The organism is Kitasatospora sp. NE20-6, assembly GCF_045862635.1.
The window spans coordinates 1-42,255 of the sequence record NZ_BPRL01000084.1 but is presented as its reverse complement, the minus strand read 5'-3'; the positions used below and the strand labels follow the sequence as shown (position 1 = coordinate 42,255).

28 protein-coding genes are annotated in these 42,255 nt (G+C 76.6%); 17 read left to right on the top strand and 11 right to left on the bottom strand.

The window, feature by feature from the left end:
- Positions 1-642, bottom strand: a 642-nt coding sequence (locus SNE206_RS36340; protein WP_407917852.1) for a helix-turn-helix domain-containing protein, incomplete at its 3' end; no start/stop codon positions are given.
- A gap of 161 nt (positions 643-803) precedes the next feature.
- Here SNE206_RS36340 and SNE206_RS36335 point away from each other — a divergent pair.
- On the top strand, positions 804-1,961 hold the full coding sequence (locus SNE206_RS36335) for an acyl-CoA dehydrogenase family protein (protein WP_407917851.1): 1,158 nt from the start codon (positions 804-806) through the stop codon (positions 1,959-1,961).
- A gap of 88 nt (positions 1,962-2,049) precedes the next feature.
- Here SNE206_RS36335 and SNE206_RS36330 read toward each other — a convergent pair whose 3' ends face one another.
- Positions 2,050-2,316 (bottom strand): hypothetical protein, encoded by a 267-nt coding sequence (locus SNE206_RS36330; RefSeq protein WP_407917850.1) that lies wholly within the window; start codon positions 2,314-2,316, stop codon positions 2,050-2,052.
- Positions 2,317-2,403: 87 nt separating this feature from the next.
- On the opposite strand from SNE206_RS36330, the gene SNE206_RS36325 reads away from it, so the two are divergent.
- On the top strand, positions 2,404-2,772 hold the full coding sequence (locus tag SNE206_RS36325; RefSeq protein ID WP_407917849.1) for a cupin: 369 nt from the start codon (positions 2,404-2,406) through the stop codon (positions 2,770-2,772).
- Here SNE206_RS36325 and SNE206_RS36320 read toward each other — a convergent pair.
- Complete coding sequence (locus SNE206_RS36320; protein ID WP_407917848.1) at positions 2,769-3,347, bottom strand: TetR/AcrR family transcriptional regulator; 579 nt, start codon at positions 3,345-3,347, stop codon at positions 2,769-2,771. The two genes, SNE206_RS36325 and SNE206_RS36320, sit on opposite strands and share 4 nt — an antisense overlap.
- 109 nt (positions 3,348-3,456) lie before the next feature.
- Here SNE206_RS36320 and SNE206_RS36315 point away from each other — a divergent pair, with 109 nt between their 5' ends.
- From SNE206_RS36315 to SNE206_RS36300, 4 genes are all read left to right on the top strand, one after another.
- Positions 3,457-5,055 carry an MFS transporter gene (locus SNE206_RS36315; protein WP_407917847.1) on the top strand — a complete coding sequence of 533 codons (1,599 nt, stop codon included), beginning with the start codon at positions 3,457-3,459 and terminating at the stop codon, positions 5,053-5,055.
- Between the two features lie 232 nt (positions 5,056-5,287).
- A complete protein-coding gene (tatA, locus tag SNE206_RS36310) occupies positions 5,288-5,581 on the top strand; it encodes a Sec-independent protein translocase subunit TatA (protein ID WP_405012658.1) in 294 nt (97 codons plus the stop codon).
- A gap of 121 nt (positions 5,582-5,702) precedes the next feature.
- On the top strand, positions 5,703-6,959 hold the full coding sequence (locus SNE206_RS36305) for a hypothetical protein (protein WP_407917846.1): 1,257 nt from the start codon (positions 5,703-5,705) through the stop codon (positions 6,957-6,959).
- Entirely contained in the window at positions 6,956-7,498 is a 543-nt protein-coding gene (locus SNE206_RS36300; protein WP_407917845.1) for an ion channel, read from the top strand. The genes SNE206_RS36305 and SNE206_RS36300 overlap by 4 nt, the downstream gene beginning before the upstream one ends.
- A gap of 8 nt (positions 7,499-7,506) precedes the next feature.
- Here the strand turns inward: SNE206_RS36300 and SNE206_RS36295 are convergent, their stop codons facing one another.
- From SNE206_RS36295 to SNE206_RS36285, 3 genes are all read right to left on the bottom strand, one after another.
- Complete coding sequence (locus SNE206_RS36295; RefSeq protein WP_407917844.1) at positions 7,507-9,048, bottom strand: protein kinase domain-containing protein; 1,542 nt, start codon at positions 9,046-9,048, stop codon at positions 7,507-7,509.
- Positions 9,049-9,416: 368 nt separating this feature from the next.
- Positions 9,417-10,274: a hypothetical protein gene (locus tag SNE206_RS36290; protein WP_407917843.1), complete on the bottom strand. Its 858-nt coding sequence runs from the start codon at positions 10,272-10,274 to the stop codon at positions 9,417-9,419.
- The gene (locus SNE206_RS36285) at positions 10,271-10,993 is read right to left on the bottom strand and encodes an RNA polymerase sigma factor (protein WP_407917854.1); all 723 of its coding nucleotides are present in this window, start codon (positions 10,991-10,993) and stop codon (positions 10,271-10,273) included. The genes SNE206_RS36290 and SNE206_RS36285 overlap by 4 nt, the downstream gene beginning before the upstream one ends.
- 190 nt (positions 10,994-11,183) lie before the next feature.
- Here SNE206_RS36285 and SNE206_RS36280 point away from each other — a divergent pair, with 190 nt between their 5' ends.
- Both SNE206_RS36280 and SNE206_RS36275 read left to right on the top strand, forming a co-directional pair.
- Entirely contained in the window at positions 11,184-11,897 is a 714-nt protein-coding gene (locus SNE206_RS36280; RefSeq protein ID WP_407917842.1) for a hypothetical protein, read from the top strand.
- Between the two features lie 116 nt (positions 11,898-12,013).
- Complete coding sequence (locus SNE206_RS36275; RefSeq protein WP_407917841.1) at positions 12,014-12,709, top strand: tyrosine-protein phosphatase; 696 nt, start codon at positions 12,014-12,016, stop codon at positions 12,707-12,709.
- Positions 12,710-12,776: 67 nt separating this feature from the next.
- Here the strand turns inward: SNE206_RS36275 and SNE206_RS36270 are convergent, their stop codons facing one another.
- Together SNE206_RS36270 and SNE206_RS36265 are read right to left on the bottom strand one after the other, a co-directional pair.
- Entirely contained in the window at positions 12,777-13,301 is a 525-nt protein-coding gene (locus SNE206_RS36270) for an NUDIX domain-containing protein (RefSeq protein WP_407917840.1), read from the bottom strand.
- A 127-nt stretch (positions 13,302-13,428) separates the two neighbouring features.
- Positions 13,429-13,707: a hypothetical protein gene (locus tag SNE206_RS36265; RefSeq protein ID WP_407917839.1), complete on the bottom strand. Its 279-nt coding sequence runs from the start codon at positions 13,705-13,707 to the stop codon at positions 13,429-13,431.
- A gap of 166 nt (positions 13,708-13,873) precedes the next feature.
- Between SNE206_RS36265 and SNE206_RS36260 the strand changes: the two genes are divergently transcribed.
- Entirely contained in the window at positions 13,874-16,249 is a 2,376-nt protein-coding gene (locus SNE206_RS36260; protein WP_407917838.1) for a lysylphosphatidylglycerol synthase domain-containing protein, read from the top strand.
- Positions 16,250-16,307: 58 nt separating this feature from the next.
- On the opposite strand, the gene SNE206_RS36255 is transcribed toward SNE206_RS36260, so the two are convergent.
- The 3 genes from SNE206_RS36255 to SNE206_RS36245 form a co-directional block, all read right to left on the bottom strand.
- Entirely contained in the window at positions 16,308-16,535 is a 228-nt protein-coding gene (locus SNE206_RS36255) for a hypothetical protein (protein WP_407917837.1), read from the bottom strand.
- A gap of 110 nt (positions 16,536-16,645) precedes the next feature.
- The gene (locus SNE206_RS36250) at positions 16,646-17,674 is read right to left on the bottom strand and encodes a FecCD family ABC transporter permease (protein ID WP_407917836.1); all 1,029 of its coding nucleotides are present in this window, start codon (positions 17,672-17,674) and stop codon (positions 16,646-16,648) included.
- Positions 17,671-18,729: a FecCD family ABC transporter permease gene (locus SNE206_RS36245; RefSeq protein ID WP_407917835.1), complete on the bottom strand. Its 1,059-nt coding sequence runs from the start codon at positions 18,727-18,729 to the stop codon at positions 17,671-17,673. The genes SNE206_RS36250 and SNE206_RS36245 overlap by 4 nt, the downstream gene beginning before the upstream one ends.
- A gap of 132 nt (positions 18,730-18,861) precedes the next feature.
- On the opposite strand from SNE206_RS36245, the gene SNE206_RS36240 reads away from it, so the two are divergent.
- The 8 genes from SNE206_RS36240 to SNE206_RS36205 form a co-directional block, all read left to right on the top strand.
- Complete coding sequence (locus SNE206_RS36240; RefSeq protein ID WP_407917834.1) at positions 18,862-19,905, top strand: ABC transporter substrate-binding protein; 1,044 nt, start codon at positions 18,862-18,864, stop codon at positions 19,903-19,905.
- Between the two features lie 7 nt (positions 19,906-19,912).
- Positions 19,913-20,788: a siderophore-interacting protein gene (locus SNE206_RS36235; RefSeq protein ID WP_407917833.1), complete on the top strand. Its 876-nt coding sequence runs from the start codon at positions 19,913-19,915 to the stop codon at positions 20,786-20,788.
- A 249-nt stretch (positions 20,789-21,037) separates the two neighbouring features.
- Positions 21,038-21,955 carry an acetylglutamate kinase gene (gene argB / locus SNE206_RS36230; protein WP_407917853.1) on the top strand — a complete coding sequence of 306 codons (918 nt, stop codon included), beginning with the start codon at positions 21,038-21,040 and terminating at the stop codon, positions 21,953-21,955.
- Positions 21,956-22,064: 109 nt separating this feature from the next.
- Positions 22,065-23,420, top strand: a complete 1,356-nt coding sequence (locus SNE206_RS36225; RefSeq protein ID WP_407917832.1) for a lysine N(6)-hydroxylase/L-ornithine N(5)-oxygenase family protein — start codon at positions 22,065-22,067, stop codon at positions 23,418-23,420.
- A 65-nt stretch (positions 23,421-23,485) separates the two neighbouring features.
- Positions 23,486-23,734, top strand: a complete 249-nt coding sequence (locus tag SNE206_RS36220) for a phosphopantetheine-binding protein (protein WP_407917831.1) — start codon at positions 23,486-23,488, stop codon at positions 23,732-23,734.
- A 68-nt stretch (positions 23,735-23,802) separates the two neighbouring features.
- Positions 23,803-24,810 carry an ABC transporter substrate-binding protein gene (locus SNE206_RS36215; protein WP_407917830.1) on the top strand — a complete coding sequence of 336 codons (1,008 nt, stop codon included), beginning with the start codon at positions 23,803-23,805 and terminating at the stop codon, positions 24,808-24,810.
- A 108-nt stretch (positions 24,811-24,918) separates the two neighbouring features.
- Entirely contained in the window at positions 24,919-37,317 is a 12,399-nt protein-coding gene (locus SNE206_RS36210) for an amino acid adenylation domain-containing protein (protein WP_407917829.1), read from the top strand.
- 92 nt (positions 37,318-37,409) lie between these two features.
- On the top strand, positions 37,410-42,255 hold a 4,846-nt coding region (locus SNE206_RS36205; RefSeq protein WP_407917828.1), incomplete at its 3' end, for an amino acid adenylation domain-containing protein.

Here is a 42,255-nt window from a genome sequence, read left to right as displayed (position 1 = left end):
GGGCGCGGCGGCGGGCGCGGGCGCGGCGGCGGGCGCGGGCGCGGCGGCGGGCGCGGGCGCGGCGGCGAGGAGGTCCGTGCCGATCCGCGTGAGCAGCCGTTCGAACCACCGCCGGGGCGGCGCGAACGTGTGGTACGACAGGCTGCCGTACGCGGAGAGCAGCGACCAGCAGAGGAACTCCGCCTGGGCCGGGTCGAGTTCGGGCCTGGCCCGGGCGAGTCCGCGGGCCATCTGCCGGACGTCGCCGCGCAGTTCGCGCCGGAGGGCGGCACGCTGCGCGGCGGGCAGCAGCCGGGCGTCGCGCTGCCAGAGGGTGCCCAGGGCGCGGTGCTCGACGGCGGCGGCGGCGAGGGCCGGGCAGAGCGCGGCGGGCCCGCCGGCGCCCGCGCGGACGGCGGTGCGCAGGGCGGCGAGGTCGGCGGCGACGGCGTGCAGCAGGAGTTCCGGCTTGTTGCGGACGTGCCGGTAGAGCGCGGGGGCGGTGATGCCGACCTCGGCGGCGACGTCCGCCATGGAGACCGCGTGGTAGCCGCGCCGGTGGAACTGCCCCGCGGCGGCGGCGAGGATCTGCGCCCGCCGTCCGGGGGGCCGCCGGACGACCCGGCCGCCGCCGGCGGGCCGGGGCTCGCGTTCCGCTGCCACTGTCTGCCCCCCGTCCGCCGCCGATGACCGCTGCACAGGCTAGCAAGCATTCACTTACTCCTCCCACGACCTGCGAGAAATGAGGGCGCGGACGCTGGACAGCCGAAGCTACCGGCGATTAACTTGTCAGGCGATCAGCCGCCCAACGAAGGGAGCCCGCCGTGCGCCGGACGGTGTTCAACGAGGACCACGAGGCGTTCCGGGAGACCATCCGGGACTTCATCGCCAAGGAGGTCGTCCCGGTCTACGAGAGCTGGGAGGCCGCCGGCCACCCGCCGCGGGACTTCTACCGCAAGCTGGGCGCGCTCGGCGTCTACGGCATCGAGGTCCCGGAGGAGTACGGCGGCGCGGGCGAGAGCGGCTTCAAGTACCAGGCCGTCGTCACCGAGGAGGTCGCCCGGGCGGGCGTGAGCTTCGGCTCCTCCGGCGTGCACACCGGCCTGGTGCTGCCGTACCTGCTGGAGTACGCCGACGAGGCGCAGAAGCGGCGCTGGCTGCCCGGCTTCGTCTCCGGCGACATCATGACGGCGATCGCCATGACCGAGCCCGGCGCGGGCTCCGACCTCGCGGGCATCACCACCACCGCGAAGCTCTCCGAGGACGGCACCCACTACGTCCTCAACGGCGCCAAGACCTTCATCACCGGCGGCGTGCTGGCCGACCTCGTGCTCGTCGTCGCCCGCACCGCGCCGTACGACCCGGCGAACCGCCGCGCGGGCCTGTCGATCCTCTGCGTCGACACGGCCTCCGAGGGCTACGCGGTCGGCCGCAAGCTGCAGAAGATCGGCCTGCGCACCTCGGACACCGCGGAGCTGTCCTTCAGCGACGTCAGGGTGCCGGTCGAGGACCTCCTCGGCGAGGAGGGCAAGGCGTTCACCTACCTCACCCACAACCTGGTGCAGGAGCGGCTCGCCATCGCCGTCGGCGCGTACGCCGCCGCGGCGGCCGCGGTGCGCTTCGCGGTGCAGTACGTGAAGGACCGCAAGGTCTTCGGCCAGGCGGTCGCGGAGTTCCAGAACACGAAGTTCACCCTGGCCGACTGCGAGGCCCAGGTGGTGGCGCAGCAGTCGATGGTCGACCGCGCCCTGGAGCTCTACCAGGCCGGGGAGCTGACGGTCGCGGACGCCGCGGCGGCGAAGCTGTTCTGCACCGAGTCGGCGTCCCAGGTGATCGACAAGTGCCTGCAGCTGCACGGCGGCTACGGCTACATCCTGGAGTACCCGATCGCCCGGCTCTACACCGACAACCGGGTCTTCCGGATCTACGGCGGCACCAGCGAGGTCATGAGGACGATCATCGCGAAGTCGCTCGGCCTGTAGGCCCCGCGGCCCGCAGTTCCTCCCGCGGTGCGACGGCGGCGGCGGGCGCACCCGTTCGGGCGTGCCCGCCGCCGTTCGCCCCCCCGCCTCAGTTGGACGAGGCCCGGCCCTGGGAGCGCCAGGCCTCCATGCCCGCCAGCGAGGCGGCGCGCGCCTGGTTCACGGCCCGTGCGGCCCGCTCGCTCGGCGGGGTGTCCAGCTGCTGCATCCAGTCGCGGCCGGCCGAGGCGAGCGTGGCCGCGAGGATCGCCGCGCCGGTCAGCGAGAGCACCGCACCGAACCCGGTGAGGACCGCGCCGGTGACCAGCATGCTGCGGTTGACATTGAATCCGTTGAACTTCTGGTTGGTCGCCATGCCTCCACGATCGGGCCGCCCTGCGCGGCCCGCACGCCGGACGGCCCGGGCGGGTGCGGGTGCGGCGGGGCGGCCGTCAGGTGTCTCATGGATCTGGCCCTGTCCGCCCGCAAGGAGGCCGCGATGACCGCCCCCGTCCGCGTCGACCTCGGCGCCCTCGCCGACCAGCACTCCGCGCTCGCCGCGGAGAGTCCGCACGGCCGCAGCGCCCACCTGCTGCTGCACGACGGCGTGCTGCGGCAGACCGTGATCGCCCTGACCGCCGGCAGTTCGCTGGACGAGCACAACGCGCCGGTCGCGGCCAGCATCCAGGTGCTCCGCGGGCGGGTGTCGCTGACCGTCGCGGGCCGCCGCCAGGAGGCCGCCGCCGGTGAGCTGCACGGCGTGCCGCAGGAGCGGCACGGGCTGCTCGCCCACGAGGACTCGGTCGTCCTGCTGACCGCCGTCACCGCCTAGCCGGGCAGCACGGCGCCGCCGACCATCTGCAGGCCGCGCAGGAACGCCGCGCCGTCCGGTGCGGAGTCCGGGGCGAGGGCCCACTGCGCGGCGAGCCCTGCGAGCAGTGCCTGGTAGAAGGCGCCGCGGGTCAGCTCCTCCGGGGTGTCGGGCACCTCGGGCAGGCCCTGGAACATCGCCGAGAGCCCGAGCCGGGCCTCCTTCTGCGCCGGGCCGAGGATCTGCCGCAGCTCGGGCGAGTGCTCGACCTGCGCGAGGATCTCGAACTGCACCCGCCACAGGCCGCGGTGCTCGGTGAAGCTCTGCAGCACCCTGTCCCACGTGGCGACGAAGCGCTCCTGCGGGTCGGTGCCGGTGTCCGGTGCGCCGAGCACGCGGCCGAGCTCGTCGCCCCACTCCGCCATGGCCGCCATCAGCGCCTCGGTGAGCAGGGCGTCCTTGGAGCCGTAGTGGTAGCCGATGGCCGCCAGGCTGACGCCGGCGGCGGAGGCGATGTCGCGGGCCGTGGTCCGGCCGTAGCCCTTCTCCAGCAGGCAGCGCTTGGCGCCCGCCAGGAGGTCCTCTCGATTTCCCATGCCCCGATGGTACGGCCCGCCTGGACGTTCGTCTTGGACGGGTGACCCACACATATGAATTAGACGCTTGTACTAGACGCACGTGTCACACGTCCGTACAGTTCCTGCCATGACCACCCCCCACGGCCGCGCCGGCCGACGTGAATGGACGGGCCTCGCCGTCCTGCTCCTGCCGACCCTCGTCCTGACCATGGACATGGGGGTGCTCTTCTTCGCCGTCCCGTTCATCTCCACGGACCTGCGTCCGAGCGGCACCCAGCAGCTGTGGATCCTCGACATCTACTCGTTCCTGCTCGCCGGGCTGCTCGTCCCGATGGGCGCCCTGGGCGACCGGATCGGCCGGCGGCGGCTGCTCATGCTCGGCGCGGGCGGCTTCACCGTCGCCTCGCTGCTCGCCGCCCACGCGGACGGGGCCGGCCAGCTGATCGCCGCGCGGGCCCTGCTCGGGGTCGCCGGGGCGACCCTCATGCCCTCCACGCTGGCGCTGATCCGCAACATGTTCCACGACCCGCGGCAGCGGCAGGCCGCGCTCGGCGCGTGGAGCGGCGCCATGATGGGCGGCGCCACCCTCGGCCCGGTCGTCGGAGGCCTCCTGCTGGACCACTTCTGGTGGGGCTCGGCCTTCCTCGTCGCCGTACCGGTGATGCTGCTCGTGCTCGCCGCCGCCCCCACCCTGCTGCCCGAGTACCGCACCGCCCGGCCGGGCCGCTTCGACCTGGTGGGTGCCGCCCTCGCGATCACCGCCGTGCTCCCCGCGGTCTACGGCATCAAGAACCTCTCGGTGGACGGCCCGCACCCGCTGCCGCTGGCCGCGCTCGCCCTCGGCCTGCTGTCCGCGGCCGGCCTGACCGTCCGTCTGCGCACCGCCGCCCACCCGCTGGTCGACCCCGCGCTGTTCCGCATCCGCAGCTTCACCGGCGCGATCACGGTGAACACGGTGGCGATGTTCGCCCTGATGGGCTTCACCCTCTTCACCTCGCAGTACCTGCAGCTGGTCAGGGGCATGAGCCCGCTGAGCGCCGCACTGTGGGCGCTGCTGCCCTCCGTCGGGGTGGGCGCGGCGGTCGGCGCCGTGGGTGCCCTGGCCGGACGCGTCCGGCCCGCGCCGCTGATGACCTGCGGGTTCCTCGTCGGCGCGGCCGGGTTCGGCCTGATGGCGCTGGTCCGGCCGGACTCCCCGCTCTGGCTGGTCCTCACCGCCGCCGGCGTGATCGCCGCAGGCACGGTCGGCACCTCGACGCTCACCGCCGAGATGGTCGTCTCCGCCGCGCCGCCGGAGCAGGCCGGATCCGCCTCCGCCACGTCCGAGACCGCGACCGAACTCGGCAGCTCGCTCGGCATCGCCCTGCTCGGAGCGGCGGGCGCCGCGGTCTACAAGGCCCGGCTGGACGGCGGCCTGCCCGCCGGGGTGACCGGCGACGCCGCCCGCGCCGCGCAGGACACCCTCGGCGGTGCCGTCACCGTGGCCGCCCGGGCCGGCGGCCCGGCGGGCGGCGAACTGCTGGCGGCGGCGCGGTCCGCCTTCACGGACGGCATGCACCTCGCCGCGGTGGCCGGGCTGGTCGTGCTGGTGGGCGCCGCGATCGCGGCGGCCCGGCTGATGCGGCACCTGCCGGCCGGCCCGGTGGCCGGGACCGGCTCCCCGGGGACGGCGCCGGCGGTCACCGCGCCCGCGCCCGAACCCGCCGCGACGGCCGCGGCCGCCTGACCGCCGGACGCCGGGGAGGAGCCGCGAACTGCGGTTCCTCCCGCTCCGGCCTGCACCCCGAGGCTCGCAAGTGGTCCAGACCACCACCGGAGAATCACCTGCATTTTGACCACGGTTTCCGGACCGGTGTATACGTTCGCCGACTCGGCCAGGCATACTGGCCGGAGCCGGGCAGATCGGTCCGGTGTTCCACAAGCGACGAGAAACTCCTCGGAAGGACCGGTGGTCAGGGATGTTCCGTAACGGTCTCGAGCCCTGGCACATCCTCGTGATGGTGGCAGTGCTCGTCCTGCTGTTCGGCTCGAAGAAGCTCCCGGAGATGGCGCGCGGGCTCGGCAAGTCCATGCGCATCCTCAAGGCGGAGACGAAGGCGCTCCGCGAGGACGACGCCCCCGCCGAGGCCCAGAACACCACCGCCGCGTCGACCCCGGCACCGGCGCCCGCCGACCAGGCGCGCCCGGCCGTGAACCCGACCAGCATCACCACGGCGGCCGAGACCACCACCAAGTCGGCCCACACCGCCTGATTTTCCCCCGGAGCCGCCGGTGCGTCATCTGACGCACCGGCGGCTCCGGCGTTCTCCCGACTGGCCCGCACCTCCGAGCCGGTGTCTGCTGAGGAGCAGAGACCCACCAGCGGAGGCGCCGATGGCCAGCGACACCCCCGACGGACCACCCGCCGGGGCGGCCGCCGCCCGCCCGCGCCGCCACCCGCTGCGCTCGGCCCTGGCCGTCGTGCTGATCCTCGCGGCCGCCCTGCTCACCGCGCCCGCCGTCGTTGCCGCCTGGGCCGCCTCCGAGATCGACGACACCGACCGCTACCTCGCCACCGTGGCCCCGCTCGCCCGGAACCCCGCCGTCCAGGCCGCGGTGACGGACCGGGTGACCACCGCCGTCGTCGACCGGCTGCCGGCCGACCTTCTCCCCGGCGCGACCGGCGACAACCCGCTCGGCGACCTCCTCCAACAGTTCGCCCCGGCCCTGGGCGCCGGGCTCGCCGGCCTCGTCCACGGCCTCGTCCGGGACATCGTCACGAGCGACGCCTTCCCCGCGATCTGGACGGCGGTCAACCGCGACGCGCACGCCGCCCTGGACGACGCCCTCGCCGGACGCGACGGCGCCGTCACGATCACGGACGACACCGTCACCCTCGACCTCGCCCCGGTGGTCGAGCAGGTCAGGGCCGGGCTGGTCGCCGACGGGGTGGCCGCCGCCGCCGCGATCCCCGACGTCGACGCCACGTACACGCTGGTGCGCTCCGACCGGGTCGGCGCGACCCGGGACGTACTCCGTCGGCTGGCGGAGTACGGCTTCCGGGTGCCGGTGTGCGCGGTCGCCTGCGCGCTGGCCGGCGTGCTGTGCGCGGTACGCCGCCGCCGGGCGCTGACGGCCGCCGCACTCGCCATGGCCGCGGCGGCGGCCGCCCTCGGCACCGCCCTGGTGCTCCTCCGCGGCCGCTACCTCGACCGGCTGCCCGCCGACGTCGACCGGGCCGCCGCGGCCGCGGTGTACGACGCCCTCGTCCGCCACCTGCACGGCGCCGTCCGGACGGTGGTGGTGCTCGGCGTGATCGTCGCCCTCGGCGCCTGGCTCGGCGGCCCCGGCCGCGCCCCGCGGCAGGTGCGCGGGCGGTGCCGGGCCGGCCTGGGACGGGTCCGCACCGCCGTGGGCGCGACCGGCGCGCGGCCCGGGCCGGTCGGCCGCTTCGTGCACCGCCGCAAGCCCTGGCTCTCCGCGGCCGCGGTGGCCGCGGCCGCGGTCGTGCTGGTGCTCCGGCCGTACCCGACGGCGCTCGTGGTGCTCGGGCTCGCGGCGGCCCTGCTCGTGGTGCTCGCCGTCCTGGAACTGCTGGACACCGGCGGGCCCGGCGCCGCGGGGCCGACGGCCGGAAAGGAGGCCCGGTGACGAAGTTCGGCCACTACGTGCGCGGTGCGCTGGTGCTGCTCGGCGGGCCGGTGCTGATGCTCGTCGTGTGGTTCACCGTGCCGCTCCAGATCTTCGGGCCGCACAACCCCGTGCTCAGCTGGACGGCCTTCGCCGTGGCCCTGCTGGGGCTGGCCGCCCTCCTGCTCCGGCAGATCTGGGCGGAGCTGTCCGGCCGCACCGACCGCCACCCGGTGGTGGGGATCTCCCTGCTGATGGTCGCCTCGATGCTCGTCTTCGCCACCTGCTACCTGGCGCTCGCCCGCGACCAGGGGCAGTTCTCCGGGCAGCTGACCACCCGGATCGACGCGCTCTACTTCACCGTGATCACGATGGCCACCGTCGGCTACGGCGACATCACCCCGTCCGGCCAGGAGGCCCGGTCGATGGTGATGCTGCAGATCCTCTACACGCTGATCTTCCTGACCGCCGGCGCCACCTCCATCGGACGACGGACCCGCATCGTCATCGGCCGCCGCCTCGGCCACGAACCGCCGGACGGCCCGTCGCGGACGCCCTGACGGCCGGCTCAGTCGGCCTTCTGGTGCGCCGCCGCCACGAGCGCGGTCAGCCGCGTCTGCCAGCTCTGGTACGTCGCGGTGGGGATCGCGTGGCGCCGGGCGAGGTCGCGGACGGTCCGCTGGGCGGCCTTGAGCCTGTCCTCCGCGGTGTCCCACTCCCCGTCGTCCATCGCCTCGGCGGCGTCGTCGAGGCTGCGGAGCAGCGCCGCCTTGCGGTCGCGCTCCTTGCCGGCGTCCGCCCGGGCGACGTCGGCGCGGAGCCCGGCCAGCACGGCCTCCGGGCCCGGGCGGGCCGACGGCGAGGCCGAACGCGCGGGACTGCTGCGGACCGTGCTCGGCGACGGCGCGGCGGCCGGCGCGGCCGGGGCGGGCCCGGAGGACACCGCCCCGGCCGCGCTCGGGGTGGCCGCCGCGGCCGTCCCCTCGCCGGAGGGACCGCCGAGCGCGAACGCGACGACCGCCGCGGTGCCGCCCAGCACGGCGGCGCCGGCGCCGACCAGCAGCCAGGGGCTCCGCCGGCCGCGCGGCGGGACGTCGTCGTACCGGTGCGGCGCACCGGCGGGCATCTCCACCGGGGGCAGCAGCGAGGTGTGCTGCTGCTCGGCGTAAGGCCCGGCGTGCTGCTGCGGGAAACCGCCGGGCTGCTGCGGGAAGGCCATGGGCGGGACGCTCGGCAGCACCTGGGTGGCGGAGCCGAGCAGCTCCGCGGTGCGGTCCGGCACGGCCCCCGCGGGGACGGCGCCCAGCAGCTCGGCGCGGGCCGCGGCGGCCGTGGCCGGGCGGTCGGCGGGGTCCTTCGCCAGCAGCCGCATGATCGCCACGTCGAGCTCCGGCGGGATGCCCGCCCGGCGGACGGACACCGGGGCGGGCTGCTCCCGGACGTGCTTGAAGGCGATGGCCACCGGCGTGGCGGCGGTGAACGGCGGCTCGCCGGTGAGCATCTCGGCGAGCACGCAGCCGACGGCGTAGAGGTCGGAGCGGCCGTCCAGGGGGGAGGCGGTGGCCTGCTCCGGCGAGAGGTAGGCGGCGGTGCCGAGCACCGCGGCGGTCTGGGTGAGCTGCTGACCGGCGGAGGAGTTCGCCCGGGCGATGCCGAAGTCGACGACCTTCACCCCGCCGTCGTCGGTGATCATGATGTTGCCCGGTTTCACGTCGCGGTGCACCAGCCCGGCGCCGTGCGCCACCTCCAGCGCCTCGCAGACCGCCGCGGCGATGCCCACCGCGCGGTCCACCGGCAGCGGACCCAGCTCGGCGAGCAGGCGGCCCAGGGTCCGGCCCTGCACCAGCTCCATGACGATGTACGGCGAGCCGTGGTCGACCCCGGAGTCGAAGACCATGACGATCCGCGGGTGCACGAGCATCGCGGCCAGCTGGGCCTCCCGGCCGAACCGGTCCGCGAAACGGGGGTCGTCGGCGAGACCGCCGTTGAGCACCTTCACCGCGACCTGGCGGCCGAGCTGGTGGTCGACGGCCCGGAAGACGGTGGCCATGCCGCCGACGCCGAGTATCTCGACCAGTTCGTAGCGCCCGTTCAGTGCGCGTCCGATCACCGGTCCAGCTCCTCTCGTCGGTCGGACGGCCGGTCGGCCGCCTGCTGCACCCTAGCGGCCCGGGCGCCGGCCGACGCAGTCCGGCAGGCCCGCACAGGCGCCCCGCGGCCGGTGCCCGCGGAGCCGGGCGGCCGGTGGACACGGGGGAATCCACCGACCGCCCGGCGGTCGCGACTGCCCTCGGGCAGGAACCGGACGGGAGGCAGGACCCGGGGGAGTCCCACCACCCGCCCGGGGCGGTCCCGGGGGGCCGATGGGTACGGGGGGACCCACCGGCCCCCCGGAGTTCGGGGGGTACTGCTGGTCGTACGGCACCGGGCGGCCGACGGTTCCGGGGGGTACCCGCCGGCCGCCCGGTGGATCAGGGGTCACCGCACGGCGGCGCCTGCGCTGCCGTCGGTGAGGTCCGGGCGGGCCGGCTCGGCCGTCCGCCGGCTCTTCGTCGGGGACGGGGTCGGGGTCGGGGTGGCCTGCTGTCCGCCGGAGCCGCTGCCCGTGGTGGCGGCCGGGCTGCCCGCCGCCGGGGCTGCGGACTCCGCGGCCACGGCGTGCACGGCCCGGCAGTACGCCACCACCTTCGACTCCTTGCCCGCCGCGGCGACCAGCGGCGCCATCGACGGGTCGGCCAGCAGCTCCCGCAGCTTGCCGCCGGCCGCGGTCCGTACGGCCAGCTCCCGGCAGAGCCCGGCGAGGTCCGCGGGCCCCGCAGCGGGGGAGGCCGACGGCCCGGAACCCGCCGACGGGCCGGAGGTGCCGGGGGTGCCCGGGGCGGACGCCCCGGCGGACCGGCCGTCGGTCCGGACGGGCCCGTGGCCGGAGGAGGCGGACGGGCCGCCCTGCGGGGTGCGCACCACCGCCGGGCCGCCGCCGAGCACCCGCGGCAGACCGCCCGTGCCCGCGGCCACCGCCACGCCGCCGACCGCGGTCACGGCGAACGCCGCGACGAGGGCCTTCACGGTGAAGGCCCTCCTGCGCGCGGTGTCCGCCATCGCTGCTCTCCCGGGGTGCGGTTCAGGACTGCGACGAGCCTCCCGGAAGGCCGCCACGGCCTGTTCCTCCCCGGGCAGGACGCCGCCGGCCGCCGGGGCGGCGACAGCGGCGAGCAGCCCGGCGAGGGCCGCGTGCCCGGTGAGGGAGTCCGCACCGGCCTCCGGGCCGACCGGGCCGCCCCCGAGCAGCTGCTCGGCGGTGTCGCGGTCGATCCGGCGGGATCGGTTCTTGCTCATCTCATGTCCTTCAGCGTCGCGGCCCGCGCCGGTGTCACACCCCGCGGAGAATTTTTTCCGCCGGTCTGCTGCCGGGGCACCCCGGCGGCCGCCCCGCCCGCCTGGTCGAGCAGCGAGGCCAGCCGTTTCAGGCCCCGGTGGGCGGCCATCCGGACGCTGCCGGGGCGCTTGCCGAGCACGTCGGCGGCGCTCTGCGCGTCGAGGCCGAGCAGCACCCGCAGCAGCACGGCCTCGGCCTGGTCGCGGGGCAGCCGGGCGACCAGCGCGAGCGCGTCGGCGGTGGCCACGCCCGCGAGGGCGCTGCCCGCGGTGTCCTCGGCGGCGGCGAGGTCCGCCAGGTGCTCGACCGGGAGGTCCGCGACCGGGCGGCGGCGGTGCCGGCGGAGGTGGTCCATGGCGCGGTTGCGGGCGATGGTGGCGGCCCAGCCGCGGAATCCGTCGCCGTCGCCGCGGAAGGAGCGGAGGTCGCGGGCGATCTGGAGCCAGGCCTCGGAGGCGATGTCCTCGGCGTCCTCCGCGCGGCCGCCGACCAGCACGCCGAGGTAGCGGAGCAGGCCCGGCTGGACGGCCCGGAAGAGCAGCCGGAACGCCTGCTCGTCACCCCCCTGCGCGGCCTGGACGGCATCCGTGAGGTCGGGCCGTGGGCCCGGGCCGGCATGGTCGGGCGTGCGCCCGCCGCCACCCGGCCCGTCGTGGTCTGCACTGTGCACCCGCCCCATCATGGGCCATCCGGGCGAGGCCGGGGGCGTAGGGGCGGGATCGGCCCGACCGGGCCGGAGGACTGCCCCGACCAGGACCAATGTCCTGTCAGCGGCTGCCGTTCGCCTGCGGCCGCCGGGGGATGCCGCTGCCTACGGTGGCAGTGGGCCCCGAGCGGCCCCTCCCCCGGCCCCGACCTCAGGACACGTGATGACCTCTGCCCGGACGCTCTTCGCGGACGGCATGCGCGACCACCTCGCGCCCGCCCTCCGCGCCCTGGGCCTCTCCGGCGGTCGGCACGGCTTCACCCTGCCGGACGAGGACCACTGGGCCCTCCTGGGCGTGGAGATCGGCGCCGCCGACGACCGGCTCGTGCGCTACACCGTCACCCTCGGTCTCACCCGCAAGGCCGACTGGTCGGCCGCCCGCCCGGGCCGCGCACCGCGCACCGAACCCGGCGCCGTCACCGGACTGGAGTGGTGGCACACCCGGATCGGCGCGCTGATGCCGGTGGGCGGCGAGGTCTGGTGGGAGATCGTGCCCGGCCCGCGCTGGCAGGTCGCGGTCGAGGACACCGTCGCGGCCGTCCGCCACTACGGGCTGCCGGAGCTGCTGCGGCGGCTGGAACGGACGGCGGGCACCGAGACCTACCTCGCCGCCGCCGAGCTGGTGGACGTCAACGAGGCGCTGCGGCTCGCCGAGGTCGCCCCGATCCACCGGTCCGAACTCGCCGACAAGGCGCTGGTGCTGCACGGCGTCTGGCACCCCGCCGACGTGGTCGCGCGCGAGGTGCTGCGGGGCGCCGCGACCGGGTTCCTCTCCGTCCACGACGAGCGCTTCGCCGCCGTCCACTGCCGGGACGCCCGCGGCACGCTGCTGTGGACCTTCGACCGCGACGGACGGCCCGGCCGCACCGGCGTGTGACGCATCCGTCCCCGGCCGGCCGTGGGCACGGGAACCGTCGGGCGGCCGCCGGGAGTCTGATCATCGGGGGCGCCGCACGATGCGGCACCCCCGGATCGGCGAGGGGGAACGGGGACATGACGGACGATCGACATCTGGTCTGGGACGGCTGCCTGAACGTGCGCGAGCTGGGCGGCCTGCCCACCGGCGACGGACGGTGGACCCGTCGGGGGGCCGTCGTCCGCGCGGACAACCTCGACCGCCTGACCGCCGAGGGCTGGGTCGCCCTGCAGGCCCACGGCATCCGCACGGTGGTCGACCTGCGCAACGAGGAGGAGTACCGGCCGCTGCTGGAACGGCCCGACGGGATCGGCCTCGTCCGGGTGCCGCTCGACGAGCTGGCCGGACCGGACTGGTGGGCCCGGTTCGGCGGCCTGGACGGCACACCGCTGGCGTTCCGCCCGTACCTCGACCACTGCCGGCAGGCGGTGGCCGACGTGGTGGCCGCGGTCGGCCGCGCGGAGCCGGGCGGCGTCGTCGTGCACTGCGGGGCCGGACGCGACCGGACCGGCCTGGCCTCGCTCGTCCTGCTGTCGGTCGCCGGGGTCCGGGCCGACGCGATCATCGACGACTACCTGCTCAGCACGGCGAACCTGCGCCCGCTGTGGGGGATGCTCGGGCGGCCCGACGAGGCCGCCGCGATCGAGGCGGTGCTCGACGGGGCCGGCACCACCGCGGAGGCGGCGCTGCGCGAGACGCTGGAGGAGTTCGAGCCGGTGGCGTACCTGCCGGCCGGAGACGCGGCCGCCGTGCGCGCCCGGCTGCTCGGCTGACCCCGCCCGGCCCGGGCGGGGCGGGCCTGGGCGGGGCCGCCGGACGGGCCGCCGGGGCCGCCCGGGGTCAGAAGCCGGAGACCGGGCTGGTCACCGTGCGGACCCGGCCGTCGGCCCGCGCCGCGAGGCCCGCGGAGAGGCGCAGCGACCGGGCCGGGCCGAGCAGGCCGAGCGCCTCGTCGACCCCGGCCCAGCGGTGGTGGTCGAGTTCGCCGACCGGGAGGGTGATCGGCGTGTCGGCCGGGATCGTGCCCAGGTCGAAGAGGAAGTGGCAGGCCGGGTGGTCGAGCTCGGCGGAGGGGTTGGTCCAGGCGACGGCGAGCAGTTCGCCGGCCTCCTTCTCGATGCCGGTCTCCTCCAGGAGTTCGCGCGAGGCGCACTGCTGCGGGTTCTCGCCGACGTCGACGGTGCCGCCGACGAACTGCCAGTGCTCCCGGTACCCGGCCTTGACGATCAGCACCCGGCCCTCCGGATCGGTGATCAGGCAGCCGGCGGCCGCGTAGACCCGGGGCAGCGAGGCGAGCCACTCCTCGCGGCTCTGCAGCAGCGGGCTCTGCGGCGACGGGGTCTGCTGCGACGGGGTGTCGGACATCTGCACTCCTCCGGTCGGGGGCGGCCGCCCCTCCGACGGCGCGCGGCCCCACTCTTCCGCATCGGCGCGCGGCCGCGCCCCTGCCGTGGCGGCGGGGGCGCGGCCGGGGCGTCCTCCCGGGGTGCGGTCAGTGTGCGGAGTGCCTCTCGGCGCCACGGTGCCGGTGGCCCGGCAGTTCGACGTGGTGGGCGGCGCCGTTCATCGGCCCGGCCGTGCCGTCCGTGCGGCGGCCGCCGTGGCTGAACGCGTCGTCGCCGAAGTACGGCGTGCTGCGTGCGGCGGCCGGCCCGTCGGTGTGGAGCTGTGGGGCGAGCGGGCCCGGGGTGCCCGCCATGCCGCGGCGTTCGAGGATGTCCTGGGTGCCGCGACGGAGCCTGGTCATCTTGCCGCTGGGGCTCTTGGTCATGGTCCGTCTCCCTTCGGCGACCGGGCCGCCCCGCCGGGGGCCGCGGGGCTCGGGAGACCAGCCGCACGGGGTGTTATGTCCGTATTTTAGGCTCTTCACTCCCCCTGGCACGGTCACGGTCCGACGACCCGCCCTCCCGGTGCCGCGCCGTGTGGGAGCATGCCGCGTGGCCACGCTGACCCCCGTCGACGATCTGCGGACCGCCCCCGCGACGCCGCGAGCCGGACGCGTGCGGCACCCCGCCGCCATGACCCGTGCCCTCGTCGGCCTCGCGGGCGTCGGTCTCCTCCTCCTGCTCGCGCAGTACGCCCAGGGCACCGCGGGCGGGCTCGACGCGGACGTCGCCGAGGGCACCGGCCTCCTGCCGCGCCCGCCGGAGCGGCTGGTGGCCGCGTTCGGCGCCGCCGCCCTGCTGCTCGTCCCCCTGGCCTTCGCCGTCGACCGGCTGCTGCGACGCGCCGGGCGGCGGATCGCCGACGGGGTGCTGGCCGCCGTCCTCGCCTACGCGCTGTCGCTCACCCTCGACCTCGCGGTGGGCGGCCTGACCGCCCTCACCCACCCCTCCCCCGGCGGTTTCGGCCGCACCGACCCGGTGTACGGGCACCTCGCGCCGGTGCTGGCCTTCATGACGGCCGTCGGCGCGGGCGGCCTCCCGCGCTGGCGCACCGCCCTCGCCGCGACGCTCACCGCGGCGGGCCTCTCCGGCCTGCTCACCGGCTACGCCACCCCGCTCTCCGTCGTGCTCGCCCTCCTCGTCGGGTGGACCGCCGCGCACACGGTCACCTGGGCCCTCGGCGAGCCCACCCGCGAGCCGTCCGAGCTGCAGCTCTGGGTCGCCCTGCGCAACGCCGGCACCCGGCCCAACACGATCCGGGTGTCGGGCACCTGCTGCTATTTCGTCACCCAGCACCAGGACCGCCCCGACCTGGACGTCCGGCTGCTCGACCGCCGGTCCGGCGCCACCGGGCTGCCGCACCACGTATGGCAGCTGCTGCGGCTGCGCACCGCACCGCTCCCGCTCGGGCTGCGTCCGCTGCGTGCCGCGCTGGCCCACCAGACCCTGCTCGCGCACGCCGCGGCCGCCGCGGGCGTGCGCACCCCCGAGCCCCTCGCCGCCGCCGAGCTCGGCCCGGACTCCGCCCTGGTCGCCTACCGGCACCTGCCCGGCCGGCCGGTCGGGCAAGTGCCGCCGGCCGAGATCACCGACACGGTGCTGGCCGACGCCTGGCAGCAGCTGCGGTTCCTGCAGCGCCGCTGCATCGCCCACCGCGCCCTCACCCCGGACGCCGTCCGCCTCGGCGACGACGGCCGGGTGCAGCTGACGGAGCTGGCCCACGGCGAGATAGCCGCCGGCGAGCTGCTGCTCCGCCTCGACGTCGCCGGGATGCTCACCGTGCTGGGCCTGCGGGCCGGTGCGCGGCGCGCGGTCGCCACCGGCATCGCGGTGCTCGGTCCGGCCGCGATCGGCGCCGCACTGCCGCTGCTTCAGCCCATCGCCCTGCCGCGGGCCACCCGCGAGGCACTCGCCCGGCAGCCCGAACTCGCCGCGGGCATACGGGCGGAAGTCCTGCGGCACCGCCCGCAGGCGCCGGTGGAGCCGGTACGGCTGGAGCGGCTGCGTCCGCGCACCCTCGCCACCGTGGCGGCGGGCATGGCGGGCGGCTACCTGCTGCTGCAGGCGCTGTTCGGCGCCGGCCTCGACTCGTTCCGGGCGGTCGCGGAGGCCGATCCGCTGTGGCTGGCCGCGGCGGTGCTCGCGGCGGCGGGCAGCTACCTGGCGGCCACGCTGGGCTTCGTCGGCTTCGTACCGGAGCGGATCGGGCTGCGCAGCGCGCTGGCCGCCCAGGTCGCCGGATCGTTCGTGAAACTCGTGTCGCCCGGCGGGGTGGGCGGGGTCGCCCTCAACACCCGTTTCCTGCAGTGCAGCGGCATCCCGACCGCGCAGGCGCTGTCGAGCGTCGGTGCCGCCCAGCTGCTGGGGCTGGTGCTGCACCTGCTCCAGCTCGCCCTCTTCACCACGATGATGGGCCTCGGGCCGCAGACCGACCTGCCCGACCCGGCCTGGCTCGCCGCGGGTCTCGGCCTCGTCGCGGCCGTGCTGCTGTCGGCCCTGGCGGTGCCGTGGCTGCGGCGGCGGCTCGTCGGCCTGCTGCGGCCGCTGCGTGCCGAGGTGCTGCCGCGGCTGCTCGACCTGCTGCAGCAGCCCGGCAAGCTGGCGGCGGGCGTCGCGGGCCAGCTGCTGGTGTCGATGGCGTTCGTGGTGTGCCTGTACTGCTGCGCGCTGGCGGTCGGGGCGCGGCCCGCGTTCAGCGCCGTCGCGGTGGTGTTCCTCGCGGGCAACGCGGCCGGTTCGGCCGCCCCCACGCCCGGCGGTGCGGGCGTGGTGGAGGGCCTGCTGACCGAGGGCCTGGTGCACACCGGCGGCATGGACCAGGGCAGCGCGTTCGCCGCGGTGATGCTGTTCCGGCTGCTGGTCTTCCTGCTGCCGGTGCTGCCGGGCTGGCTGGCGTTCACGTGGCTGCAGCGCCGCCGGGCGCTCTGAGCGGTCCCGGGCACGGGCACGGGCACGTGCACAGGCGCGGGACCGGGCGCGGCGCGGGTCAGTCGCGGTAGTCGTCCTCGTCGTCGAGCGCGACCACCAGGGACTGCTCGACGGCGTCGCCGTCGTCCGCCTGGCGGGCTCCGAGGGCCCGCCGCTCGCGCAGCTGCTCCAGCTCGTCGACCTGCGGCTCGGCCACCTCGCGCTCCTCGTCCTCGGCCTCCAGCACGGCGGGCGACTCCTCGTCGTAGTCCTCGGGGAACTCCGGGTTCTCTGGGTTCTCGCGCATGGCGCCAGTATCCGCCGCGGACCGGCCGCGCGCGCCCCGTCGGCCGGGCACCGGCGTGGCGGGGGCGGAGAGGGACGGGGGCGGGGCGGAGGCGGGGCCGGACGGGGGCGTCAGATCCGCCCGGCCCGCCGCTCCGCGGCGAGGAGCCACAGCAGGTAGCCGCCGCCGAGCACGCCGGTCACCACGCCGACCGGCAGCTGGTGGCCCGCGACGAGCCGCTGGGCCGCGAAGTCGGCGGTGACCATCAGCGCCGCGCCGGTGCACAGCGAGACCGCCAGGTTGGGGCCGGGCGAGCGGGTGAGCCGGCGGGCCAGCTGGGGTGCGGTCAGCGCGACGAACGAGACCGGCCCGGCGGCCGCGGCGGCGAGCGCGGCGAGCAGCACGGCGGCGGCGAGCAGCAGCAGCCGCAGCCGCCCGACCCGGACGCCCAGCGCGGTGGCGGCGTCGTCGCCGAGTTCCAGGCCCTGCAGCGCCCGGCTGCAGCCGAGCAGCACCACGGGCACGAGCACGGCCGTCACGGCGAGCAGCGGCAGGGCGTCGTCCCAGCCGCGGCCGTCGAGGCTGCCGGTGAGCCAGAGCACCGCGCGGGCGGCGTCCATGAGCTGCGCCCGGGTCAGCAGGTAGCCGTTGACGCCGCTCAGGACGGCGGCGGTGCCGATGCCGACCATGATCAGACGGCCGCCGTGCAGCCCGCCGCGCCAGGACAGCGCGCAGACCGCGGCCCCGGTGACCAGACCGCCCGCGACGGCGCCCCCGGCGAGCGCGAGGCTGCTGCCGCCGGCCACCACGACGACGAGGGCGCCGGTCGCGGCGCCCTGGGTGAACCCGAGGACGTCCGGGCTGCCCAGCGGGTTGCGCACGAGCGACTGGAAGAGCGCCCCGGCGAGGGCGAGGGCGGCGCCGACGAGCAGGGCGGTGACGACCCGCGGCAGCCGGAGTTCGTTGACGACGAAGTCCTCGGCGGGGGTGCCGCCGCCGGCGAGGGTGCGGAGCACCTGCTGCGGGGAGATCGGGTAGTCGCCGCTGCCGAGCGTGAGGACGGAGACGGCGGCCGCGAGCAGCAGGCAGGAGGCGGCGGCGACCAGGGCACGGGGCCGGAAGCGCACCGACAGGCGGCCGGCGGTGAGGACGGTGCTCATGCCTGCACCGCCCTGCCGCGGCGGGTGAACCAGATGAAGAACGGGCCGCCGAGGACGGCCGTGACGATGCCGACGAGGAGTTCGCCGGGCCGGGCGACGACCCGGCCGAGCACGTCGGCGCCGAGCAGCAGGACGGGTGCGAGCACCGCGCAGTACGGGAAGAGCCAGCGCAGGTCGGGGCCGGTCAGCCGGCGGACGAGGTGCGGCACCAGCAGGCCGACGAAGAGGATCGGGCCGCAGGCCGCGGTGGCGGCCCCGCAGAGCAGGGTGACGGCGAGGATGCCGCCGGCCCTGGCCAGCGCGGGGTCGGTGCCGAGGGCGACGGCGGAGTCCTCGCCGAGGGCGAGCGCGTTGAGCGGGCGGGCCAGGACGAGCGCGAGCAGCAGGCCGGCGACGACGAACGGCAGGATCCGCCAGACCGTGCCGGGCCGGGCGTCGGCGAGCGAGCCGACCGTCCAGAAGCGCATGCGCTCCAGCGAGGTGGTGTCGAGCAGCATCACGGCGCTGACGAAGGAGAAGAGGGTCGCGTTGAGGGCGGAGCCGGCGAGGGCGAGCCGGGCCGGGGTCGCGGTGCGGCCCCCGCCGACGGCGTGGACGAGCACGGCGACGGCGGCGGCCCCGGCGAAGGCGAACCACACGTAGCCGTCGAAGGTGGTCACGCCGAGGAGCGCGATCGCGGCGACGACCGCGGCGGAGGCTCCGGCGTTGATGCCGAGCAGGCCGGGGTCGGCGAGCGGGTTGCGGGTGAGCGCCTGCATCACCGCGCCGGCGAGCCCGAGGGCGGTGCCGGCGAGCAGGCCGAGCAGGGTGCGCGGCAGCCGCATGTCGTGCACGACGGTGTGGGCGGGCGACTGCGGGTCGGTGAGTCCGGGCCAGATGTCGCCGAGCGGGATGCGGCCGGCGCCGACGGCGATGCTGAGCACCACGACGGCGGCCAGCAGCAGGACGGCGGCGGCGAGCCCGGCGGCGCGGCGCGCGGGGCGGGTCGGCGGGGCGGGGGTCGCGGGGACGGCCGGGTCGGCGGCCTGCGGTCGCCGTGGTCGGGTGACGGGCACGGGGGGCTCCGGGGAGGGGCGGGGATGGTTCGGGCACCCCCGGGGCAACAACTTAGGTTAGGTTAACCTATGCTCCCCGAGGGGTCGTCACCGCCCTCACCTGCCACGACGCATCTGCACCGAAGGACCGCCATGTCGCACGACCGGACCTCCACCCACTTCTCCCGCCGCGGCCTCCTCGCCGCCGGCGGGGCCGCCGCCGCCGGTGCGCTCCTCACCGCCTGCGGCAGCGACGGGAAGTCCGGCGCCGCGCCGGCCGCCGGCGGCACCGCGAGCAGCGGCCCGTGGTCGTTCACCGACGACCGCAAGAAGGCCGTCACCGCGAAGTCCGCCCCCACCCGCGTGGTCGCCTTCACCGGCACCGCCGCCGCCCTCGCCGACTTCGGCCTGGGCACCAGCCTGGTCGGCGTCTTCGGCGAGACGAAGAAGGCGGACGGCTCGGCCGACCCGCAGGCCGGCAGCCTGGACCTCGGCAAGGTCGAGATCATCGGCAACGCCTGGGGCGAGTTCAACATCGAGAAGTACGCGGCGCTCCGGCCCGACCTGCTGGTGACCCACATGTACGACGCGGACGCCCTCTGGTACGTGCCGGACGAGAGCAAGGACAAGATCCTCAAGCTCGCCCCGTCCGTCGCGATCACCACCGGCCGGGTGCCGCTGACCCAGCCGATCGAGCGCTACGCCGCCCTCGCCGCCTCCCTCGGCGCCGACCTGACGGCCCCGAAGGTCACCGACGCCAAGGCCCGCTTCGAGAAGGCCGCCGAGACCCTGCGCCAGGCCGCCAAGGCCTCCGGCGGCCTGCGGGTGCTGGCCGCCTCCGGCAGCCCGGACCTCTTCTACGTCTCCAACCCGAAGGTCAGCACCGACCTGCTGTACTTCTCGCAGCTGGGCGTCGACGTCATCGTGCCGGAGAAGACCGACGGCGGCGACTACTACGAGGGCCTGAGCTGGGAGAACGCCGGCAAGTACGCCGCCGACGTGATCCTGCTCGACAACCGCAGCACCGCGCTGCAGCCCAAGGACCTCACCGCCAAGCCCGCCTGGGGCAAGCTGCCCGCCGTGCAGGCCGGCCAGGTCACCCCCTGGGACGCCGTGCCGCGCTTCTCCTACGCGGGCGCGGCGCCGCTGCTGGAGAACCTCGCCACGGCGATCCGGAACGCCAGGAAGGTCGCGTGATCCGCGCATGAGCAGCGCATCCGCCCCGGAGGCCGCGGAGTTCGGGTTCTTCGGGGCGGCCGTCGTCCGCACCGCCCGGCTCGGGCCCACCCTGCTGCGGATCACCTTCGGCGGCGAGGGCCTGCGGGGCTTCCGGTCCGGCGGGCGCGACCAGAGCTTCTCGCTCTTCCTGCCGCATCCCGGGCAGGACGCACCGGTGCTGCCGCTGGAGGCCGGGGACGGCTGGTACGCCGCCTGGCGCGCGCTCGACCCCGCGGTCGCGGCGGTGATGCGCTCGTACACCGTGCGGGCGCACCGGCCCGGACAGGCCGAGGTGGACGTGGACTTCGCCCTGCACGGGATCGGCACGGAGGTGTCCGGCCCCGCGGGACCGGCGGCCCGCTGGGCCGCCGGCGCCCGGCCCGGCGACCGGGTCGTGCTGCTGGGGCCCGCCGTCGAGGACAACCGCAGCGTCGGCTTCCGCCCGCCCGCGGACACGGAGTGGGTGCTGCTGGCGGCCGACGAGACGGCGCTGCCGGCCGTGGGCTCCGTGCTGGAGTCGCTGCCGGAGGGCCTGCCCGCCCGGGTGTTCGTCTCGGTGCCGTACGCGGCCGACGTGCAGGAGCTCGCCGGGCCGCCCGGCACGCGGATCACCTGGCTGGTGCGGGAGGCCGGCGGCCCCGGGCTGCCCGAGGCCGTGCGCGCCGCCGACCTGCCGGCCGGGCGGCCGTACGCGTGGCTGGCCGGCGAGGCCGGCGCGGTGCGGGCGCTCCGCCGCCACCTGGTCGGCGAGCGGGGCGCCGACCGGCGGTCGGTCCGCTTCTCCGGGTACTGGCGGCGGGGCGCGTCGGAGGAGCAGTTGCGCGCCGAGGCGGCGACCGGCACGGCCGACCCGACGGACTGACCCGGACTCAGCACCCCTGCGGCGGAACGGCCCGGGCCGCCGGCGCGGCCCGGGCCCGGACGCTGCCGGAGGTGGTGACGGAATCCCGAGGGCTATGTAAGGTAAACCTTGCCTAAGGGGTGCCCGCACCCCGGTCGCCGCCGCCTCCGGGCCGGCCGGCAACCCGGGCCACGGGGGCGGGCCGCGCTGCCGTGCGGACTTCGCGACCCTGGGGGACGAGTGAGCAGCCGCCTCGCCGAGCGACCCGACCTGGCCCACCGGGACACCGGCCCGCACCGCCGCGCCCACCGCCCGCTCGACCTGCTGCCCCGGCTGGCGCACCTACGCGGCCGCACCGTCGTCGTGAAGTTCGGCGGCAACGCCATGGTCGACGAGGACCTGAAGGCGGCCTTCGCCCAGGACGTCGTCTTCCTGCGCTACGCAGGGCTGCACCCGGTGGTCGTGCACGGCGGCGGCCCGCAGATCAGCGCGCAACTCGACAGGCTGGGGCTGGAGTCGTCGTTCACCGCGGGCCTGCGGGTCACCACGCCGGAGACGATGGACGTCGTGCGGATGGTGCTCTCCGGACAGGTCCAGCGCGAGCTCGTCGGCCTGCTCAACGACCACGGCCCGTTCGCGGTCGGCATGACCGGCGAGGACGCGCACACCATGACGGCGGTCAAGCGCTACGCCGTCGTCGACGGCGAGCAGGTCGACATCGGCCTGGTCGGCGACATCGTCGACATCGAGGCGGGCGCCGTGAAGGCGCTCATCGCCGACGGCCGCATCCCCGTCATCTCCTCGATCGCCCGCGGCACCGACGGCCACGTCTACAACATCAACGCCGACACCGCCGCCGCCGCACTCGCCGTCGCACTCGGTGCCGAGATGCTCGTCGTACTCACCGACGTCGAGGGGCTGTACAGGAACTGGCCCGACTCGGGCGAGGTGATCGACCGTCTGTCCGCCACCGAGCTGGAGGAGATGCTGCCGACCCTCGCGAGCGGCATGCTGCCGAAGATGGAGGGCTGCCTGCGGGCCGTCCGCTCCGGCGTCGGCACCGCCCGCGTGCTCGACGGACGCGTGCAGCACAGCCTGCTGGAGGCCTTCCGGCCCGGCGCACCCGGCACCCTCGTGACACCCGGCACACGCCCCCACCCCAACACTGCGCACACGGACGGAATTTGACCTACCCCCGACCCATAAGGGAAGTTAGGCTAGCCTTACCTTATGGGGAGGGTGGATCGGCAGAGCGGGTCTCCGCCGCCCGAGCAGCACAAGCGACGGAAGGACGAGCATGTCTCGACTGCGTAAGGACGACGTGCCCGGCCAGGGCGACGGCATCGAGGATCTCGTCGGCATAGGCTTCGGCCCCGCCAACCTGGCGCTCGCCATCGCGGTCGACGACCACAACGGCCGCAACCCGCAGGACACCCTGCAGGTGCGCTTCCTGGAACAGCAGGAACGCTTCGGCTGGCACCGGGGCATGCTGCTCGAAGGCGCCACCATGCAGGTGTCGTTCCTCAAGGACCTCGTCACCATGCGCGACCCGCGCAGCCGCTTCACCTTCCTGACGTACCTCCAGGAGCGCGGCCGGCTCGCCGACTTCATCAACCAGAAGTCCTTCTTCCCGACCCGGCTGGAGTTCCACGACTACTTCGAGTGGTGCGCCGCCGAGTTCTCCGGCGCGGTGGCGTACGGCCGCCGGGTCGTCGAGGTCCGCCCGGTGCACACCGACGGCCGGGTGGCCGCCGTCGAGGTCACCGACGAGCAGGTCGGCGGCGGCGACCGGCGCACCGCCCTCGCCCGCAACATCGCCGTCGGCACCGGCCTCCGCCCCACCCTGCCCGAGGGCGTCACCGCGGGCGAGCGCGTCTGGCACACCCGCGACCTGCTCTTCCGCGCACCGGCCCTGACCGAGCTGCGGCACCGCCGCTTCACCGTCGTCGGCGCCGGGCAGTCGGCCGCCGAGGCCGTCGAGTACCTGCACCGCACGTACCCCGACGCCGAGATCTGCGCGGTGTTCTCCCGGTACGGCTACAGCCCCGCCGACGACAGCCCGTTCGCCAACCGGATCTTCGACCCCGCCGCCGTCGACGACTACTACGGCGCCCCCGAGTCCGTGAAGCAGGACCTGCTCGGCTACCACGCCAACACCAACTACTCCGTCGTCGACGGCGACCTCATCGAGGCGCTCTACCGCACCGTCTACCAGGAGAAGGTCGCCGGCCGCGAGCGCCTGCGGATGCTCAACACCTCGCGCCTCACCGGCGTCGAGCACACCGCCGACGGCGCCCGCGCGCTGGTGCGCAACCTCGCCACCGGCGAGGAACTCGCCCTCGAATCGGACGCGGTGGTGCTCGCCACCGGCTACACGCACGTCGACCCGCGCGAGCTCCTCGGCGCCTTCGCCACCGACTGCCTCACCGACGACCGGGACCGGCTGCGGGTCGACCGCGACCACCGCGTGCTGATGGCCGACCACGTCGACGTCGGCATCTACCTGCAGGGCGGCACCGAGCACACGCACGGCATCACCTCCTCGCTGCTCTCCACCCTGGCCGTGCGCTCCGGCGAGATCTCCGACTCGCTGCTGCTGCGCCGCACCGGCCGCACGCTCGCCGCCGACCGGGCGGCCGCCGTCCGGCCCTGACCGCCGCACACCGCCACCCGCACGCCGCCACCCGCACGCCCCCGACCGGAACGGACCACCCGACCATGCCCGACGGCACGCCTGCCGGCTTCGACCTCGACACCCTGCGCGCCGACCTCGCCGACGTCCTCGGCGAGCGGCCGGAGGACATCGCGGACGACGACGACCTCCGCGACCTCGGCCTCGACTCGATCCGGCTGATGGGCCTCGTCGAGACCTGGCGGGGCCGCGGCGCGCAGGTCGAGTTCGCCGACCTGGTCGAGCTCGGTCCCGCCCCGACCCTGCGCTCCGTGGCCGCCCACCTGGCCGCCTGAGCCTCCCCCGACGCCTGCCGGCGGCACCCGTCGGCCGCCGAGCAACCGCACCACTCCCGAGGAGAACCATGCGCACCACCGCCCTGCCCCGGACCCGCCGCAGACTCGCCGCCGCCGTCTCGCTCTCCGCGGCCGCCGTGCTCACCCTCGCGGCCTGCGGCTCCGACGGCGGCAAGGACGCCGCGCCCGCCGGCGACACCGCGGGCAGCGGCAGCGCCGCCGCCGGCCCGGTCGTGGTCGAGGCCACCAACGGCAAGGTCACCGTGCCCGCCGGCGTGAAGCGGATCGTCTCGATCTCGTACGCCACCGGCGCGCTCCTCGACCTCGGCGTGCAGCCGGTCGGCACCAGCACCCTCGACGAGAACAACCCGGTCGAGCTGCTGCCCTCGCAGAAGGAGGCCGCGGCGAAGATCGAGCCGATCGGCTCCGGCATCGAGATCAACATCGAGAAGGTCGCCTCGCTCAAGCCCGACCTGATCGTCGTCGAGGGCGCCACCGCCTTCGACTGGGGCGTCAAGAAGCTCGAAGGCATCGCCCCCACCCTGTACTTCGGCATCGAGACCCCGGTCGACCTGCTGAACGCCCAGGAGAAGATCGCCACCGCGGTCGGCAAGGACGCCGAGTTCAAGAAGCTCAAGGCGGACTACGACGCCAAGGCCGCGCAGATCAGGAGCACCTACGCAGGCAAGCTCAACTCGGTGAAGTGGACCATCGCCTCCTCCTACGGCGGCGGCGAGTTCCTCGTCGACACCAGCACCTCCTGGGTCGGCCGGGTGCTGAAGGACGCGGGCGCGACCTTCTCCCAGGCCTCCGCGGACGGCAAGGAGCACGAGGTCACCTACTCGACCGAGAAGCTCGACGTGCTGGCCGACGCCGACATCGTCCTCGTGCCGCGGACGGCCGCCACCGGTGAGGTGCCGCAGGACACCAAGGACCTCGACAAGCAGCCGGCCTGGCAGAACCTCAAGGCCGTCAAGGCCGGGAAGGTCCTGCCGGTCACCTACGCCACCAGCGACCGCTACGGCACCTCGACCGACGTGCTGAACCAGATCGAGACGATCCTCAAGGGCCTCTAGGCCCGCCCCCGGGCGGCCGCCGCCGCGGCCGCCCGGATCCGTTCCACCAGCACACCGCACCACCCCCGCCCCGGCGGGCGGCGCACCGACGACCGGGAAGGGCCGACGATGCCTGAGGCGAGCACCCCCACCCCGCAGCACCCGGCCGACGGGACGGCCGGTCTGACGGCCGCCCAGGCCGGAGTGCTCGCCGCCCAGCGGATCGACCCCGGCAACCCCGCGTACAACGTCGGCCAGTACGTCGAGCTGGACGGCCCGCTCGACACCGCCGCCCTGGAGCAGGCCGTGCGCCGCACCCTCGGCGAGGCCGACGGACTGCACATCCGCCTCGCCGGGCAGGACGGCAGCACCGTCGCCCGGCCGGCCGGGTTCGACGCCGACGCCTGGCACCTGCCGCAGCTCGACACCCGCGGCGCCGCCGACCCGGCCGCCGCCGCCGTCGGCCTGGTCCGCGACCAGCTCGCCCTCCCCACCCCGCTGGAGGGCCCCGGCGCCGGCCCGCTGACCGGATCGCTGCTCGTCCGCACCGGCGAGCAGCGCCACCTGTGGTTCCAGTGGTTCCACCACCTGGTGGTCGACGGCTGGAGCGTCACCCTGATCACCCGCCGGGTCGCCCAGGTGTACACCGCCCTCGTCCGCGACGAGCCCGTGCCCGCGAGCCCCTTCCGCCCCTCCCGGCTGCTCGCCGAGGCCGAGGCCGCCCACCTGGGCTCCGAGCAGGCCGCCGCCGACCGGGCGTACTGGCTCGACCGCCTCGCCGACCGGCCCGCCGCGGCCGGGCTCACCGAGGCGGCCGCGCAGGCCTCGCCGTCGTCGCTGCGGCACCGGGTGGAGCTCTCCGCCGAGGCGTCCGCCGCGGTGCTCGGCGCCGCCCGCGCCACCCGCACCACCTGGGCGGAGGCCGCCGCCGCCGGCTTCGCCGCGTACCTGCACCGGATGACCGGCGCCCCGGACGCGCTGCTCGGCACGCACGTCATGGCGCGCACCGCGCCCGGCACGCTGCGGGTGCCCGGCATGGCCGTCAACATCCTGCCGCTCCGTCTGGCCGTCGGCGGCGCCGACACCTTCACCGGCCTGCTGCAGCGGGCCGCGGCCGCGCTGAAGGAACTCCGCCGGCACCAGCTGCACCGCGGCGAGGAGCTGCGCCGCGAGCTCGGCCTCGTCGGCACCGACGAGCGGCTGTACGGGCCGCTGCTCAACCTCAAGCCCTTCGACACCGGCCTGGACTTCGCCGGGGTGCCCGGACGGACCGTCACCCTGGCCTCCGGCCCGGTCGACGACGTCTCGCTCTCCGTCACCAAGGACCCGCAGGACCGCCTGGCGCTGGAGTTCGAGGCCAACCCGGCGCTGTACACGGCCGCGGAACTCGCCGGCCACGCCCGCCGCTGCGCCGACCTGCTGACCCGGCTCGCCGGTGCCCCCGACCGCGCGATCGGCGACCTCCCGCTGCCCGCCGACGCGGAGCTCGCCGAGCTGCTGCACGGCTGGAACGCCACCGGCCGCGAGGTCCGCCCCGGCACCCTCGTCAGCCGGATCGCCGAGCGCACCGCCGCCGTCCCGGACGCCGTCGCCGTGGTCTTCGAGGGCGCCGAGCTGACCTACCGGGCACTCGCCGAACGCTCCGACGCGCTCGCCCGCACCCTCGTCGCGGCCGGCGCCGGACCGGACCGCGTGGTCGGCGTCGCCGTGCCGCGCTCCGCCGGGCTGATGGTCGCCCTGCTCGGCGTGCTCAAGTCCGGCGCCGCCTACCTGCCGCTGGACGCCGACTACCCGGCCGAGCGCCTCGCGTACATGGTCGAGGACGCCGCCCCCGTCCGGGTCGTCACCGTGCCCGCCCTCGTCGACCGCCTCCCGGCCGGCGCCCCCGTGCTGCTGCTCGACGGACAGGACGGACAGAACGGGCGGGACGGCCAGGACGCGCCCGGCGCCGCCCTGCCCGCCGTCGCCCCGGACCACGCCGCCTACCTGATCTACACCTCCGGCTCCACCGGCCGCCCCAAGGGCGTCGTCGTCACCCACGGCGCCATCGTCAACCGGCTCGCCTGGATGCAGCACGCCTACCGGCTGCAGGCCGACGACCGGGTGCTGCAGAAGACCCCGGCCAGCTTCGACGTCTCGGTGTGGGAGTTCTTCTGGGCGCTCTGCGAGGGCGCGTCGGTCGTCCTCGCCCGCCCGGAGGGCCACAAGGACCCGGCGTACCTCGCCGCGCTGATCGCCGAACAGCACGTCACCACCCTGCACTTCGTGCCGTCCATGCTGCGGGCGTTCCTGGAGGAGCCGTCCGCCGCCGCCCGCTGCGCCGGGCTGCGCCACGTGTTCTGCTCCGGCGAGGCCCTGCCGGGCGACGTCGTCGAACGCTGGTACGCGGCCCTGCCGGCCGTGCCGCTGCACAACCTGTACGGGCCGACCGAGGCCGCCGTCGACGTCACCCACCACCGCACCGGGCCCGGCGCCGGAGTGGTGCCGATCGGCCGCCCGGTGTGGAACACCCGGCTGTACGTGCTGGACGCGCGGCTGCGCCCGGTGCCGGTCGGCGTGCCCGGCGAGCTCTACCTCGCCGGCGTGCAGCTGGCCCGCGGCTACCTCGGCCGTCCCGGCCTGACCGCCGGCCGCTTCGTCGCCTCGCCGTTCGCCGCGGGCGAGCGGATGTACCGCACCGGCGACCTCGTCCGGTGGGCCCCGGACGGCGAGGTCGAGTACCTCGGCCGCACCGACGACCAGGTCAAGGTGCGCGGCTTCCGCATCGAACTCGGCGAGATCGAGGCGGCCCTGGAAGCCCTGCCCGGCGTCGGGCAGGCCGCCGTCACCGCCCGCGAGCTGACCCCCGGCGGCGCCCGGCAGCTCGTCGGATACGTCGCGCCCGCCCCCGCCGACCCGGAGGCGCTGCGCACCGCACTGGCCCGCACCCTGCCCGAGCACATGGTGCCCGCCGTGCTCGTCGGCCTGGACACGCTGCCGCTCAGCCTCAACGGCAAGCTCGACCGCAAGGCCCTGCCCGCCCCGCGGCAGGCCGCCGGCCCCGCCGCCCGCGCGCCGCGCACCGAGGCCGAGCGGGTCTTCACCGACCTCGTCCGCGAGATCCTCGGCCTCGCCGAGGTCGGCGTCGACGACAACTTCTTCTCCCTCGGCGGCGACTCCATCTCCGCCATCCAGCTCGGCAGCCGGGCCCGCCGCGCCGGGTACGGCATCACCCCGCGGGTGGTCTTCGAGCGCCGCACCGTCGCCCGGATCGCCGCCGTCGCGGAGACCCTGCACGCCGCCGCGGACACCCGGCCCGCCGCGGACGCCGTCGGCCCGCTGCCGCCCACCGCCGTCAGCGAGTGGCTGCGCGGCCGCGGCGGCCCGGTCGCCAGGTTCGGCCAGACCACCGTCGTCACCGTGCCCGGCGGCCTCGACCCGGCCCGCCTGACCGGCGCCCTGGACGCCCTCACCGACCGGCACGACGCCCTGCGGCTGCGCCTGCACGTCGCCCCGGACGGCACCTGGACGCAGGAGGTGCGTGCAGCGGGCAGCGCCCCCGCCGCGGACCGGCTCCGCCGGATCGCCGTCGCCCCGGACGAGCTCACCACCGCCGCCGCCCTGGAGCGCGAGGCCGCCGCCGACCGGCTCGACCCCGAGCGCGGCAGCGTGCTGCAGGCCGTCCACCTCGACGCCGGCCCCGGCACCCCCGGCCTGCTCGTCCTCGCCGCGCACCACCTCGCCGTCGACGGCGTCTCCTGGCGCATCCTGCTGCCCGACCTGCAGGCCGCCTACGAGGGCCGCACCCCCGACCCGGTCGCCACGCCCCCGCGCCGCTGGGCCCTCGGCCTCGCCGAGGCCGCCACCGGCGACGCCCTGCGCGCCGAACTCCCCCTCTGGCAGGCCGTACTGGCCGACGGCGCCGGGCCGCTGCTCGGCGACCGGCCGCTCGACCCGGCCCGCGACACCGCCGCGACCGCGCAGCGGCTGCGCCTCACCCTGCCCGCCCGCCGCACCGCGCCGCTGCTCGCCGACGTGCCCGCCACGCACCGGGCCGGCGTCGACCACGTGCTGCTGACCGCCCTCGCCCTCGCCCTGCTCGGCCGCCGCCGCACCGGCACCGACCGCGCCGACCTGCTGCTGCGCCTGGAGGGCCACGGCCGCGAGGACCACCTCGTGCCCGGTGCCGACACCGCGCGCACCGTCGGCTGGCTCACCACCGAGCACCCGGCCCGTCTGGACCTCTCCGGCGTCGACCTCGCCGACGCCCGGGCCGGTGGCCCCGCGGCCGGCCGGGCCCTCGCCCTCGTCAAGGAGCAGCTGCGCGCCCTGCCGAACGCCGGTGCCGGCTACGGCCTGCTGCGCCACCTCGACCCGGTCGCCGGCCCCGTCCTGGCCGACGCCGAGCAGCCTCAGCTGCTCTTCAACTACCTCGGCCGGTTCACCGCGACCGGTGCGCCGTGGACGGCCGCCGCCGGCGGCGACGCGATCACCGCGACCGCCGACCCCGGGCTGCCCGCCGCGCACGCGCTGGAGGTCGGCGCGTTCGTCCACGACGGCCCGGACGGCGCCGAGCTGTCCGTCAGCCTCACCTGGCCGCGCGGCGTGCTCACCGAGGACGCCGCCCGCGACGTCGCCGACCGCTGGTTCGCCGCGCTCGACGCGCTGGCCGCGTACGCCGCCCGGCCGGACGCGGGCGGGCTCACCCCGTCCGACGTGCCGCTCGCCGGCGTCACCCAGCCGGTCCTCGACCGGCTCGCCGCCGCGCACCCCGGCACCGAGGACGTGCTGCCGCTGTCGCCGCTGCAGGAGGGCCTGCTCTTCCACGCCGACCAGCAGCGCGCCGACGGCGCGGACGACCTCTACACCTCGCTCACCTCCCTGGACCTGCGCGGCCCGCTCGACGCGGACGCGCTCGCCGCGGCCGTCGACACGGTCGTCGGCCGGCACACCGCGCTGCGCGCCGGGTTCGCCGAGGACGGCACCGGCCGTCCGCTGCAGCTCGTCGCCGCGGCCGTCCGGGTGCCGTGGACGCACCACGACCTGACCGCGCTCGACGCCGCCGCGCAGCGCACCGCGCTCGCCCGGATCGAGGACGACGAGGCCTCCCGCCGCTTCGACCTGGCGCGGCCGCCGCTGGTGCGCTGCGCCCTGGTGGAGCTCGGCCCCGGCCACCACCGGCTGGTGCTGACCCGCCACCACATCGTCATGGACGGCTGGTCGACGCCCGTGCTGCTGCGCGAGCTGATCGCCGTGTACGGCGGCGCCGACCCGGCCGCGATGCCCGCGCCCACGCCGTACGCCGACCACCTGGCCTGGCTGGCCGGGCGGGACACCGCCGCGGACACCGGGGCGTGGCGCGACGCGCTGGCCGGCCTGGCCGGGCCCACCCTGCTCGCCGACACGCTGGGCACGCCGTCGGACTCCCCCGCCGCGGGCGGGCGCGAGGTCGGCCTGCCGATCCCGGCGGAGCTCGCGGCCGCGCTGACCGCGACCGCCCGCCGGTACGGGCTGACCCTGAACACCCTGGTGCAGGGCGCGTGGGCGATCCTGCTCGGCCGGCTCACCGGCCGCACCGACGTGGTGTTCGGCGCGACCGTCTCCGGCCGTCCGGCGGACATCCCGGGCGTGGAGTCGATGGTCGGGCTGTTCAGCAACACCGTGCCGGTGCGCTTCGCCGCGGACGACGACGAGCCGGTCGCCGAGGCGCTGGCCCGGCTGCAGGCGGAGCAGTCCGCGCTGCTCGACCACCAGTACCTGGGGCTGGCCGACATCCAGGCGCGGACCGGCCACGGCACGCTCTTCGACACCCTGCTGGTCTTCGAGAACTACCCCGTCGACCCGGAGCAGCTGACCGCCCGCGGCATGCAGGTCGCCGGCATCGGCAACCGGGGGGCCACGCACTACCCGCTGACCGTCCTCACCCTGCCCGGCGAGGCGCCGCAGCTGACCGTCGAGTACCGGCCGGACGTCTTCACCGCCGAGCAGGCCGGCACCGTCGGCGCCCGTCTGATGCGGCTGCTCGGCGCGATCGCCGACGACCCGCAGGCCCGCGTCGGCACGCTGGAGGTGCTCGACGCCGCCGAGCGCACCGCCCTGCTGGAGACGTGGAACGCCACCGGCCGCGAGGTGCCCGCCGGCACCGTCGTGGACGCCCTCGAACGGCAGGCCGCCGCCACCCCGGACGCCGTCGCCGTGGTCTGCGGCGGGCAGCGGACGACCTTCGCCGAACTCGCCGCCCGGATCGACCTGACGGCCCGCCACCTGGCGGCGCTCGGCGCCCGCCCCGGGCAGGTCGTGGCGCTGGCCCTGCCGCGCTCGGCCGAGCTGGTCGCCGCCCTGTTCGGCGTGCTGAAGTCCGGCGCCGCCTACCTGCCGGTCGACCTGGACCACCCGTCCGAGCGGGTCGCGCTGATGCTGGATGACGCCGCACCGCTGCTCACGCTGACCACCGCCGAGGTCGCCGGCCGGCTGCCGGTGCTCGCCGCGCACGGCCTCGGCGCCGTCCTCGCCGACGAGCTGGGCGGGCGGTCCGCCGAGCCGGTCGCCCCGCACGCCGACGACCTGGCGTACGTGATCCACACCTCCGGCTCCACCGGCCGCCCCAAGGGCGTGCAGGTGCCGCACCGCGGGCTGGCCAACATGCTGGAGCACCACGGCGGCACGGTGTTCGCCGACGCGGTGGCGGCGGCCGGCGGGCGGCGGCTGCGGGCCGCGCACACCGCGTCGTTCTCCTTCGACTCCTCGTGGGAGCAGCTGCTGTGGCTGGTGCTCGGCCACGAGCTGCACGTGTACGGCGAGGACCTGCGGCGCGACCCGCAGGCGCTCGCCGAGCGGCTGCTCGCCGACCGGATCGACACCCTGGACGTCACGCCGTCGTTCGGCCGCCAGCTCGTCGAGTGGGGCGTGCTGGACTCCGCCGTGCACCGTCCGCTGCTGTTCCTCGTCGGCGGCGAGGCCGTCGACCAGGCCCTGTGGACGCGGCTGCGCGAGACCGAGGGCGTGACCGGCCACAACTTCTACGGCCCGACCGAGTACACCGTCGACACGCTGGGCGCGGCCTGCGCCGACAGTGCGACGCCGTTCGTCGGCCGTCCGATCGGCAACACCCGGGCGTACGTGCTGGACGCCCGGCTGCGGCCCGTCCCGGCGGGGGTGCCGGGCGAGCTGTACGTCGCGGGGCCCGGTCTGGCCCGGGGCTACGGCAACCGGCCGGCGCTGACCGCGTCACGGTTCGTCGCCGACCCGTTCGCCGCGGGCGGCCGGATGTACCGCACCGGCGACGTCGTGCGCCGCCGCGCCGACGGCTCGCTCGACTACCTGGGCCGCGACGACGACCAGGTGAAGATCCGCGGCTTCCGGGTGGAGCCCGGCGAGGTCGAGGCGGCGCTCGCCGCCCTGCCGGGCGTGGCGCAGGCCGCCGTGCTGGCCCGCGGCGGGCACGGCGTGAAGCGGCTGGTCGGCTACGTCTCGCCCGCCACGGCGGACCCGGCCGCGCTGCGCGCCGCCCTCGCCGCCGCCCTGCCCGAGTACATGGTGCCCGCGGCGATCGTGCCGCTGCCCGCCCTGCCGCTGAACGTCAACGGCAAGCTCGACCGGCAGGCGCTGCCGGAGCCGGACGCCGCCGCGTTCGCCGCCCCCGCCGGGCGGGGGCCGCGCGACGAGCGGGAGGCCGTGCTGTGCGGCGTCTTCGCGGACGTCCTCGACCTGCCGCAGGTCGGCGTCGACGACGACTTCTTCGCGCTCGGCGGGCACTCCCTGCTCGCCACCCGGGTGGTCGGGCGGGTGCGGGCCGCACTCGGCGTCTCCGCCGCCGTGCGCGACCTCTTCGAGACCCGGACGGCCGCCGCGTTCGCCGCCCGGCTGGCCACCGCCGCCGCGGACCGCCCCGGCCCGGCCGCCCGGCCGCGCCCGGAGCTGGTGCCGCTCTCCCCGGCGCAGGCCCGGCTGTGGTTCCTGCACCGGCTGGACGGCCCGACCACGGCCTACACCATCCCGTGCGCGCTGCGGATCGACGGCCCGCTCGACGCGGCCGCGCTGGAGGCGGCGTTCGGTGACGTGATGGCCCGCCACGAGGCGCTCCGCACGGTCTTCCCCGACGTCGACGGCCGCCCGTACCAGCGCATCCTGGCGCCCGGGGCGGCCGGGATCCCCTTCGAGGTGCGCGAGGTGACACCGCGGCAGCTCGACACCGCGGTCGCCGGGGCCGGGGCGTACGCCTTCGACCTGGGGGTGGAGGTGCCCGTCCGGGCGACGCTGCTCACCGCAGGACCGGAGCGGCACGTGCTGAGCGTGGCCCTGCACCACATCGCGGGCGACGAGTGGTCGGAGGGCGTGCTGCTGCGCGACCTCGACAGCGCCTACGCCGCCCGGACCGCCGGGCGGGCGCCCGTCTTCGCCGCGCTGCCGCTGCAGTTCGCCGACCACGCGCTGTGGCAGGCCGACCTGCTGGCCGGCACGGACGGGCCGGCCGCCGCGCAGACCGCGTACTGGACGGACCGGCTGGCGGGCCTGCCCGCGGAGCTGGCCCTGCCCACCGACCGGCCGCGGCCCGCCGAGGCCACCGGCCGCGGCGGCGCCGTCCGACTGCGGCTGCCCGACGGGCTGCACACGGCGCTCGGCGCGTACGCCCGGCGCAGCGGCGCCACGCCGTTCATGGTGACGCAGGCCGCCGCCGCCCTGCTGCTCGGCCGGCTCGCCGGCACGGCGGACGTCGCGCTCGGCACGCCCGTCGCCGGGCGGTCCGACGAGGCCGTGGAGTCGGTCGTCGGCTTCTTCGTCAACACCCTGGTGCTGCGGCACGACCTGTCGGGCACGCCGACCTTCGACGAGCTGGTGGAACGCTCGCGGGAGACCGTGCTCGGCGCGCTGGCCCACCAGGACCTGCCGTTCGACCGGCTGGTGGAGATCGTCAACCCGGAGCGGTCGCTCGGCCGGCACCCGCTCTTCCAGGTGATGGTGCAGCACCGCCGGGAGGCCGGCGGCCTCGACGCCCTGCTGGGCGCGCGCACGGCACTGCTGCCCGACCCGGTGCACGCGGCCCGCTTCGACCTGGCGTTCACCTTCGTGGAGTCCGCCGACGGCGCCCGCACCGACCTGACGGTCATCCACGCCGAGGACCTGTACGACCGGGCCACGGCCCGGCTGTTCGGCGCCCGGCTGATCCGGGTGCTGGAGCAGGCGCTGGCCGCACCCGACCGGCCCGCGGAGCGGATCGAGCCGACCGCCGCCCAGGAGCGGCGCGGCCTGGCGGGCGAGTGGAACGCCACCGACCGGGAGGTCCGCGACGGCACCCTGGTCGACCGCATCGCCGAGCGCACCGCCGCCACGCCCGACGCGGTCGCCGTCGACTTCGAGGGCGAGCAGCTGACGTACCGGCAGCTCGACGAGCGCGCCGGGCGGCTGGCCCGGGTGCTGGCCGCGGCCGGTGCCGGGCCGGACCGGATCGTGGCCGTCGCCGTGCCGCGGTCGGCCGAGCTGGTGGTCGCGCTGCTGGGCGTGCTGCGCGCCGGTGCGGCGTACCTGCCGCTGGACACCGAGTACCCGGTGGAGCGGCTCGCCGCGACGGTCGAGGACGCCGCGCCGGTGTGCGTGCTGTCGGTGCCCGGGCAGGACGACCGGCTGCCGCGGGTGCCGGGCGTGCCGGTGCTCGCCGTCGACGCGGACGGCCCGCAGGCCGAACCGGCCGCGGCCGGGCCGGACCACGCCGCGTACGTGATCTTCACCTCGGGCTCCACCGGCCGCCCCAAGGGCGTGCTGGTGACGCACCGGGCCATCGTCAACCGGCTCGACTGGATGCGCGAGGTCTACAGCGTCACGCCCGAGGACCGCGTGCTGCAGAAGACCCCGGCCGGCTTCGACGTGTCGGTGTGGGAGTTCTTCCTGCCGCTGGTGAGCGGTGCCCGCGTCGTGCTGGCCCGGCCGGGCGGCCACCGCGAGCCCGACTACCTGGCCGCGCTCGCCGCCCGCGCCGGGATCACCGCCTGCCACTTCGTGCCGTCGATGCTCACCGCCTTCACCGGTGCGGCCGAGCAGGACCCCGCCCTCCGGGCGGGCTTCACCGGGGTGCGCCGGGTGTTCTGCTCGGGCGAGGCGCTGCCCGCCGCGGCCGTCGACCGGTTCGCCGCGCTCTGGCCGCAGATCGAGCTGCACAACCTGTACGGGCCGACCGAGGCCGCCGTCGACGTCACCTACCACCGGGCGTGGGCCGGCGCGGGCACCGTGCCGATCGGCCGCCCGGTCTGGAACACCCGGCTCCACGTGCTGGACGCGCGGCTGCGCCCGGTGCCGGTCGGCGTGCCCGGCGAGCTCTACCTCGCCGGCGTGCAGCTGGCCCGCGGCTACCTCGGCCGTCCCGGCCTGACCGCCGGCCGCTTCGTCGCCGACCCGTTCGCCGCGGGCGGGCGCATGTACCGCACCGGCGACCTGGTGCGCCGCCGGGTCGACGGCGAGGTCGAGTACCTCGGCCGCACCGACGACCAGGTCAAGGTGCGCGGCTTCCGCATCGAACTCGGCGAGGTCGAGGCCGCCCTGGCCGCCCTGCCCGGCGTCGGGCAGGCCGCCGTGACGGCCCGTCCGCTCACCGACGGCGGCGCCCGGCAGCTGCTCGGCTACGTGGTGCCGCAGGCCGGCGCCTCGGTCGGCGGCGACGCGGTGCGCGCGGCGGTCGCCGCGGTGCTGCCCGAGCACATGGTGCCCGCCGTGGTCACCGTGCTGGACGCGCTGCCGCTGAGCGTCAACGGCAAGCTCGACCGCAAGGCCCTGCCCGCCCCCGGCCGGGGTGCGGCCGCCCCCGCGGCCCCCGCGGGTCAGGGCCCGGCCCGGGCGATGGCCCGGGTGTTCTCCGAGGTGCTGGGCCTGGCCGACGTCGGCGAGGACGAGAACTTCTTCGCGCTCGGCGGCGACTCCATCGTCTCCATCCAGCTGGTCGGCCGGGCCCGCACGGCGGGCTTCGCCGTCACGGCGAAGGACGTCTTCCAGCACCCGACGCCCGCCGCCCTGGCCGCCGCCGCCAAGGGCCTGCCGGCCGCCGCGGCCGGTCCCGCCGCCGCACCGCCCGCCGCCGTCGACGGGCCGCTGCCCGCGCTGCCGGTCGTGCACTGGCTGCGCGAGCGCGGCGGGCCGGTCGACCGCTTCAACCAGTCCGTGCTGCTCACCGTGCCCGCGGGCCTCCGGGAGGAACCGCTGCGCCGGGCGCTGGCCGCCCTCGCCGGGGCCCACCCGGCCCTGCGGCTGCGGCTGGCGCGCACCGACGGCATCTGGACGCAGGAGGTGCTGCCCGCCGCGCAGGCCCCGGCCGTCACCGACCCGCAGACCCTGCGCCGCGTCGCCCTGGACGGCGCCGACCCCGCCGCCGAGGCCGACGCGGCCGCCGCCGCCCTCGACCCCGACACGGGCCGGGTGCTGCGCGCCGTCTGGTTCGACGGCGGCCCGGAACGCGACGGCCGTCTGCTGCTGACCGTGCACCACCTGGCCGTCGACGGCGTCTCCTGGCGCACCCTGCTGCCCGGGCTGGCCGCCGCCTACGCCGGCCGCGCCCCCGAACCGGAGACGGACCCGCTGCGCGCCTGGGCCGAGCACCTGCTCGCCCACGCCCACGAGCGCCACCGGATCGCCGAACTCCCCCACTGGCAGGCGGTGGCGGCCGGACCCGCCGGGCCGCTGGGCGGCCTCGCCGCCGACCCGGCCCGCGACACCGTCGCCACCCTGCGCACCCTGCGCCGCACCCTGCCCGCCGACCGCACCGCGCCGCTGCTCGCCGACGTGCCGCAGGCGTTCGGCGCCGGGGTCGACGACGTGCTGCTGGCCGGCCTCGTGCTCGGCGTGGCGACCGCGCGTCCCGGCGGCGTCCCCGCCGTCCGCGTCGACCTGGAGGGCCACGGCCGCGGCGGCCACGACGGCCGCACCCCGGACCTCGCCCGCACCGTCGGCTGGTTCACCACCGTGCACCCCGTGCGGCTCGACCTGACCGGGCTGGACCCGGCCGCGGCGATGGCCGGCGGCGAGGCCGCCGGGCAGGTGCTCAAGCAGGTCAAGGAGCAGCTGCGGGCCGCCCCCGACAAGGGCCTCGGCTACGGGCTGCTGCGCCACCTCAACGCGCAGACGGCGCCGCTGCTGGCTGCCGCGCCGCGCTCCGAGGTGCTGTTCAACTACCGCGGCCGCACCGACGGCCGGGCTCCCGACGCGGGCGGCTGGCCGCTCGCCCCGCAGGACGAACGGGCGGCCGTCGCGGCGGCCGCCGGGCCCGACCCGGCGATGGCGGCCGGATACCCGCTGGAGATCGACGCGGTCGTGCAGGCCGGGCCGGACGGCCGGCCCGAGCTGGCCGTCGGGTGGAGCTGGCCGCAGGCCCTGCTGACCGACGCCGAGGCGGCCGCCCTGGCGGACGCCTGGTTCGCCGCGCTCGACGCGATCGCCGCACACACCCGCACCGGCGGGGGCGGCGGCATCACCCCGTCCGACCTCGACCTCGTCGCGCTGAAGCAGGAACAGATCGACCGTCTGGAGGCCCGCATGCGCGGCGCCCGGCCCACCCGGCGGCGGCGATGAGCCACCGCGACGAGCCCGCGGCGGCGAGCCTCCGCACCGGGCCGAGCACCCGTCCGACCATCCGTCCGACCACACCCGGGACCGAGAACACCGTGACGCACTCCACCGACCCGACCGCCCCGACCGCCCGGCCGGCGGCCGACCAGCCGCAGGGCGACCAGCCGCAGGCCGATCAGCTGGAGGCGGGGGCCCGGCTGGAGGACGTCTACCCGCTGTCCTCGCTGCAGGAGGGCCTGCTCTTCCACGCCCTCTACGACGACGGGGCGCGCGACGTCTACGTCGTGCAGTCGCACCTCGACCTGGCGGGCGCCGTCGACACCGCCCGGCTCGCCGCCGCCGTCGACGCGCTGCTGCGACGGCACGCCAACCTGCGGGCGGGCTTCTGGTACGAGGACCCGGAGGCGATCGTCCAGTTCGTGCCGGGCACGGTGGCGACGCCGCTGCGCGAACTCGACCTGACCGGCACCGCCGCGCCCGGGGATGCCGTCCGCGCCGCGATGGACGAGGACTGGCACCACCGCTTCGACCTCGGCACCCCGCCGCTGCTGCGCCTCACCCTGCTGCGCCTCGCCGCGGACCGCGCCCGGCTCGTCATCACCTGCCACCACCTGCTGCTGGACGGCTGGTCGATGCCGATCGTCGTCCGCGAGCTGCTGGCGCTGTACGGCTCCGCGGGCGACGCCTCGGTGCTGCCCGCCGTCCGCCCGTACAAGGACCACCTGGCGCTGCTCGCCACCCGCGACACCGCCGCCGCCGAGGCCGCCTGGCGGGCCGAGCTGGCCGGGTTCGCCGAGGCGCACCCGGTGGCGCCCGGCGCGGCGGCCGGCGCCGCGGTGGAGCCCGGCACGGTGGAGGCCACCGCGGGCCCCGAGCTGTCGGCGGCGGTCGCCGCGGCCGCCCGGGGCCGCGGCCTGACCCTGGGCAACGTCGCCCACACCCTGTGGGGCGTGCTCGTCGGCTCGCTGACCGGCACCACCGACGTGGTCAGCGGCACCACCGTCTCCGGTCGGCCGGACGACCTGCCGGGCGCCGGGTCGATGGTCGGCCTGTTCATCAACACCGTGCCGGTCCGCGTACGGCTGCGGCCCGGCACCACCCTGGCGGAGGCCGCCGCGGAGACCCAGCGCCGGCAGGCCGAACTGCTGGCCCACCAGCACCTGGGCCTGGGCGCCGTGCAGCGGGTCTCCGAGGTCGACGGCCCGCTCTTCGACACCCTGCTCGTGGTGGAGAACTACCAGGGCGGCGGCGACGCGCTCGTCGAGACCCTGGGCACCGCCGGGGGCCTGGCCGTGACCGGCCTCGGCGCGCGCGACGCCACCCACTACCCGCTCACCCTGTCGGTGCTGCCCGGCACCGACCTCCGACTCGAACTCGGCTACCGCACCGACCTCTTCGACGCCGCGGAGGCCGGGCGGATCACCGCCCGCTACCTCGCCCTGCTGGCCGCGTTCGCCGCCGACCCGGACACCCCGCTCGCCCGGCTCGACCTGCTGCCCGCCGACGAGCGCGCCGCCCTCGCCGCGACCGCCTCCGGCAGCGCCCACGACGTGCCGGCCGGCACCGCCGCCGACCGCTTCGCCGCGCAGGCCGCCCGCACCCCGCAGGCCCGCGCCCTGGTCGGCCCGGCACTCACCGGCCGCGGCACCGAGGAGTTCACCTACGCCGAGCTCGACGGGAACGCCGACCGGCTCGCCCGGCTGCTGCTCCGCCGCGGCCTGGGCCCCGACCGGATCGCCGCCCTCGCCCTGCCCCGCTCCGCCGCCACCGTCACCGCCCTGCTCGCCGTGCTCAAGGCCGGCGGCGCCTACCTGCCGCTCGACCTCGACCACCCCGACGAGCGGCTCGCCCTCGTCCTCGACGCCCGCCCGGCCGTGGTGCTGACCACCCGCGAGGTCGCCGCCCGCCTGCCCGGGGTGCCCGGCGCGGTCACCCTGCTGCTGGACGACCCGGCCACCGCGGCCGCCCTCGCCGCCCTGCCCGGCGGCCCGCTCACCGACACCGAGCGCGGCGGCCCGGTCGACCCGGCGCAGGCCGCGTACGTCATCCACACCTCCGGCTCCACCGGCCGGCCCAAGGGCGTGGTGATCCCGCACGCGGGCCTCGCCAACCTGGTGCACGACCACCTGGGGACGGTCTTCGCGGACGCGCTGCGCGCCACCGGCCGGGAGCGGCTGCGGGCCCTGCACACCGCCTCGTTCTCCTTCGACTCCTCGTGGGAACAGCTGATCTGGCTGATCGGCGGCCACGAGCTGCACGTCCTCGGCGAGCAGGACCGCCGCGACGCGGAGGCCGTCGTCGCCCACGTCCGCGCGCACCGCATCGACACCCTCGACGTGACCCCCTCGTACGCGCAGCAGCTCGTCGACTCGGGCCTCCTCGCGGGCGCGCACCGCCCGCCGGTGCTGCTGCTCGGCGGCGAGGCGCTGCCCTCACCGCTGTGGACGCGGCTGCGCGCCGAGCCCGGCGTGACCTGCGTCAACTACTACGGGCCGACCGAGTTCACCGTCGACGCGCTGGTCGCCGACCTCGCCGACAGCGTGGAGCCGAGCGTGGGCCGCCCGCTGCGCGGCACCCGCGCGTACGTGCTGGACGCGCTGCTGCGGCCCGTCCCGGCGGGATCCCCCGGCGAGCTGTACCTCGCGGGCGCCCAGCTGGCCCGCGGCTACCTCGGGCGTCCCGGCCTGACCGCCGGCCGCTTCGTCGCCGACCCGTTCGCCGCGGGCGGGCGCATGTACCGCACCGGCGACCTGGTGCGCCGCCGCACCGACGGCACGATCGACTTCCTCGGCCGGGTCGACGACCAGGTGAAGATCCGCGGCTACCGCATCGAGCCCGGCGAGATCGAGGCCGCCCTGGCCGCCCTGCCCGGCGTCGCGCAGGCCGCGGTGCTGGTGCGCGGCGGCACGGTCGACCGCCTGGTCGCCTACGCCGTGCCCGCGCCGGGCGCGGAGCTCTCCGCCGACGCGCTCGGCGAGGCCCTCGCCGCCCGCCTGCCGGAGTACATGGTGCCGTCGGCGTTCGGCGTGCTCGACGCGCTGCCGCTGACCGTCAACGGCAAGCTCGACCGGGCCGCCCTGCCCGACGACGTCCTCGGCTTCACCGGCCTCGGCCTCGGCCGCGCCGCCGGCACCGAGACGGAGGAACTGCTCTGCGAGCTGCTCGCCGAGGTGCTCGGCCTGCCCGCGGTCGGCGCCGAGGACGACTTCTTCCGCCTCGGCGGCGACTCCATCTCGTCCGTCCGCCTGGTCGGCGCCGCCCGCTCCGAGGGCCTGGCGCTCAGCCCCCGCGACGTCTTCGAGCAGCGCACCCCCGCGGCCCTGGCCGCCCTCGCCGACCGGCGCGAGGCCGCCGACCGCACCCCCGCGCCGCCGGCCCTGCCGGCGCCGTCCGCGGAGCTGCTGGCCGCCGTACGGGCGGCCGTGCCGAAGCTCGACGTCGAGGACGTCTGGCCGGTCTCCCCGCTGCAGGAGGGCCTGCTCTTCGAGGCCGGCTACGACGACCGGGCGCTCGACGTCTACACGTCCCGCGACGTCGTCACCCTCACCGCCCGGGTGCCCGCCGACGTGCTGCGGGCCGCCGTCTCCGCCGTGCTGGACCGCCACCCCAACCTGCGGGTCGGCTTCCTCCAGGACGGCCTGGAGCAGCCGGTGCAGTTCGTGCCGCGCGCCGTGGACGTGCCGCTCACCGAGACCGACCTCACCGCCCTCGACGAGGCGGCGTTCGCCGCCGAGCTGCACCGCATCAAGGAGGCCGAGGCGTTCACCCGCTTCGACCTCACGGCGCCGCCGCTGCTGCGCCTGGTCTCGGTGCTCGCCCCGGACGGCCGCCAGCACATCCTGATCACCAACCACGCGCTGCTGTGGGACGGCTGGTCGTCCGGCCTGTTCCTGGAGGAGCTGCTGACGCTCTGCCACGACGGCACGATCGACACCCCGGCCGGCCTGCCGTACCGCGACTTCCTCGGCTGGCTCGCCGCCCAGGACACCGCGGAGGGCCGCACCGCCTGGCGGCGTTCGCTGGACGGCCTCGACGAGCCGACGCTCGTCGCCCCGCAGGCCCGCGAGCGGGCCGCCGTGCTGCCCGAGGAGGTCGTGCTCGCCGCACCCGCCGGGCTGTCCGAGCGGATCGCCGGGTACGCCCGTACGCACGCCCTGACCCTCAACACCGTGCTGTCCGGCGCGTGGGCGCTGCTGCTGGCCGGCGTGACGGCCCGGCAGGACGTGGTGTTCGGCGCGACCGTCTCCGGACGCCCCGCCGAGCTGCCCGGCATCGACCGGACGATCGGCATGTTCCTCAACACCGTGCCCGTCCGGGCCCGGCTCGACTCCGCGGAGAGCGTCACCGCCTTCCTGACCCGGCTCCAGGCCGAGCAGGCCGAGCTGCTGCCGCACCACCAGACGAGCCTGGGCGAGATCCAGCGCGGCACCGGTTTCAGCCGCCTCTTCGACACCCTGCAGGTGCTCCGCAACACGCCGTCCGACGACGCGGTCCGCGACCGGATCCGCACCGAGCTGGGCGTGCAGCAGGTCACCGACGTCGACGCCACGCACTTCCCGCTGATCTTCATCACCAACCCCGGCCCCACCCTGGGCTTCGAGTGGAAGTACCGCCCGGACGTCTTCGACCGCGACACCGTCGAGCAGCACGCCGAACGGCTGGTCTCCCTGCTGGAGCAGATCACCGCGCAGGACGGCCTGCTGGTCCGCGAGACCGATGTGCTGACGGAGCGGGAGCGGGGGCTGATCCTCGGCGAGTGGGCCGACACCGCCCACGAACTCCCCGACGCCTCCGTCGCCGACCTCCTCGCCGAGCGCGCCGCCCTCGTCCCCGACGACACCGCCCTCGTCTTCGGCACCGACACCTGGACCTACGCCCAGCTCGACGCCCGCATCAACAGACTCGCCCGCCTCTTCACCACCCACGGCGCCGGCCCCGAGA

Coding starts and splice junctions, on each gene's coding strand:
- SNE206_RS36265 (WP_407917839.1), bottom strand. CDS start 13,707: ATGACCAAGAGCCCCAGCGGCAAGATGACCAGGCTCCGTCGCGGCACC.
- SNE206_RS36275 (WP_407917841.1), top strand. CDS start 12,014: ATGACGGACGATCGACATCTGGTCTGGGACGGCTGCCTGAACGTGCGC.
- SNE206_RS36330 (WP_407917850.1), bottom strand. CDS start 2,316: ATGGCGACCAACCAGAAGTTCAACGGATTCAATGTCAACCGCAGCATG.
- SNE206_RS36320 (WP_407917848.1), bottom strand. CDS start 3,347: ATGGGAAATCGAGAGGACCTCCTGGCGGGCGCCAAGCGCTGCCTGCTG.
- SNE206_RS36325 (WP_407917849.1), top strand. CDS start 2,404: ATGGATCTGGCCCTGTCCGCCCGCAAGGAGGCCGCGATGACCGCCCCC.
- SNE206_RS36280 (WP_407917842.1), top strand. CDS start 11,184: ATGACCTCTGCCCGGACGCTCTTCGCGGACGGCATGCGCGACCACCTC.
- SNE206_RS36215 (WP_407917830.1), top strand. CDS start 23,803: ATGCGCACCACCGCCCTGCCCCGGACCCGCCGCAGACTCGCCGCCGCC.
- SNE206_RS36235 (WP_407917833.1), top strand. CDS start 19,913: ATGAGCAGCGCATCCGCCCCGGAGGCCGCGGAGTTCGGGTTCTTCGGG.
- SNE206_RS36290 (WP_407917843.1), bottom strand. CDS start 10,274: ATGAGCAAGAACCGATCCCGCCGGATCGACCGCGACACCGCCGAGCAG.
- SNE206_RS36225 (WP_407917832.1), top strand. CDS start 22,065: ATGTCTCGACTGCGTAAGGACGACGTGCCCGGCCAGGGCGACGGCATC.
- SNE206_RS36315 (WP_407917847.1), top strand. CDS start 3,457: ATGACCACCCCCCACGGCCGCGCCGGCCGACGTGAATGGACGGGCCTC.
- SNE206_RS36210 (WP_407917829.1), top strand. CDS start 24,919: ATGCCTGAGGCGAGCACCCCCACCCCGCAGCACCCGGCCGACGGGACG.
- SNE206_RS36240 (WP_407917834.1), top strand. CDS start 18,862: ATGTCGCACGACCGGACCTCCACCCACTTCTCCCGCCGCGGCCTCCTC.
- SNE206_RS36220 (WP_407917831.1), top strand. CDS start 23,486: ATGCCCGACGGCACGCCTGCCGGCTTCGACCTCGACACCCTGCGCGCC.
- SNE206_RS36270 (WP_407917840.1), bottom strand. CDS start 13,301: ATGTCCGACACCCCGTCGCAGCAGACCCCGTCGCCGCAGAGCCCGCTG.
- SNE206_RS36285 (WP_407917854.1), bottom strand. CDS start 10,993: ATGGGGCGGGTGCACAGTGCAGACCACGACGGGCCGGGTGGCGGCGGG.
- SNE206_RS36255 (WP_407917837.1), bottom strand. CDS start 16,535: ATGCGCGAGAACCCAGAGAACCCGGAGTTCCCCGAGGACTACGACGAG.
- SNE206_RS36305 (WP_407917846.1), top strand. CDS start 5,703: ATGGCCAGCGACACCCCCGACGGACCACCCGCCGGGGCGGCCGCCGCC.
- SNE206_RS36250 (WP_407917836.1), bottom strand. CDS start 17,674: ATGAGCACCGTCCTCACCGCCGGCCGCCTGTCGGTGCGCTTCCGGCCC.
- tatA (WP_405012658.1), top strand. CDS start 5,288: ATGTTCCGTAACGGTCTCGAGCCCTGGCACATCCTCGTGATGGTGGCA.